Source organism: Deltaproteobacteria bacterium (genome assembly GCA_016931625.1).
Classification (GTDB): domain Bacteria; phylum Myxococcota; class XYA12-FULL-58-9; order XYA12-FULL-58-9; family JAFGEK01; genus JAFGEK01.
Window position 1 is genome coordinate 1 of the sequence record JAFGEK010000200.1, and the last position, 57,671, is coordinate 57,671.

Annotated in this window: 48 protein-coding genes and 1 tRNA gene (1 of these 49 running past the window's edge); 21 read left to right on the forward strand and 28 right to left on the reverse strand. The window is 39.9% G+C overall.

Annotation, left to right across the window (positions count from 1 at the left end):
* Window positions 1–248 precede the first annotated feature (248 nt).
* The 9 genes from menH to ubiE all read left to right on the forward strand — a co-directional run bounded on the left by menH (window position 249) and on the right by ubiE (window position 10,723).
* Window positions 249–1,058: a 2-succinyl-6-hydroxy-2,4-cyclohexadiene-1-carboxylate synthase gene (menH, locus tag JW841_16550; GenBank protein ID MBN1962544.1), complete on the forward strand. Its 810-nt coding sequence runs from the start codon at window positions 249–251 to the stop codon at window positions 1,056–1,058.
* A gap of 162 nt (window positions 1,059–1,220) precedes the next feature.
* Window positions 1,221–2,807: an isochorismate synthase gene (locus JW841_16555; protein ID MBN1962545.1), complete on the forward strand. Its 1,587-nt coding sequence runs from the start codon at window positions 1,221–1,223 to the stop codon at window positions 2,805–2,807.
* Window positions 2,808–2,815: 8 nt separating this feature from the next.
* The gene (menD, locus tag JW841_16560) at window positions 2,816–4,633 is read left to right on the forward strand and encodes a 2-succinyl-5-enolpyruvyl-6-hydroxy-3-cyclohexene-1-carboxylic-acid synthase (protein MBN1962546.1); all 1,818 of its coding nucleotides are present in this window, start codon (window positions 2,816–2,818) and stop codon (window positions 4,631–4,633) included.
* A gap of 6 nt (window positions 4,634–4,639) precedes the next feature.
* A complete protein-coding gene (gene menB / locus JW841_16565) occupies window positions 4,640–5,464 on the forward strand; it encodes a 1,4-dihydroxy-2-naphthoyl-CoA synthase (GenBank protein MBN1962547.1) in 825 nt (274 codons plus the stop codon).
* Window positions 5,461–6,357 carry a 1,4-dihydroxy-2-naphthoate polyprenyltransferase gene (locus JW841_16570; protein ID MBN1962548.1) on the forward strand — a complete coding sequence of 299 codons (897 nt, stop codon included), beginning with the start codon at window positions 5,461–5,463 and terminating at the stop codon, window positions 6,355–6,357. The genes menB and JW841_16570 overlap by 4 nt, the downstream gene beginning before the upstream one ends.
* Window positions 6,354–7,460, forward strand: coding sequence for an o-succinylbenzoate synthase (gene menC, locus JW841_16575; protein MBN1962549.1), 1,107 nt, complete (start codon window positions 6,354–6,356; stop codon window positions 7,458–7,460). Before JW841_16570 ends, menC begins: the two co-directional genes overlap by 4 nt.
* A 26-nt stretch (window positions 7,461–7,486) precedes the next feature.
* Window positions 7,487–8,884, forward strand: a complete 1,398-nt coding sequence (locus JW841_16580; protein MBN1962550.1) for an AMP-binding protein — start codon at window positions 7,487–7,489, stop codon at window positions 8,882–8,884.
* A gap of 2 nt (window positions 8,885–8,886) precedes the next feature.
* The gene (locus tag JW841_16585; GenBank protein MBN1962551.1) at window positions 8,887–9,981 is read left to right on the forward strand and encodes a polyprenyl synthetase family protein; all 1,095 of its coding nucleotides are present in this window, start codon (window positions 8,887–8,889) and stop codon (window positions 9,979–9,981) included.
* Window positions 9,982–9,997: 16 nt separating this feature from the next.
* Window positions 9,998–10,723 carry a bifunctional demethylmenaquinone methyltransferase/2-methoxy-6-polyprenyl-1,4-benzoquinol methylase UbiE gene (gene ubiE / locus JW841_16590; GenBank protein MBN1962552.1) on the forward strand — a complete coding sequence of 242 codons (726 nt, stop codon included), beginning with the start codon at window positions 9,998–10,000 and terminating at the stop codon, window positions 10,721–10,723.
* A 114-nt stretch (window positions 10,724–10,837) separates the two neighbouring features.
* Here the strand turns inward: ubiE and lepB are convergent, their stop codons facing one another.
* Genes lepB through JW841_16605 form a run of 3 tightly spaced genes read right to left on the reverse strand, consistent with a single transcriptional unit; the run spans window position 10,838 to window position 13,799 of the window.
* Entirely contained in the window at window positions 10,838–11,770 is a 933-nt protein-coding gene (gene lepB / locus JW841_16595) for a signal peptidase I (protein ID MBN1962553.1), read from the reverse strand.
* 12 nt (window positions 11,771–11,782) lie between these two features.
* Window positions 11,783–13,579: an elongation factor 4 gene (lepA, locus tag JW841_16600; protein MBN1962554.1), complete on the reverse strand. Its 1,797-nt coding sequence runs from the start codon at window positions 13,577–13,579 to the stop codon at window positions 11,783–11,785.
* Window positions 13,580–13,613: 34 nt separating this feature from the next.
* On the reverse strand, window positions 13,614–13,799 hold the full coding sequence (locus tag JW841_16605) for a ribbon-helix-helix domain-containing protein (GenBank protein MBN1962555.1): 186 nt from the start codon (window positions 13,797–13,799) through the stop codon (window positions 13,614–13,616).
* Window positions 13,800–13,997: 198 nt separating this feature from the next.
* On the opposite strand from JW841_16605, the gene JW841_16610 reads away from it, so the two are divergent.
* On the forward strand, window positions 13,998–14,372 hold the full coding sequence (locus JW841_16610; protein ID MBN1962556.1) for a hypothetical protein: 375 nt from the start codon (window positions 13,998–14,000) through the stop codon (window positions 14,370–14,372).
* A gap of 26 nt (window positions 14,373–14,398) precedes the next feature.
* Here JW841_16610 and JW841_16615 read toward each other — a convergent pair whose 3' ends face one another.
* From JW841_16615 to JW841_16625, 3 genes are all read right to left on the reverse strand, one after another.
* The gene (locus tag JW841_16615) at window positions 14,399–15,139 is read right to left on the reverse strand and encodes an SPOR domain-containing protein (protein MBN1962557.1); all 741 of its coding nucleotides are present in this window, start codon (window positions 15,137–15,139) and stop codon (window positions 14,399–14,401) included.
* 37 nt (window positions 15,140–15,176) lie between these two features.
* Window positions 15,177–16,886: an arginine--tRNA ligase gene (locus tag JW841_16620; protein ID MBN1962558.1), complete on the reverse strand. Its 1,710-nt coding sequence runs from the start codon at window positions 16,884–16,886 to the stop codon at window positions 15,177–15,179.
* 91 nt (window positions 16,887–16,977) lie between these two features.
* Window positions 16,978–17,052, reverse strand: a tRNA-Val gene (locus JW841_16625).
* Between the two features lie 147 nt (window positions 17,053–17,199).
* Here JW841_16625 and JW841_16630 point away from each other — a divergent pair.
* Window positions 17,200–17,718: a DUF721 domain-containing protein gene (locus JW841_16630; protein MBN1962559.1), complete on the forward strand. Its 519-nt coding sequence runs from the start codon at window positions 17,200–17,202 to the stop codon at window positions 17,716–17,718.
* Between the two features lie 50 nt (window positions 17,719–17,768).
* Here the strand turns inward: JW841_16630 and JW841_16635 are convergent, their stop codons facing one another.
* Window positions 17,769–20,405 (reverse strand): MMPL family transporter, encoded by a 2,637-nt coding sequence (locus JW841_16635; protein ID MBN1962560.1) that lies wholly within the window; start codon window positions 20,403–20,405, stop codon window positions 17,769–17,771.
* 148 nt (window positions 20,406–20,553) lie between these two features.
* Window positions 20,554–24,312, reverse strand: a complete 3,759-nt coding sequence (locus JW841_16640) for a diguanylate cyclase (protein ID MBN1962561.1) — start codon at window positions 24,310–24,312, stop codon at window positions 20,554–20,556.
* Window positions 24,313–24,585: 273 nt separating this feature from the next.
* Here JW841_16640 and JW841_16645 point away from each other — a divergent pair, with 273 nt between their 5' ends.
* From JW841_16645 to JW841_16675, 7 genes are all read left to right on the forward strand, one after another.
* Window positions 24,586–26,823, forward strand: coding sequence for a YncE family protein (locus JW841_16645; GenBank protein ID MBN1962562.1), 2,238 nt, complete (start codon window positions 24,586–24,588; stop codon window positions 26,821–26,823).
* A 359-nt stretch (window positions 26,824–27,182) separates the two neighbouring features.
* Entirely contained in the window at window positions 27,183–27,935 is a 753-nt protein-coding gene (locus tag JW841_16650; GenBank protein ID MBN1962563.1) for a phosphoribosylaminoimidazolesuccinocarboxamide synthase, read from the forward strand.
* Window positions 27,936–28,040: 105 nt separating this feature from the next.
* Window positions 28,041–29,423, forward strand: a complete 1,383-nt coding sequence (gene purF / locus JW841_16655; GenBank protein MBN1962564.1) for an amidophosphoribosyltransferase — start codon at window positions 28,041–28,043, stop codon at window positions 29,421–29,423.
* Entirely contained in the window at window positions 29,420–30,469 is a 1,050-nt protein-coding gene (locus JW841_16660) for a phosphoribosylformylglycinamidine cyclo-ligase (GenBank protein MBN1962565.1), read from the forward strand. Before purF ends, JW841_16660 begins: the two co-directional genes overlap by 4 nt.
* Window positions 30,470–30,472: 3 nt before the next feature.
* Window positions 30,473–31,075, forward strand: coding sequence for a phosphoribosylglycinamide formyltransferase (gene purN, locus JW841_16665; GenBank protein MBN1962566.1), 603 nt, complete (start codon window positions 30,473–30,475; stop codon window positions 31,073–31,075).
* Window positions 31,076–31,089: 14 nt separating this feature from the next.
* Window positions 31,090–32,688, forward strand: a complete 1,599-nt coding sequence (gene purH, locus JW841_16670; protein MBN1962567.1) for a bifunctional phosphoribosylaminoimidazolecarboxamide formyltransferase/IMP cyclohydrolase — start codon at window positions 31,090–31,092, stop codon at window positions 32,686–32,688.
* Between the two features lie 186 nt (window positions 32,689–32,874).
* The gene (locus JW841_16675) at window positions 32,875–33,657 is read left to right on the forward strand and encodes an alpha/beta hydrolase (protein MBN1962568.1); all 783 of its coding nucleotides are present in this window, start codon (window positions 32,875–32,877) and stop codon (window positions 33,655–33,657) included.
* Here the strand turns inward: JW841_16675 and JW841_16680 are convergent.
* Window positions 33,626–34,342 (reverse strand): hypothetical protein, encoded by a 717-nt coding sequence (locus JW841_16680; GenBank protein ID MBN1962569.1) that lies wholly within the window; start codon window positions 34,340–34,342, stop codon window positions 33,626–33,628. The two genes, JW841_16675 and JW841_16680, sit on opposite strands and share 32 nt — an antisense overlap.
* Before the next feature lie 173 nt (window positions 34,343–34,515).
* Between JW841_16680 and JW841_16685 the strand changes: the two genes are divergently transcribed.
* On the forward strand, window positions 34,516–37,338 hold the full coding sequence (locus JW841_16685; protein ID MBN1962570.1) for a valine--tRNA ligase: 2,823 nt from the start codon (window positions 34,516–34,518) through the stop codon (window positions 37,336–37,338).
* Window positions 37,339–37,357: 19 nt separating this feature from the next.
* Here JW841_16685 and JW841_16690 read toward each other — a convergent pair whose 3' ends face one another.
* From JW841_16690 to JW841_16705, 4 genes are all read right to left on the reverse strand, one after another.
* The gene (locus JW841_16690; protein MBN1962571.1) at window positions 37,358–37,966 is read right to left on the reverse strand and encodes a hypothetical protein; all 609 of its coding nucleotides are present in this window, start codon (window positions 37,964–37,966) and stop codon (window positions 37,358–37,360) included.
* Window positions 37,967–38,190: 224 nt separating this feature from the next.
* Window positions 38,191–38,673, reverse strand: coding sequence for a hypothetical protein (locus tag JW841_16695; GenBank protein ID MBN1962572.1), 483 nt, complete (start codon window positions 38,671–38,673; stop codon window positions 38,191–38,193).
* A 62-nt stretch (window positions 38,674–38,735) separates the two neighbouring features.
* A complete protein-coding gene (locus JW841_16700) occupies window positions 38,736–40,178 on the reverse strand; it encodes an AAA family ATPase (GenBank protein ID MBN1962573.1) in 1,443 nt (480 codons plus the stop codon).
* A gap of 11 nt (window positions 40,179–40,189) precedes the next feature.
* A complete protein-coding gene (locus JW841_16705) occupies window positions 40,190–40,603 on the reverse strand; it encodes a response regulator (protein ID MBN1962574.1) in 414 nt (137 codons plus the stop codon).
* A gap of 229 nt (window positions 40,604–40,832) precedes the next feature.
* On the opposite strand from JW841_16705, the gene JW841_16710 reads away from it, so the two are divergent.
* Entirely contained in the window at window positions 40,833–41,291 is a 459-nt protein-coding gene (locus tag JW841_16710) for a GNAT family N-acetyltransferase (GenBank protein ID MBN1962575.1), read from the forward strand.
* A gap of 206 nt (window positions 41,292–41,497) precedes the next feature.
* Here JW841_16710 and mutL read toward each other — a convergent pair whose 3' ends face one another.
* From mutL to JW841_16770, 12 genes are all read right to left on the reverse strand, one after another.
* Window positions 41,498–43,363 (reverse strand): DNA mismatch repair endonuclease MutL, encoded by a 1,866-nt coding sequence (gene mutL / locus JW841_16715; protein ID MBN1962576.1) that lies wholly within the window; start codon window positions 43,361–43,363, stop codon window positions 41,498–41,500.
* On the reverse strand, window positions 43,360–44,217 hold the full coding sequence (locus JW841_16720; GenBank protein MBN1962577.1) for a diguanylate cyclase: 858 nt from the start codon (window positions 44,215–44,217) through the stop codon (window positions 43,360–43,362). The genes mutL and JW841_16720 overlap by 4 nt, the downstream gene beginning before the upstream one ends.
* Window positions 44,218–44,281: 64 nt before the next feature.
* A complete protein-coding gene (locus tag JW841_16725) occupies window positions 44,282–45,643 on the reverse strand; it encodes a glucose-6-phosphate isomerase (GenBank protein MBN1962578.1) in 1,362 nt (453 codons plus the stop codon).
* Between the two features lie 92 nt (window positions 45,644–45,735).
* Window positions 45,736–46,902: a peptidoglycan DD-metalloendopeptidase family protein gene (locus JW841_16730; GenBank protein ID MBN1962579.1), complete on the reverse strand. Its 1,167-nt coding sequence runs from the start codon at window positions 46,900–46,902 to the stop codon at window positions 45,736–45,738.
* Between the two features lie 74 nt (window positions 46,903–46,976).
* Window positions 46,977–47,810, reverse strand: a complete 834-nt coding sequence (surE, locus tag JW841_16735; protein MBN1962580.1) for a 5'/3'-nucleotidase SurE — start codon at window positions 47,808–47,810, stop codon at window positions 46,977–46,979.
* Between the two features lie 73 nt (window positions 47,811–47,883).
* Entirely contained in the window at window positions 47,884–48,588 is a 705-nt protein-coding gene (gene trmD / locus JW841_16740) for a tRNA (guanosine(37)-N1)-methyltransferase TrmD (protein ID MBN1962581.1), read from the reverse strand.
* A gap of 19 nt (window positions 48,589–48,607) precedes the next feature.
* Window positions 48,608–49,141, reverse strand: a complete 534-nt coding sequence (rimM, locus tag JW841_16745; protein MBN1962582.1) for a 16S rRNA processing protein RimM — start codon at window positions 49,139–49,141, stop codon at window positions 48,608–48,610.
* Window positions 49,142–49,149: 8 nt separating this feature from the next.
* Window positions 49,150–49,380, reverse strand: a complete 231-nt coding sequence (locus tag JW841_16750) for a KH domain-containing protein (protein MBN1962583.1) — start codon at window positions 49,378–49,380, stop codon at window positions 49,150–49,152.
* Between the two features lie 12 nt (window positions 49,381–49,392).
* Window positions 49,393–49,635, reverse strand: coding sequence for a 30S ribosomal protein S16 (gene rpsP, locus JW841_16755; GenBank protein MBN1962584.1), 243 nt, complete (start codon window positions 49,633–49,635; stop codon window positions 49,393–49,395).
* A 70-nt stretch (window positions 49,636–49,705) separates the two neighbouring features.
* Window positions 49,706–51,973, reverse strand: coding sequence for a hypothetical protein (locus JW841_16760; GenBank protein ID MBN1962585.1), 2,268 nt, complete (start codon window positions 51,971–51,973; stop codon window positions 49,706–49,708).
* 7 nt (window positions 51,974–51,980) lie between these two features.
* The gene (locus JW841_16765; GenBank protein MBN1962586.1) at window positions 51,981–53,522 is read right to left on the reverse strand and encodes a hypothetical protein; all 1,542 of its coding nucleotides are present in this window, start codon (window positions 53,520–53,522) and stop codon (window positions 51,981–51,983) included.
* A 51-nt stretch (window positions 53,523–53,573) separates the two neighbouring features.
* Complete coding sequence (locus tag JW841_16770; protein MBN1962587.1) at window positions 53,574–54,695, reverse strand: glycosyltransferase; 1,122 nt, start codon at window positions 54,693–54,695, stop codon at window positions 53,574–53,576.
* A 65-nt stretch (window positions 54,696–54,760) separates the two neighbouring features.
* Here JW841_16770 and JW841_16775 point away from each other — a divergent pair, with 65 nt between their 5' ends.
* Entirely contained in the window at window positions 54,761–55,231 is a 471-nt protein-coding gene (locus tag JW841_16775; GenBank protein MBN1962588.1) for a PKD domain-containing protein, read from the forward strand.
* Here the strand turns inward: JW841_16775 and JW841_16780 are convergent, their stop codons facing one another.
* The 3 genes from JW841_16780 to JW841_16790 form a co-directional block, all read right to left on the reverse strand.
* Window positions 55,232–55,633: a (deoxy)nucleoside triphosphate pyrophosphohydrolase gene (locus JW841_16780; GenBank protein ID MBN1962589.1), complete on the reverse strand. Its 402-nt coding sequence runs from the start codon at window positions 55,631–55,633 to the stop codon at window positions 55,232–55,234.
* 206 nt (window positions 55,634–55,839) lie between these two features.
* Complete coding sequence (locus JW841_16785; protein MBN1962590.1) at window positions 55,840–57,108, reverse strand: PQQ-binding-like beta-propeller repeat protein; 1,269 nt, start codon at window positions 57,106–57,108, stop codon at window positions 55,840–55,842.
* Window positions 57,105–57,671, reverse strand: partial view of a tetratricopeptide repeat protein gene (locus JW841_16790; GenBank protein MBN1962591.1) — the 3' portion only. 234 nt of this gene lie beyond the right edge of the window; 567 of the gene's 801 nt are visible here — the last part of the coding sequence; the start codon falls outside the window, past its right edge; the stop codon is at window positions 57,105–57,107. The genes JW841_16785 and JW841_16790 overlap by 4 nt, the downstream gene beginning before the upstream one ends.

Genomic DNA, 57,671 nt, shown 5'->3' on the forward strand with positions numbered 1-57,671 from the left:
ATTCACGAAAGCCGCGTAAACGATGGCCGCGCGCGCAGCAAAATCATGCTGAGGCTTGCTTGTGGCAAGTCGCAAGCAGGATTTTTGCGAGCACGCGGTCGTAAGTAGCGGATTTCGCGAAGATCGACGGGAGACATTTAGGGACACCCCCTAATTTAAAGTTCATATTAACACGTATATCGTCAATATACATTTTTTTATTGCTAATAAAGACTACAAAAAATTCATAAAGGCCAAAATAAAACGTCATGCAACTTAATTATGACATCTCTATTGATCATAACTCATCGCAAATTCTGCTGTTTTTACATGGTTTTACTGGCAACCGTACTAGTTTTTCACATTTGCAAAAAACATCGCTTCAACAAAAACGTACATTTGTGAGTTTAGATTTACCTGGTCATAATAATGCACCACCGCCACCGTCAGCTATTAGCGGCTGGCAAGCAACTATTGAAGCCTTAGTTGTGGTTATCGATGAGATAATCAACAAATACAGTTTAAAACGCCGACAAGTAGATTTGCTTGGTTATTCTCAAGGCGGGCGATTGGCTTTGGGTTTAGCGCTTAAAAGACCAGAGTGCATTAATCATCTCATTTTAGAAAGCGCCTCTCCTGGTCTTAAAAGCGAAACAGAGCGTGCCAGACGCCGAGCTGAAGATGTAGAACTGGCGCAAATGCTCGAACGCGATGGCCTTGATAGCTTTATTACCTATTGGGAAAATTTACCCCTCTTTGGTGGACTTGCACAATTACCTGCAGAGCTAAAAAACACCCTCGCTTCTCGTCGGCGCTGCCATAGTGCTAAAGGCCTAGCTGCTGCATTGCGCGGATTAGGTCTAGGTATACAGCCAAGCTATTGGGGCGAATTAAAGAAAGTATCGATGCCGGTATTGTTAATCACTGGTGCCAGAGACCAAAAATTTACCAGCATTGCCAAAGCCATGGCGCATGAATTACCGCAAGCACGACATGAGATAATCGCTGGCTGTGGTCACACACCAAACCTAGAAAATACACAAAAGTACGTTGATTTGTTAACAAAGTTTCTCAGTTAATATACACTCAAGTTTTTATCGGTGACCAGCAAATTGCCGCTTAATACTGCGCTGCAGGTTGGCGTAGATCTTAAGTACACAGTTGTCATAAAGATAAAGCATTGTTAGGTTGCAGTAAAATCGCAACTTTGTACTTTTCTTTTATAAAACATATAGGTTTCAGTGGACTTTGCATCTTCTTTCACTTTGCCAGCAGATATGCCCTGCGAGGCTGAACTTTTACAATTGCTGACTAATGCTTTTAAACACCACTCTACCCTTCATCGTACTAAGCCTGCACAATGGCTGTGTTTTAGATTGCAAATTAAGCTCGATGACCCTTGGCTATTTTTACCATCAACTGCCATTACCAATGAATCTTTTGCCGCTATAAATGATGAACATGGTTGTTTACTTGCAATGGGCGAAACTACGAGCAAATCATTTAATGGTAAAAATTGCTGGGAATTAGCTGAAAAATATTATCAAACTATTTTGCAGAATATTGTCATAACCAAAACCAACAACCAAAATTCCATTAACTATAACGAAACACCTCTAATTTTAGCAGGTTTTGGGTATAATAATTATCACGATGCCCACGCGATTACTCATCTATGGCAACAATGGCCTGATGCCCGCATTGTTTTACCAAAAATATCCATCTGGCAGCCTATAGTTGATAAACAAGATATGCCAAATTGTTTTTGTGTCTTATCTATTTGTTTGTCGCTTGCGGATTTTATTGCACTACCAACACCGCCTACAGCAAAGCAACTTGCAAAGCTTGCAAATCAATTGCAGCACTTAATTAACTCTTTATTGCAACGATATGATCATCTGATTAACAAGCAACTAAAATATAAAAAAGACAAATTAGATAATAACCACTGCAATAGTGCTAAGCTAAAATTAGAACCGCTTGAAGATGAAAGAGACTTTCAAAAACGCGTTGCTAATGCACGTGCAGCATTGCAAAATAAAAATATTGACAAAATAGTATTAGCAAGAGCCGTCTCATTGCACACACCTTCAGAGGCTCGGTTTGATGTACCAGCAACTTTGCTTCGTTTACGTGCCGAATACTCCCATCTAACAACAATTTTTGCTTTTAGCTTAAATGGTGATGAAGTCTTTATTGGTGCCACCCCCGAACGACTATTTACATTGACAGGCAAACTTATTGAAACACATGCAATTGCTGGCACTATCAAGCGCGGTGAAGCAATCGATGAGGATAACAGTTTAGGAGAAAAACTGCTCACTAGTAATAAAAACCGCATAGAACATGAAACGGTAGTTACCCATTTACGCATGATACTGACGCCTTTATGCGAAACACTTTATATCGACAGTTCACCGCAACTATGTCTTCTTCCGCAAATGCAACACCTTGAAACAAAAGTTACTGGTAAATTACGTGACCTAATTAACCCAATAAAACTGGCGTCACAATTGCACCCCACACCTGCTGTATGTGGTTGGCCAATAGCTGAAGCAAATAGGTGGTTATGTGAAAATGAAACACTCGCTCGTGGTTGGTATGCGGGTTCTTTGGGCTACCTTTACCTCAATGGCAATGCTACCTTTACGGTAGCCATTCGTTCGGCGCTAGTAAAGAAAAACGTTGCATATATATTCGCCGGTGCTGGTATTGTTGCACAATCAGATGCTCAAGCAGAATGGCAAGAAACCGAACTAAAACTTGCTACTATGCGTGACTCTTTAATGATAGTTCATCAACAAAATGACAACCTCGCAACCAGCTAGAGCAAATCATGAATGATGTAATTATTGCTGCAAAAAATCGTGGCCATGCTCAGGCGCTCATCCAAAGTTTGGCTGCTTGCAAAGTCAATCAGGTAGTCATTTCTCCTGGCTCACGCAGTACACCTTTAGTATTAACGTGGGCTGATTGCCCTAGTGTTAATATTACTACAGTTCTTGATGAACGTACTGCGGGTTTTATGGCGTTAGGTATCGCTAAAGCTAGCGGTAACCCGGTGGCCTTGGTATGTACATCTGGCAGTGCCCCAGCTCATTATCTGCCAGCAATTATCGAAGCAAATTATTCTAATATCCCTCTGATTGTTCTCACGGCCGATCGACCAATTGAATTGCATCATTGTGGCACTCTACAAACCGTAGAACAATCATATAGTTACGGCCAACATGTAAGAGCATTTATAGATTTGGCTGCCCCAGCAGCAGAACAAAATCCACAGCTTTGGTTGCGCCAAGTTGCAGCACGTATGGTAGATACCGCTTGTAAAAATCCCAGAGGCCCGGTTCATATCAATATACCATTTCGCGAGCCATTGTGGTCAAACAAGCTGATAGACTCCAAGTTACCAGAATCAACACCAAAAACTCCTCCCCCTATAGAAAAACTATCAGTGCTTCGCTCTAAAAGCACTGTCGATGACAATATGGTAAAAACGCTGGTGCAACATTTTACCCATGCGCCAAGAGGGGTAATTGTTTGTGGGCCTATAGCTCCGGCTTATAAATTGGCAGATAGTATTTATTGCTTAGCTGCTAAATTGGGCTGGCCGATAATTGCAGAACCAACTTCGCAACTGCGTTTTAGCACAGCTAAAAACGGCCAAAATCTAGTCATTGCTGCAGCAGATCTGATTCTACGAGTACCCGAGTTTGTTGATAATGCCATTCCCGATTTAATTGTACGTTTTGGACAAACACCAACTAGCAAAGCTTTGCAAAATTGGTTGGCACAAGTTGGTTTAGACAAAATTATCCTAATTAACGAATCGGGTGTTTGGCACGACCCGAGTCATAATGCAGCTATGTTAGTTGTGGCAAACCCTAAAGAGTTATGCTCAGCAGTATTTAAATCTTTCGATTCCCCTTTGTGTGACCACGACGCAAAAAGCCTAAGCTGGTTGCAATATTGGCAACGCGCTGATGCTGCAGCACAACAAGAGTTAGAGGCCATATGTACTGCTGGCTTTTGGGAAGGTGGTGTTGCCCGCATTGTGGCAGCGAATCTACCCAACAACTCAGCTTTGCATATTGCCAGTAGCATGCCCATACGTGACCTTGATGACTTTGCTCCCTACGTGCAAAAAGATATTAAAGTTTATGCAAATCGTGGTACAAATGGCATAGATGGTTTAATTGCCACTGTTGCTGGCGAGGCTATAGCTGAACCTGAACGGTTACATTTTTTGCTACTCGGTGATCTGGCTTTCCTGCACGACCTTTCGTCTTTGCGCGTTACTACACAACTGCAAATTCCATTAGTAATAATTCTAATTAACAATAGTGGTGGTGGAATTTTTTCATTCTTGCCAATTGCTGAACATCCCTATTCTTTTGCAAAACATTTTCGTACCGACCAAAAAGCTAACCTTGAAGCACTGGTAAAAGCATCAGATGCTAACTGGCAGCATGCCACATCTTATGTTGAGCTAAACAATTATCTGCAACAGATAACAGAGCAAATCAAACAAAGACCGGGTGTATATGTAATTGGTCTTAACATTGATTTAGAACACAACGTTCAACAACATAAACAAGCTGCAGCAAATGTGCAGCGTGCTATTTTAGCTGTAATGACAACTGAAGGAGAGTAGCAAATAATGACTACAATAAATTGGATAGAGACTGGTAAATTTTCTGACATTGAATACCACAAAAGCACTGATGGTATTGCCAAAATAACCATAAATCGTCCCGAAGTGCGCAATGCTTTTCGACCTCAAACCATAAAGCAGCTTATCGAAGCTTTTAGTGACGCCAAAGAAGACGCCAATGTTGGCGTCATCATATTAACTGGCAAAGGTGACAAGGCATTTTGCTCAGGCGGTGACCAAAAAATTCGTGCCAAAGCTGGTTATGTTGGCGATGATGGCGTGCCCAGATTAAACGTTCTTGAACTACAGCGACTCATTCGCACCCTGCCTAAACCAGTTATTGCCATGGTGGCAGGTTTTGCTATTGGCGGCGGACACGTGCTTCATGTTGTCTGTGATTTAACTATAGCCGCAGAAAATGCCGTCTTTGGCCAAACTGGCCCTAAAGTTGGTAGTTTTGATGCAGGTTTTGGTGCATCATATTTAGCTCGTATTGTTGGCCAGAAAAAAGCACGAGAGATATGGTATTTATGTCAACAATATAATGCCCAAGAAGCTTTAGAAATGGGTTTAGTCAATAAAGTTGTGCCATTATCACAGCTTGAGGACGAAACGATAGCTTGGTGCAGAACCATTTTACAGCACTCCCCCATTGCTTTGCGTTTTCTTAAAGTTGGACTTAATGCTGATGTTGATGGTCAAACTGGTCTACAACAACTTGCAGGCGATGCCACTATGCTCTTTTACATGACTGATGAGGCTCAAGAAGGTAAACAAGCTTTTATTGAAAAGAGACCACCAAATTTTAAAAAATTTCCCCGCCTACCATGACCATAGTAAAACAAAAACCAATAGCCATAAAAGCTTTATGGTTGGCAGCTCGTCCTGCCACTTTACCGGCTGGATGCGTGCCAGTAATAGTTGGTTCGGGTGTAGCTTTGGGACAAGGGGGTTTTTCTCCGTTTATTGCGATAGCGACTTTATTTGGTGCCATATTTATTCAAATAGGTACCAATTATTTTAATGACTATGCTGATTTTAAAAAAGGTGCTGATACATCTGATCGCTTAGGGCCACTGCGCGCGACCCAACAAGGATGGCTTAGTGCAGCGACAGTACTAAAAGCTGCGTTGCTTAGTTTTGCCATCGCCGCATTATTTGGTATTTTCCTTATCTTAACTGGAGGTTGGCCAATCGCTATTGTAGGCATCGCTAGCATCATCGCTGGTATTGCCTATACTGGTGGGCCCTGGCCTTTAGCTTATGTGGGGCTTGGTGATGTATTCGTCTTTATTTTTTTTGGGCCAATAGCGGTGGTTACAACTTATTTTTTACAAGTTAACTCTATAAGTTTTCAGGCATGGCTTGCTGCAATTCCTGTTGGTTTATTAGCAACTGCCATTTTAGTGGTTAACAATTTACGCGATTGTAAAACTGATAAACAGGCAGGCAAAAAAACATTAGTCGTACGCTTCGGCTCTCGTGCTGCGCGGATTGAATATACGATTTTAATAGCTTTATCTTATTCGCTATTAATCATTGGCTGGTTTTATAGCTGGTTGCAAATTTGGTGTTTATTACCTTTATTTACTCTGCCTTTGGCATTAAAAAATATTAGAGCTATCTTTCGGTTAAACGGTCGTGCACTTAACCCTTATTTAGCACTCACCGCCAAATTAGAATTATTTTTTGGTATCACTTTGGCAATCGGAGCGCTTTTGTGAAATTAAAAGGCGCTTTTTTACATCGTTATTCATCACCATGTAGTAAACCTATTGTAACGTCATCAACTACTGTAAGAAAACGTGATGGGATTATATTAAAATTAATAGACAGTGATGGTCGTTGTGGTTTTGGTGAAGCTGCCCCTTGGCCTGGTTGGGGTTCGACGTTGTTGCAAGTTGAACAATGCTTAAATGAAACTATCGCCCCCAACTCATTTATCTGGGATGTACAATGGGACGCCTTATCAAAAAGCGCATTTATGCAATTGCTACAAAGTAAAATAAATTTTAGCGAAGCTGCTGCGGCACTTGAATTAGCTTTGCTTGATTTAATAGCTCAACACCGCTCAATTTCGCTTGCTAAATTGCTATCACCATTAGCGCGTCAAGAAGTTATCGTACATGCATTAATTAGTGATGTTAAAAGCGCCAAAGCTGCTGTAACATGCAAAGCCCAACATTTCAAAATTAAAATTGGTGCAGATCCATTTTTAAATGATGAGCAACGTTTATACCAAATACGCGAAGCAGTTGGCCCTAATGCTTTTATCAATATTGATGTAAATGGTGGCTGGGATTTAGCAACAGCTACAAAAGCGCTCACTCGATGGCAAAAACTCAATATCAATCTTATTGAACAACCATTAGCAGCTACTAGTGATAAAGATGAATTTTTAGAACTTCGTCGTCGCACTGGTGCCTGTATTGCTATTGATGAAGGACTACGTTGTAAAACTGACTTAGTTAACATAATCAAAAATCAAATAGCCGACGTTGTGGTAATTAAACCTATGATGGTTGGTGGACTGCTTGTGGCAAATCATATGGCCCGACAAGCAAATCAAGCTGGAATTAAAGTAATAATTACTTCAATGTTTGAAAGTGCAATTGGCCGCTCCGGTGCTTTGCATCTTGCTGCAGCATTAGCAAAAGAACCTTTAGCCTGCGGATTCACTGGATGCATCGCTAATGATGGCACTAAACCGGTAGCTAACAACCAACAAGTTTTACAACCACAATCTCATAGTCGTGGGTTAGCAATTGCCCTGCCATTAGCAAACGGACTTGGTATTACTGCCCACCAAAAAGATGAAATGCAATGATTACTATACCGCATCCAATTGCGAGCATGGCACGCTCACGGCCTCAACATACAGTAATTACTGCAAAAGATGGTTCACTATCAGCACAGCAGTTGCTTGATGCAGTTAATTCTTTTGCCTTTACGCTCGTAAATCATGATGTTCAAGTAGGTAGCGTTGTAGGACTAGTAGGGCCGGCAGATCTTAATTGGGTTGTAGCTTATCATGCTATTAGTTGGATAGGTGCTGTTGTCGCGCCACTACCCTATACAATACCCGCCACAACCAACGCTGAATTAGAACGAGCGTTAAATACGTTGCAGCCAGAATTTATAATAGCAACACAAAGTTGTGATTCGGTGCTATTAAAATCGCTTGCATCTCTTAATATCATTCCTACTCATGCACAAGGTAATAGCGACCGTATTGCTGAGCGTTTTTGGCCGCTGAATGAGCCACGACTATGCATTTTGACCTCAGGTACTACAACCGGTAAACCACAATCAATAACTCTATCAACCTCACAATTGCTATTTAGTGCTTTTGGCTCGGCAACCAGACTTGGCTTGCTACCAAATGATTCATGGCTTGCTTGTTTGCCACTCTGGCATGTTGGTGGCTCTGCGATTATCTGGCGAAGTGCTTTTTATGGCACCCATGTGCATCTACTGCCAAAATTTGATGCGACTACTATAAATAAACACATTGATTCAGGTAAAATAAATCTTATTTCTTTAGTGCCAATTATGCTCGAGCGTATCCTTGACGCTCGCAATGATACCGTCTTCCCATCGTCTTTACGTGCCATTTTAATTGGTGGCTCTGCAACTAATCAGTCCCTACGTTTACGTTGCCAAGCAATTAATGCTCCAATATCCATTAGCTGGGGGATGAGTGAAACAGCATCTCAGGTGGCAACCGCATTCCCTGGGGTTATTCCTGATACGGATAGTGTTGGACCTGTGCTGCCTTTTGCAAGCATACACCTCGATAAAGATGAAGTACTAACTGTTGCAGGGCCTTTAGCACCAAATGGTAATTTTATTACTCACGATATTGGAGCCATAGAATCAAATGGTAATATCCAAATAAAAGGTCGCATTGATGATGTTATTATTACTGGCGGAAAAAAAATAATTGCTAAAGAAGTAGAACAGGTTTTGTGTCAGCATGAAGCCGTTGCTAACGCCGCTGTCGTCGGTATTTATAATGCTAGCTGGGGCGAAACACCAGCGGCGTTTTTAGTTAGTAGCGACGATAAAAAGCGACCGAATGATAGTGAGTTAATGGAATTTTGTGCTAAAGCTTTGCCAAATTATGCTATACCGCGCCACTTTTTTTGGCGTCAAATAATAGAACAGACATCGCTTGGTAAAATAGCGCGTGGCGCCTTGCGCAGTGAAGCTGCTTTGTTAATAAAAGACGCCAATGATAGGAGTCAGTAAAAGTGAGTATTCAAAATAATGCGGCAAGTTCCGCAGGTGAAAATTCTATTTTTTCGCCGTTACAAACAGTAAATGAGCGCACGGGTAACTTAGACCTCGTTGAACGTTTAGTTCAAGTACAGCAATGGCTTGCAGATGATTTAAGTGAGCTTGAAAACTGCATTACGAATTTACAACAAAGCAATAAGAACGATAAGGATAAAAATAACATCGCTACTCAAGCAGCCCTGCATTTACTCGGTCGTCGTGGTAAGCGAATTCGACCAATATGCGTTTTGGTAAGTGCTCGCTTAGCAAATGATTACAACGAACAACATGCTCGTGATATTGCGGTGGCTAGTGAACTTGTTCATGCTGCAACTTTACTTCATGATGATGTTATTGATGAAGGTACCGAACGTCGTGGTGCCCTTACCGCTCGCATGGTTTATGGCAATTCTGTAAGTATTCTTGCTGGAGACCATTTATTGATTGAAGCGTTGCGTCTAGTTCGTCGTACAAATAAGCTATCTTTGCTTGATAATTTGTTTTCTACAATTAACGAAATGGTAGCTGCCGAAGCTATTCAACTTGAACGTCGTGGTCGCTTTGAGCCTAATCGAGACGCATATTTACAAGTGATTAATGGTAAAACCGCCGCCCTTTTTCGCTGGTCGCTTGCCGCTGGCGGTACTTTAGCTGCACTTGATGATCAAGCGGTCTATGCTTTAAGCCAAGCCGGCGTGGCTTTGGGTTTGGCTTTTCAACTAATTGACGATATCATTGATCTTGAAGGCAATCAGTCTAACACTGGCAAAACTGCATTAACTGATCTGCGCGAAGGTAAGCTTACCTGGCCCCTTATTTTGGCAGCCGAACGTGATAAAAATATTTTAAATGAATTACGAGAACTGATGAACTCTGATGAACTCAATGATGCAAGCAGGCTATTGCATATTGTTACACAAGCTCAGCAATTAGGTGCTTTAGAGGACACTCGTAATTTTGCTAAAGAACAAGCTTTAGCTGCGCGTCGTGCTCTTGAAAAAATACCAGCAAGTAAAGCACGTGATGCCATACAAGTTGTTATTGATGCTGCGGTTGAACGTGAACACTAACTAAGGGTGTTCCCTAATGACCAACGATAATAAATTAAATTCCCCGAGTGAACCGCTAGATGGCTCCGGGCAGATGTTTGATAAAATTGCAAAACGCTATGATTTACTCAATCGTATTTTAAGTATAGGTCAAGACCAGCATTGGCGTCGAGCGCAGATCGAAAAGCTGGCAATCTCAGGTGGCCCTGCCAATGTACTTGATTTAGCTACTGGTACAGCCGACGTCGCTCTGCAAATTGCTTATCGCTACCCTCAAGCAACAATCATCGGTGTTGATCCAAGTTTAGCTATGCTTGAGATTGGTCGCAAAAAAATTAAAAATGCCGGTCTTGAAAATCGTATTAACCTCATAGCTGGTGATGCCCAAGATTTACAATTTGCTGATGCTAGCTTTGATGCAGTATGTATGAGTTTCGGTATTCGTAATGTGCCTAATCGTCAAAAAGCTTTGGCTGAAATAGCTCGAGTTACTCGCAAAGATGGCAAAGTATTGATTCTTGAATTGGCAAAAACCCAACAAGGACGTCTTGCCAAACTCGCACAATTATATTTGCGCTATATAATTCCTGGCATTGGTGGTTTATTAGCTGGGGCACATGAGTATAAATATTTACGTGACTCAATTGCTACATTTCCAGGCGCAGATAAATTTGCCCAAATGATGCAAACCGCTGGTTTACATATTACAGCTATAGAGCATTTTTGTTTCGGAGTAGTACATCTGTTCATAGCAGAGAAATAAACTACTGCTTTTCATACTCATATATTTCTAAAATCTCTTTATCGGTTAACACATGATTATAAATGCGAGCTTCATCAAGTCCACCTTTAAAATCGGGATCATTTTGTAAAACAATTATTCAATCCAGGTGCCTAAACGCTCGGTATTTAATCCGTCTTTACTCCACGACCACCAAACAAATAATGAACGCCCGAGAATATTAGAAAGAGGTACTGACCCCCAAGAGCGACTATCATATGAACGATTACGATTATCACCCATCATAAACACATGACCCTCAGGTACTATTGCAGGGCCAAAATCTGCAGCAGTTATGGGCAAATTTACATCTTGTAATACAGTGTAGCTTTTACCACCTAAAATTTCGGTATAAGCATAAGCGGCAAATCTATGCCAAGGTCCATCAATACGTTCGCGGTCAAGCTCGTTTACTCTCCCTTTAAAAACGCGTGGAACTTCTTTGCCATTTATATATAAAATACTGTTACGAACCATTATCTCATCACCAGGCAGACCTACAACTCGCTTAATATAATCCTCATGAGGCTCGATTGGCACCATAAACACCACAACATCACCACGTTTTGGCATACCAAAATCAATAATTCGAATAGAGGTAAAAGGAATACGAATACCGTAAATGTATTTATTAACAAAAATTTGATCACCAATTGCCAATGTCGGAATCATTGAGCCACTTGGAATTTTGAATGCTTCAATAACAAATGCACGTAATAGTAATGCGGCAAGTACAGCGATAAAAATAGATTCAAAAGACTCTCGCCATGCTGGTTTTTTAAATGCGGATAAATGTTTTGTTAATAATCCCTCAAGTTTATCACCGGTTTTGCGCATTACTGCCATTTCACCGCGTTGTCTTGCATCGCCTAGCGCAGCAACCGCATCATCTATTTCTTTCCCTATATTTGCATTTAAATGTTTTCCCCCGCGGCGGATAAGTCGATTAGCCTCTTTTATTCGAGTTTTTGCTTCTTTACGCGCAGCACGGAGTTTAAAATCGAACCAACGAGACACTGAGTAATTCATAAGTACATACCTCTACTCCATTTTTAGAACAGCAAGAAAAGCTTCTTGCGGTATTTCTACTGATCCTATGGCTTTCATACGCTTTTTGCCTTCTTTTTGCTTCTCTAGCAACTTGCGCTTTCGGGTAATATCACCACCATAACACTTAGCCGTGACATTTTTTCGATAAGCTTTTACTGTTGTTCGAGCAATTACCCTGGTACCGATAGCCGCCTGTATTGCTACTTCATATTGTTGACGTGGTATCAGTTCTTTAAGCCTACTAGATAACTGTTGTCCACGCATAAATGCTCTATCGCGATGTGCAATGATTGAAAGCGCATCAACTATTTCGCCATTAACTAAAATATCTAATTTAATAAGATCTGCAGTTTGATAACCTGCTAATTCGTAATCCCATGAGGCATAACCCCGCGAAACACTTTTAAGTCGGTCGTAAAAATCGAAAACGACTTCAGATAATGGTAATTCATAGCGTAACATTACTCGGTCATGCCCAACGTAGTTTAAATCTTTTTGGCGACCACGACGCTCTTCACATAACTTCATAATTGCGCCAACGAATTCTTGCGGTATGTGAATTTGTGCAGAAATTAGTGGTTCTTCGATATGGTCAATAGATTGAACTGCCGGCAATTTCGCAGGATTATCTAAAGCCAACACTTCACCATCTTGCGTATAAACCTGATAAACTACGGTTGGGGCTGTGGTAATTAAATCAATATTATATTCACGCTCTAGCCGTTCTTGAACTATCTCCATATGCAAAAGCCCTAAGAATCCACAACGAAAACCAAATCCTAATGCTTGCGAAGTCTCGGGCTCAAAATGAAATGAAGCGTCATTTAGCTGCAATTTTTCTAAAGCTTCTTTAAGCTCACTGTAATCTTTTGGGTCTACTGGAAAAATACCAGAAAATACCATTGGCTTGGCTTCTTTAAATCCCGCTAATGGTTCACGGCATGGCTTATCTGGATCAGTAATAGTATCACCAATTTGGGTTTGGTGAATTTCTTTAATATTAGCAATTACAAAACCAACTTCACCAGGCCCCAATTCATCGAGTTTTTCAGCAAATGGCGTAAATGCACCGACCTCTTGTACTTCGAATATTCCCCCCATACGCATTAGTTTAATACGACCACCTTTTTTAATTACACCATCATGCACACGGCAAAGCATCACAATACCGCGATAAGAATCATACCAAGAATCAAACAATAAAGCCTTAAGTGGATTATCACGTTCACCTTGCGGTGGTGGAATATAACGCACTACCGCTTCAAGAGCTTCTGACACACCCTGACCAGTTTTACCTGATGTAGCTATAGCAATACTGCTATCAAGACCTAATATCTCTTCTATTTCTTCTTTGGCGCGCTGAACATCCGCGCTAGCTAAATCGATTTTATTAATTACTGGTATTATTTCAAGATTGCTATCAATAGCCAAATAGGCATTAGCAAGAGTCTGTGCTTCTACGCCTTGAGTTGCATCAACTATTAAAATAGCACCATCACAAGCCGACAATGAACGTGAAACTTCATAAGTGAAATCTACATGTCCGGGTGTATCAATAAGATTAAAAAGATATTCATTACCATCTTGTGATTTAAATTTTAAACGTACCGCTTGAGCTTTTATGGTGATACCGCGCTCGCGTTCGAGTTCCATTTTATCTAATAATTGGTCTTGGCGATTGCGGTCGTTTACTGCACCACACACGTCAAGGACACGGTCGGCAAAAGTACTTTTGCCATGGTCAATGTGCGCAATAATCGAGAAATTGCGAATTTTTGATAGAGTCATGAAGTGGCAAATTTTACACCGGTTATTACCGGTTTTAACGATCTACAAGTGTTAGTTGACCAGGAAGCTTTTCAGCGTTTGCTTTAAGAACCAAATCAATACCCTGGCGAATGTATTCTGCAACAGGCACACGTGTACGCTCGTGCAGCTGTTTAAGCTTTTCTGCTTGACCTCTAGTGATATACACCGTGGTTGATATTTTTTTCTCGTTTTCTGACAAAATTAGCACCTCGCCGACAAGCCTACCCTACATAGAATGCATGGTAAGGCATGTCAATGCTCACATACGTTCTTGACAATAACTACAAACTGCCTAGCATGAATGTAAGTATCAAATCACAATACGTTTTTAAATTGTAAGAGTCGTAAACGCAAAAAAAGTCTTTTGTTTTTAACTAATTAAACGAAGAAAGATTCAATGATTAGTGAGATAACTAAAAATATCACCAAAATACTTGATAGATTAGTTGCTCTGGGTGAGATCAAAGCAGCAATGCTTCATGATCGCAGTGGTATCTGTGTCGCCTCTTGTGGAGATATCGATAGTATTGCGGTCGTATCTGATACCCATTTTGGTAAAAAGCTTGATTTGGGCCACATTTGTCGTGACGAATGTGGTTCTACTGTACTATCTCAAAACGAAAACGATGCTGTACGTTTAGAAGCAATTGCCGCGCACTATATTTTAACATTAGTGTTAAGTAATCCATTGATTGACAAGGTCTTGCGGTTGCGAATTGATACCGCGAAGCGTGATTTGGGACGTGTGTTATTAAACCCTAAAAATTTATAGCTTTAATTGTAATCAGGGGGGTGTTCCTAATCTGCTTTAAGGATCCAAGCAGGTATATCCGCGCGAGCTAACAACGCTTTAGCATCTTTGGCTTTTTCAACGTCTTTAAACCTACCCATACGGACACGATACCAAGTGCCTTTACCATTGATCTTTGAAGAAATAACAAACGGACGATAGCCTTTACGCTCAAGTGAAGCAGCATAGGCCTTTGCCTCTTCAATGGTCTGAAAAGAACTTACTTGGACCGTAAATTCCCCTGGTTGTGCTGGACCGCGTCCAAGTGCCGCAATCAAATCAGTATCTTTTACTTTATGCGAAGAACTCATCGTAGGTGGTGAATTGACAATTTCTGTTGGCGCTGGTGTTGCTGCCTTTGGTTCAGTATTTGATAATTTTTTTCCTTTTTCAATTTGCTCAACTGCTGATGCAGTAGTCTCGTCAACATTTTGTGAGACTATAGGTGACGCCGTTTCAGTTTTTAACTTCGCTTGCATTTCTTTACGATTGCTGCGTGCTTCTTCTGAAGGTGCGGTTAACTTATTATAAAAAGTTAATTTTTGCAGCCGTTCACCATCAGCATCTATTTCAGCGATGCTATCACGTGTGGCATTACGCGCTTCAATATACGCAGCGCGTTTACCTACCATCATCCCCAACGCAAATACTGCGCCAAGCGCTATAACGGCTCCCAGCGTCAGCCAAATAAGCTGCATACGCTCAAGCCTTACTTCTACTCGTTCTCGAATACGTCTGCTATCACGCATGGCTGTTGCACTCCTTAAAAAAGTCAAATTACCAATTTTAAAACTCTTCAATAGCCATTTGCTCTGGCGCTTGTACCCCAAGAATATCTTCTAATAAGGCCTTAAGCGTTACTTGTAAGCCACGGCATAACAATAATCTTGCTTTAGTTTTATCCGGGTCATCAGAAATAACCCGCTCAGTATTTTTATATTTAGTATAATAACTATGAAACTGTGCTATCAGTTCTTGCACATAATGAACAATACGATGCGGCTCACGCAAAAGCGCCGCATCACGTATTACTTCTGGTGCCAAGGCCATCATTTTAATAAGATTTAATTCAGCCTGTAGAACTAATGCATCGAAGGTGCCCTCGCTGTATATTGGTTGCGCAATACCCATACTACTTGCACGACGAGCAATAGAGCACATCCGGGCATGCCCCATCTGCGCATAATATACTGGATTATCTAGAGATTTCTTAGCCGCCAGTTCAAGATCAAAATCTAATTGGGCATCAGAGCGGCGCATAATAAAGAAATAGCGAGTAGCGTCACAACCAGCCTCACTAATAACCTCACGCAACCATACTGCCGTACCTAAGCGTTTGCCCATACGCACAGCTTCACCACCACGAGATAGTGAAACCATTTGCACTAGCAATACATCTAAGGCGTTAGCGTCCCAGCCAGTAGCCACCATTGCTGCTTTAACTCGCGCAATATAGCCGCCATGATCAGCACCCCAGATATCAATAAGTTGTTTAAAACCACGTTGCATTTTATCGTCATGGTATAAGATATCAGAGGCAAAATAAGTTGGCCGACCATCTTCACGAACTACTACGCGGTCTTTGTCATCGCCAAGGTCAGTAGTACGAAACCATTTTTTGCCGTCTTCTTCATAAATATGACCCGATTTTTTCAGTCGTGAAACGATATCAGTTAAACCAAGGCGGTCAGTTAACTCGCGCTCAGAAACAAAACGGTCAAAACGTACCCCAAAGCTTTCAAGATCTGCTTTGATGCGAACGAGCATACTTTCAATACCCGCGTCGCGAAAAATCGGCAACCAATCATCTTCAATGACGTTAAGAAATTTATCGCCATGCTTTTCTTTTATCTCATTGGCGATATCACCAATATATTCACCTGGATAGAAATCTTCTGGTGCAACAAATTCTCGCCCAAATAGTTCGCCATATCGCAAATAGATTGAGCGCGCCATAATATCGCATTGATTACCGAGGTCATTAACATAATATTCTCGCTCAACTTTATATCCAGAAGCTGCAAGCATATTGCAAATTACATCACCGGTTACCGCGCCACGACCATGTGCAATATGTAATGGGCCAGTTGGATTAGCACTGACAAATTCAACCAGCACCCGCTCGCCTCTACCTGCATTGGTTTTAATAAAATCTGGGCCTGCCGCAAGAATACCTGCTAAAGACTCGCGCCATGCATCGTCAGAAACAAACAAATTTAAAAAACCAGCGTCCGCTACCTCTGTTTTAGTTAATAATCCGTTGGCATCACCAAGTTTTTCTTGCAATTTAGTCGCAATAACACGTGGCGGTTGTTTGAACTTTTTAGCAAGTGCAAGAGCGATATTAGCAGCATAATCACCGTGTTCTGCTTGTTTAGGAGGTTGTAGGGAAACCTCCGATGGCACATCTTCAAGCCCATGTTCACCATGCAATTGAGCAACAGCGACATGCAATTTTTCTTCTAGTTTTTGTTTTATCGTTGTAAAACTGGGCATTTTTTGGCCTTCTAATATGAGATCCTACAGATGTATCGGCTTACGTCAAATTACCGGCGTTAGCATCAATTGTATTTGAGGTACATTAAAATGGTGGGCGCAACTGGGTTCGAACCAGTGACTTCCACCGTGTGAAGATGGCACTCTGCCGCTGAGTTATGCGCCCTATTGTATTGACGCTTTCTACCGATTTCACCGTGATGGTCAAGCAAAAAAGTGCATTTTAACTATGTACAACTCGAAATAGCTTTGATTTGTCGATGTAATATAATACTCATATCATTTAGATTTTTTACTTTTAGGAGTCACCTGATTGCCTCGACAAACCTCAAAAGACCTGAGTTTCGTTAGCGCTGGTGATGCCCTACTAGCAGCACTTGGTAAAACTGGTTTATCTGACCAAGCACGGCGACTAATGATTAGCCAAATCTGGACTAAAGCTGTTGGCAAACAAACCGCTCGGCACACTGAACCAGACGGATTTTCGCGGGGTGTCTTGCGAGTTAAAGCTAGCTCAGCAGCGTGGCAAAATGAATTAACCTTTTTAAAAGCTGAAATAATAAATCGCCTAAATGATGTTTTAGGTAAAAAAATAGTTCGTGAAATTCGTGTGGTAGCAGGTTCAGTGCGACGCTTAAGTGAAGTTCGCAAACCACCTTGGCTAAATCAACTATCTACTGCAAAAGAACAAGAAATAGCCGACGCAAATAGTTTGCCTATAAAAGATGATGAAGTTCGAGCGAGTTTTGAACACTTGATGTGTCTACATTTAAAAGCGTCTCGTTATCTCAATACTTCAGAACACGGTAAAAAACGACACAGCAAGTTTTAAACACTTGATGTGTCTATATTTAAAAGAAAGTGGTTAAACATATAGGTTCTTCACCCTACCCGTTCTTTCTCTAGCTTGGCAGATTGCTCTTCATCAGCAAATTGCCCACTAACCGCTTCGTTAGATTGTGCCATTTCTGCAGTCTTGATTTTAATACGGTGGTCATGAAGCAGCTGCAAAACAGCGGCAAGTACGGTAAACGAAACTATAAGTGTCGTGGTAAGACCCAAACAGGCAACAAATCCCATTGAATTCAAGCCTTGATGACTCGCCAGAGCAAGTGAGCCAAAACCAGATATTGCTGCCAAAGTCGATGAAGCCACGGCGGCGCCCACGGAACGCAACGCTACAATTGGCGAAGTACCCTCGAGAAAACGATGTAGCAAGTAAAGACCATGACTGACGCCAAAACCCAATAAAATTGGTAAAATGATGATATTCATAAAGTTGAGGCGATGGTCACTAAGCGCCATAATTCCAAGAGTCATAATCAGACCTACCCCTAAAGGTATAACTGAAGCTAACGCCAACTTGATCGAGCGAAAGTCCAAAAAATGCATTCCTAAAATCCAGATGGTCGTCAGAATTAAAGCTAATTTCCCATCCCAAATAACCATACGAGCTAGTTTGGCATATAAAATCGATAACCCCGCTGAACGAAATTCACGACCACTATTGGTGCGAATCACCCCGGTTTGGTCAGCAAAGACTAAAAGTTGTTTACCATCCATTAAATCGACACGCGGATAAATATAAGTTAGATAACCTTTATTTTCAGGTTTGGCTGTTGGCTGCTCGCGAAAACGCCGTATAAAGTCATCAGGTAAACCATTAACATTAAAAGGTCGCGCCGCCATAATTTTATTAAATAACGGCAACTTAGATTGTAATTTCTCAGGTACTAAAGAGGTATCGATTTCTTTAAGTTCTTCTTGCCATTCTTCAAGTATCTTGGCGTTATTTTTAGCATTTATTGGATCAGGCACAAATGAGTACATTGAAACTATTTGGTCTATAGTTGAATATTTGTCAGGGTGACCTTTTATTTCATCCCAAACTTCTTTGGCTTCTTCTTTCGTGCGTGTGTAAATAGCGGTGGGATCTGATGATATTTGAAAGCGATCGTTGATTTCGTCTTGTAGTCTTACTGAAGGTTCATCTTCTGGAATAAGCGCACGGGTATTGTAATTAAACCGCACACCACTTGTTAACCGCTCACTTAAAGTAGCTTTTTTCCCCATAATGACTGGTACATCACGCCAAGGAATGGCGAAAACACACAAGATTAGCACAACTGCGGCTGCAATACTTAAAACCAATTTAGGATGAGGAATACGAATTTCACCACTCTGTTTTGCTGATAACGGCTCCATACGACCAACTAACTTTTCGGGTAACTTGGGCCAACTCCGTCCTAACAAAGCTAGCACTGCGGGGGTAAATGAAAATAAAGTCAGACCAATAATAATGGTGCCAAAACCAGCAAGAAACCCAAATTGTGAAAAGCCACGAAATTGCGACAAAATTAAAATGAAAAATGAACCACCAGTAACTACTGCTGCTACCGTGGCTGGGCGGCCTGCATAAAAAAGTGCATCACGTATAGCCTGATCATATGGCTTGTTTAACCCCAGTTCGATACGCGTACGGTAAGTAAAATGAATTCCAAAATCGACGCCAAAGCCCATAAGTATGCCGCCTAGCATACTAGTAACCATGTTTAACTGACCGATTGTTATATAGGTGAATCCCATAGTTAAAATGGTACCCAATGCTGTGCCAAAGATGACAATGATACTCGGTGCCAAACGCCTAAAGAAAAGCAAGGTTATTAGAATTATTCCCAAAAAGGCAAAACCGGTAACCGGCTCAAGCGAACGAGCAATGGCATACGAATCGTCAACATTGGTCTTATATTGGCCGGTGTAACCATAGGCAATGGTGCCGTTTGAACCAATTAATTTATAGTCTTCAACTAACTTGATGCCATGCGGATTAGTTTTTGAATAATCGATAAATAATTTATCGAGGCGTTCAACTAAGTCTTTGGTGCGGCCTAGGTCATTAGCATCCCACATTGGTTTGATTAGCAAGATAATCATCTTGCGATCACCAGATATATAATAATCGTCAACAATACTTTTTTTGCCGACGTGATTATATTTTTCGATAAGGTCTTTAAGGTCGAGTTTGACTGGTTCTTTTTTAACTAATTCAAAGAAAAACGGACTGGCGCGCCGAATTTGGTCACGCACAAAATTCATAATACGTTTTTTGGCCTCTAATAGGTCTGCGGTTTTTACAAATAACACCATGTTTTCTTGAAAGAAATCGACCGGCACTTTGTAAGTAAGCGAACGAACATGTTCGTGGTCAGTCTCAATAAGCGCAGCTAAATCATCGGCGGCGGTTTTTAGTTGTTTTTCGTTATCTGAACGTAAGGCTAAAATCAGGTGCCCAGTTCCCCCCACCATATCGATAATTCGCTTAACTGCTTTGACTTCAAGCATTTCTTGCGAAATTAAGTCGAGTTGATTGGTATTTAGAGTTAAACGCGTGGCACTATAAAAAGAAGCTGTTCCTAAAACTAACAGCAGTAATAATACCTTACCTGGGTGTGTTACAATTAATCGAGCATATGCTTTGGCAATAGCATCAAATATTCGGCGTCGTTTTGTAGTTTTCATCTAATTAATGCCACTAACGCATAAACGTAGGTAAATGCCAGAGGTAAGCGATTTTTTATCCATACTGCTTGTTAATGCTTAATTACCAAATTAATATAAATTAATAGCAACTATTTTTTAATAATTAAGGAGCATTTCTGATATATCTCTAACCTTTAAAACCAACTACACGATTACGTCCTATGTTTAATTTTAAACTCTCGCAATTGGAGCATTTACCATTTTGAAAATCATGCCATTTGGTCGAGGAGTAACCACAACTTTTACAAGTTGTTTGCTTGGCTTGATAAAGAGCTTTATCAGCCATGTCGATTAATAATATGGCAATTTTTTCTTTAAGGGAATCAATGTATTCCCAATCAGCCTTGGTAACATCAACAACCTCAAATATCTCGTTCAACTTAGTTATTTTTAAATTATTGCTAATATATGATTCATTATCCGTAAGCGATGCTACACCAAAGCTTGCTGTTATAGAGAATGTTTTGTCGCCTTTATTAAAAGTTTGTTTTGCTATTAATTCGCATAATTTTTCAGCAGCAATCTGCGCCGCTTGCATATCAGCCTCTGGTAGCACTATAAGGAATTCTTCACCTCCAAAACGCCCAGCTCGATCATAACTACGCAACACTTTTGCAATTAATTTTCCGATAGAAGCAAGTACTATATCACCGGTCTGATGCCCATAAGTGTCATTGCAATCTTTAAAATTGTCAATATCAAGAAAAATAACAGATATCTTTCTATAAATCCGCAGACATAATTTATCGAGTAAATAAGAAAAAATTGTTTGTTTGTTTGCTAAACCCGTCAGACTGTCGCTTGTTGCTTGTTTTAATATTTTTTTAAACTCCATATGTTTTTTCATGGCCGCATTAACATTAACAATGAACTCCCTTTCATTTAGCGGCTTTTTTAAAAAACCTATTGCTCCTTTAAGACGACGGTCAAGAATGATTTCTCGACTTGATACTGCGGTCATAAAAATAAAAGGCAGGTCAATAAAATCAGGATTGGTACATAATAAATCGTGTATTTGGTCGCCCCGCATTTTGGGCATATTGTAGTCACTTAAAACCAAATCAGGATGAGTATTATAAATAGCTTCTATGCCAGCTTTACCATTATTGGCCAGCACATAATTGTTATAGTCGGCATTACGTAAGTATTCTTGTACTATCTCGAGTATATAGCAATTATCATCAATTACTACGATTACTCCTTTTTTCGGATCAAATTCATTATCTCTATTTAATTGTCCGAAATGATATATCGGTTCATTATCATTAAGTCTTTCTAATAGACTTGTTTCAATAATGTCATGTGCCTGTTTATATTTTAGGTCAGATTGTTCAATTTCTGGTTCATATTGGCTTGTATTATCTATTACTAAACCACTCGGTGGTATTTTATTAAGTTCAATAATAAAGTTAGCACCCTTGCCTAACCCCTCTGACTCTGCTCGTATAGTGCCACCCAGAAATCCCACCAGCTGGCGCGTAAAAACAAGACCGATACCAGTACCCTTATATAATCCACCTTGTGCTGAATCTAATTGCTCAAAACGATTAAATATTGTTTCAAGTTTATCCTTAGGAATACCAATACCATTATCAGCAATTTTTATTGCGAATCTGCTAACATCTTCAGAAAAAGAGATGGTTATTAGACCTTTATTGGGGTCTACATATTTAATGGCATTTGAAAGAACGTTATGTAAAACTTCATCAAGTTTAACGGGGTCAGTATAAAAGTTTGAACTTCCCTCATAGGGGAAGTCAATTTTAATTTCAATCGCTGAAGAAGATACGGCAGAACGAAAAAAATCTGCGGTTTTTATTAAATATTTTTTAATATCAATTTTTTGGATTTTTAATTTGACGCCTTGAGCGTCCATTTTAGCTAATTCTAATAGCCTATCGATTATCTCTTTAAGTTTTAATGATGCGCTTACTATGGCTGAATATCGTTTTTTCACCATCGGTATTGAATATTCAGTCTCATTTTTAAGGCCTAATTCGGCGTTATTCAAAATAACCGTAAGTGGTGAACGAAAATCATGGGTGATATTTGCGAAAAAGTCATTTTTTAGGCTATCAAGCTGCGATAGCTTTTCATTTGATTGTTCAAGAGCCACAGTTTTCTCTTGAATTTCTTGCATATTTTTAATTATTTTTGTCTGCGCTGAGCTTAAATCGTTATTAATACGTCTAAGTGTGCTTAGCATTTTTGCTCCATAAATGGAGCTACATAATTGAGACGATAGTAAGTGAAATACACTTTCGTCTTCACTCTGTGGTTCAATTTCAAAAATTATGTAACCAACTAGTTCAAAATTGATATGCATGATAAACGACAGCAAAGTATGATTTGTTGTCTCATCAGCAAGCATTTTTGAAATTAAAGCTTTGCTTGATAGCTTATACCTTGCATCATTTTGAGATACACCTTGTTGATTTAAATAGATAAAGGTAGGTTTGCTTTCACCTTTTTCAAAGTTTTTTTGGTTATGAAGCACAATAAGACAATTAGTAACGCCGATCTTCCATAACCCGTTTTCAAATATATTTAAAATCTTTTGTAGATCTAAAGATGTAACAATGCCATGTCCGATTTCTTGCCTTATATACGAGTTTCCTTTTTCAATAGTTTGACTTAGCCCTAATGCACCCTCAATATTTTCTTGAATAACAATTTGACTTTGTAGCCAAATATTACAGGTATTATTTATTTGTTTGGTTTGTTCTCCAAGATAAGGGGAAATAATCGCCCTAAATGTTAAAACCTCATCTTGAATCGTATAAATATTTAAAATGTCTGAGATATTAGCATGAATTTTTTTCTCAATATACCTAATAAAACTTTGTCCATCAAAACTTTGCAGCTGCGTCTCGAATGATTCTAAGAGTTCATCACTATTAAGTATATTTATTGATTTATTTAACTCATCAAGTAGTAATTGCCTGTTTGATATAAAATCTAAAGACTTAGTTTTCTGTGGTTGAGCGTTATGTATATATGCGCGTCCCACCTTCTCAGGCACACATCCGCAAGAACGTCTAATGTTGAGACTACCACCAAAGCTATTTGACATTGGTACATCTTCACCACGTAAAAGACGTGCAATAAGTTTTACCCCTTCGTAGCCTTGCTCGAAAAACGGATAATAAACAGAAGTAAGCGATGGGGTTGCATATCTGCCGCGCTCTCCATCTTCCCAACTGGTCAATGCAATGTCTTCGGGGATATTGAAACCTCTCCGCTTGAGTTCCTCTAATAGAAAAAACGCCTCATATGTAAACATTGACATTATTACGTCGGGAATAATTTTCCTTTCATCTAATAGTATTTCGGCAATTCTTATGGCGCGTTTTTTAAATAACCAGTCGTTACATTCTGTAAGAATATTGGCGTGAACTATCAATGAGTCGTCATATATCCCTCGTTGTTGCATAAACTTTACATATTCTTGATAACGGTCGTCTGGATTATGCGGTTCTATAAAAACGATACGACGAAATTGATGCTCATTATATAAATGTTCGAGTAGTTGATTAAAACAACCCTCACTCATACGAATAGATGGAACACCATTTATAACTCTACCTATACTAGCTATTGGGATAAAGAATCTCTCACGTATCATAGTGAGAAACTCTTTTTCACGATTCTGAATATCTCCACTCCAACCAAGAAACATCAATCCATCAGGATTAAACTCTTGCATTAGAGAAACAACGATTTCAAGCTGATCATTTAAACGGTTGGGATAAAGACTATTTTCAATAGAAAAACGCACCAAATTTAAATCAAGCTCATTCGCCGCGCTCCTTGCACCAGAGAGCATACGTGTCTGATAATAATCAAACGCGTTTTCAGAAATGAAAGCGACTGTCTTTCGTTTCATGTTTTTAATAGTTATAAGCTTTCTCCCCACTTTTACTATTGTCCACGAATAGCCCCATGTTTTCAAACTTCGTAAGCAATAAGTTTACTAATTCATAATTATAGAAAAAAAATAACGACTAACCTTGATATTAGAAAGGACTAAAATGTATAAGAGAATATTATGTATCTACTACCATCGCCTACATTTGCATATAGACTCTATTTGTGTTACAATTTATTACAATTAATCCTCTTAAAATAATTTTAACTATTTGACGTGGAGGATTGCCACATGTTTCGTATATCTTGCATTGCTATGGCAGCGATGTTTTTTATCGGATGCCCGTTTGAAGAACAAAACCAAAAAGCAAACGTCATATTATGCAATACCGAATTTGATTGCCCTTCTAAAGCATATAAGTGTGATGATGGTTATTGCAGACTTGGCGGCAATGAATGTGAACAAGATGATAATTGCCAAAGCCCAGTTACTTCATGTCAACTATTAGCGGGCGCATATTGCAAGGCAGGATATTGTGTATACGAGTTACAAACCGCTGGTAGTGCCTGCCAACCAGATAACAAATGTTACACCAGCGGTACTTGCAACGAGCAAGGCGCTTGTGATCCAGATACTAAAAAACTCTGTGATATTACACCAGAGCCAGAATGCACCAATGACAATACCTTAATTGTTAGTAACCCTATCGGTGAATGTATTGATGGTGAATGTGTTTATGCAACTTCAGAAAAAACCTGTGCATCTTGTCCTGGCTGTTTAAGTGGCTGCCTGCTTGATACTAACGATGATGGTACTGTTGAAGAAGTTGCCTCTGGCATCAGCAAACCCGACAATAAATGCCTTATCTGTTCACCTGAGACTAGTAGGTCACGTTGGACCACCCGCCCTTGCTTTGACGAAAATAAATGTACTGATGATACTTGTGATCCAGATATTGGCTGCAAATATACACCAAACGATACTCATTGTAATGATGGTGTCGATTGTACAATCGATAGTTGCGATATTGTAAATGGATGTATGCATAACCCAGATCCAACGCGCTGTTCTGATGACATTTATTGTACCAATGATATTTGTGATATAAAACAAGGGTGTCAATATTTTGCTGACAACAATCGCTGCAATGATAACGAAATTTGTACTATCGATGTCTGCATCGCCGATAGCGGCTGCGAAATAAATTTTGATGGCGACTTATGTCATCATTTGGCCTTTAACGTAACCTTACCGAAAATTTTAGATCTTAATGCTCAATGGCCTACGTTTGAGGTGTATATAGAAGATGCACAAAACAACTTAGTTTTAAATGCTAATCATCAAGTTAGCATTAAATTAATTAAGGGTACGGGCAAACTTGATGGTACAACTGAAGTAAATGCAATTGCTGGCGTAGCTACTTTTAAAGAACTTAAATACGAAACCAAAAAAGAAATAGAAGAGATCGAAATAGAAGCAAGCGCAGCGCCATTTGCCAGTATTACCGCTAAGGTCAGATTTAAAAACAAGTATAATTCAAATATCTTTATTGCCGATTTAAAAAATGAAGCCATCCAGGTTTTCAGCGACAATGATTTTCAAAATCCAGTTCCCATGAATCTACCAACTGGCACACAATTAACTATACCTTACGGTTTTGCCTATGTCCCTTCTATTCCGGCCCCAAAAGCGGCTACTGATGTTTACCTGATTATTAATAAAAACGCGCAGATCTATTTATACTTTGATGGTAAAGTGCAAACAATTATTACCCCACCATATGCAAAAAATCTGCATAGTATTGCAGTACATCCTTCAAATAAACTTGCTTACGTAGAAGCCGAAGGTGTTGGTGTAGTATTAGAAATTAAAGATAAAGACTTAGAGATTACTGAAGTAGAAAATATACATATTGGCTATTACTTTACCCCAGATGGAACTAGGGCTTACAACGTCGTTGAAGGTATTAACCCCAGTCCTGCTACAGTATGGGTTACTAATACAGTTAGACATTTGAACATCGCAATAATTGATTTGCCCAAAGATACTATACCAAAAGGTTGTGCTATTACTGCAGACAGTACACGCATGTACATAACCGACTGGCAAAACAGTAAAATTCTGGTTTTAAATATTGATTCTAATAGCAAAGGGTTCCATACAGATATTCAAACAATAGAACTTAAAAGTAAAAACCCTAGCAGTATTGCCCTAACCCCATTTAATGATTTTGCTTATATCGCTTATGATTCAGGTGGGGTAGATGTTCTTGATACTAATCCGCAAAACAACAGCTATCACCAAATTATAAAAACAATTACCGATGCGGGCAGTTCTGGTGGAGAGCATAGTATTATGTCATCTGATTATGGCAATAAAATGTACGTAACCACTAACAAACCAACAGGCAAAACAAATTTATGGGTTATAGATAGTGACCCAAATTCAAAAGCGTTTAATGAAGTTAAAACTTACGAAATTAAAAATTATGCGCCATTTTTATGCGGGGTTACACCAATTAAAAAGTAGGCAAATTTGTAATACACATGATTAATCAATTAAAATAATCGTAACTACTCACCGCGCACCCGACGTCGGTGCCAGGAAATGCTATAAAAGAAACAAATGATGGTTTCGTAAGAAGTATCCAGAATTCAGGAGTTAGAATTCAGAACTCCTGTTTCTTAAGAGTTGCATTAGCTGTTCGTTAGGAGCTGTAACAACCATCTACAAATCAACTCTGTTATTCCTTTTATAACTGCTTCTACTGGCTTAAATAATTAGCCTATTTTCCCTATTAGAGATTTGCTTTAAACCACCTCTTGACATGAGCGACCTGATAAAGGCATTGGAGGCTCGGCCACATTCTATCATGGAGCCAACTTTCAATGTCCAACACCAATTCATTAACCACCGGTGTCTATGAAGGCAAAGCAAAACGTATTGTGCCACGTTCAGCTAACGAAGTAGCAATAATCTATAAAGATGATGCTACGGCCTTTAATGGTCAAAAGCATTCACAATTTGCAGGCAAAGGTGTTCTTAACAGTCAAATCACTGAACGTTTATTCTTATTTCTTGAAGCCAGCGGCATTCGTACTCATCATCTTGGGCGTCTTGATGAAAATACACTTCTCGCAAAGCCGGCTAAAATATTGCCTATAGAAGTTGTGGTACGTTTTTTGGTTGCAGGTTCACTGCAAAAACGCACGGATTTGCCTGAGAATAGTGTTTGTGAGCCGCCAATAGTTGAGTTTTATTATAAGCGCGATGACCTTGGTGATCCGATAATCAATGAAGATCATATCCGCCTCTTAAACGCCGCTACTGCAGAAGAAGTACAGCTGCTTCGTCGCGAGGCTTTAGCTATTGGTTTAAAATTAAAACAATTATTCGCGCTAGCTGAAATTGATTTAGTTGATATGAAGTTAGAATTTGGTCGCACCAACGATGGCGTGGTGCTTTGTGATGAAATATCTCCTGATACCTGTCGTTTTCGTGACCATAGTACAGGAAATATTTTAGATAAAGACCGTTTTCGCCATGATTTAGGTGATTTACTTGGTGGTTATCGAGAAGTGTTAGCACGGCTTGATAGCGCTCTTTTAAAATCGACTCCGGTAATAGGCGCAAAATCTTAGCAAAATATTGAAATGGCGTCACCCAAGTAGGTTGCCATTTTGTGGGTAAGAATTTTTAGTTCGCCGACGTGAGTACCCATAAATACCATCAGGAGTGGCTTTATCGTGTGTTTTAATTATATCAAAGAGACCAAAGAGTTTTGTGGGGTTGTGGCCGTATGGCGCAATAACGGTCAACCAGCGGCACCATTAGCTCACCGTGGTTTGTTTGCCTTGCAACATCGTGGCGAAGAAGCGGCTGGTATCGCAACCTGTAGCCTCGATGGTGAATTGTTACACCTTAAGGGTCGTGGTTTAGTTGCTGAAAGTTTGCCAACCTATCGGGTTAAAGACCTTATCGGTGACCGCGCTGTTGGTCATGTACGTTACTCAACCGTTAATGCAGATCGTGCTGAAAACATACAGCCCTTTATCGCATCAACACCTTATGGGCGTATTGCGATAGCCCACAATGGTAATCTTAAAAATTCTAATGAATTAACCAACGAACTCGAAGCAGAAGGCGCCTTGTTATCCACCACTATGGATACCGAGCTAATTGTGCACCTACTCGCACGCTCGCATGCCGTTAATTTCGCCGACGCCTTACGTGCTGTCGCCAAACGCGCTTTGGGTGCATACTCACTTACCCTGCTTTGTGACGGGCGCGTCTATGGCTTGCGAGATGCTTTAGGTATTCGTCCATTAGTTTTAGGCTCATTGAAAGATGGCTGGGTAATAGCATCTGAAACTTGTGCTCTTGATGCAATGGATGCCAAGTTTGAAAGAGAAGTTCGTCCCGGTGAGTTAATAGAAATTGGTCCTGAAGGGGTTAAATCTATTGATTTGCTACCAAAAGCAAAACGCTTAGCTCCTTGCGTTTTTGAGTTAGTATATTTCTCGCGTCCTAATTCTACGATTTTTGGTCAAAGTGTATATGCGGCACGCAATCGTATGGGAGTTGAATTAGCTCGCCAAGATGCTAGCGAATCCATGCGCCCAGATGTTGTTATCCCTATTCCTGATTCAGGCAATCCTGCTGCCATTGGCTATGCGCATGAAAGCGGCATACCACTTGAATATGGCATTATACGAAGTCACTATGTCGGCCGCACCTTTATCTTGCCTGATCAAGATACCCGCTCACACCGGTTGCGTCTTAAACTTTCGATAATTCGTGAGATTGTTACTCAAAAACGAGTACTGTTAATTGATGATTCAGTAGTGCGTGGCAATACCTCGCGCATGATTGTTGCAATGGTGCGAGAAGCAGGTGCACGCGAAGTTTGGATGCGTGTTGCCTCCCCTCCAATCGCCTGGCCTTGTTATTTAGGCATAGACACCCCAACCCGCGAAGAGCTGATAATTAACCGTGAAGGTTCAGTTGATGGGGTAGCGCAATTTCTTAAGTGTGACAATCTTCGTTATCTATCAATTGAAGCATTAGCACGCGCAGTTAATTCTAACGAACATTGTTATGCCTGTATGAATGGAGATTATCCAGTATGACGCTATCATATAAAGATGCTGGCGTTGATATAAATGCTGCTGATGATTTTGTTGAGCGCATTGCTCGGCTGGCTAAAACAACTCATAACCAAGCGGTTTTCTCTCATCATAGTAAATATGCCGGCCTTATTAGACTTGATGTAAATGGTATGCAAGAACCACTCTTAGCAGCCACTTGTGATGGTGTCGGCACAAAATTATTGATTGCTAAAATGGCCAATAGCTTTGAAGGCCTTGGTCAAGATTTAGTAGCAATGAGTGTTAATGATTTATTGCCACTTGGGGCACGACCACTATTATTTTTAGATTACATGGCGGTTGGCAAACTTGATGCTTCAACCATGGAAGCTATCGTAGCCTCAATCGCTAACGCTTGTCGTGAGTGCGGCTGCGTTTTACTCGGCGGTGAGACTGCAGAAATGCCAGGCCTTTATGCCCCAGGCGACTTTGATTTAGCTGGTTTTGCCGTTGGTACTGTTGATAAAGCTTGCTTGCCCAAGCCAGAACTGATGCAAGCTGGTGATGTAATATTGGCCTTACCTTCAAGTGGGATCCACTCAAACGGGATCTCACTTGCACGCGCAGCTTTATTTGAACGTGGCCAGTTGGGTATTGATACTAAGCCAGTATCTTTAGGCGGAAAAACTTTAGCCCAAGAATTGCTGACACCAACAGCACTTTATGTTCAACCTGTTCTACGTTTGTTTAACAAATATAATTTTCATGCCGCTGCTCACATTACCGGTGGCGGCTTGCTTTTACGCGGCAAAAAATTAGCGCGTCAGGGTTTACGCTTAAATATCGATCCGCAAACTTATCAAATTCATCCAATTTTCAAACTTATTGGCGATACTGGTAATGTCTCACCAGCTGAACTCGCTTCTACTTTTAATATGGGTTTAGGTTTTGTTGCGATATTTGCTGCAAAAACCGCAAAGCAAGTATTAGCTGAGTTTAGTAATGACGGTTGGCTTGAAGTCGGACGAGTTAATAGCGGCAAAGCAGGTATCGATTTGGGCTTTGCTAGCGCTGATCTTGAGGAGTAATTTATGTCGTTAAAATCGCCCAACCTTCGCTTTGCTATCTTTGCATCAGGTCGCGGTTCAAATGCCTTAGCGTTAATGGATGCTTTTAAAAGTGGCTTTATTCCGGCTGAGCTTGCTTTGATTGTCGCAAATATTGCAGATGCGCCAATCATTCAAAAAGCTCAAGAACGTGGATATAAGGTCGCAGTAATTACGCATAAAGGATTAGCGCGCGAACAACATGAGCAATTAGTGCTGGCTAAATTAACCGAAGCAAACATCGATTATATTTTGCTTGCGGGTTATATGCGTATTTTAAGCCCACATTTTCTTGAACAGTTCAAGGGTACGGTAATCAATATTCATCCATCACTGTTGCCTGATTTCCCCGGTCTTCATGGTGCCGAGCGCCAATGGCAAGCTGGTCGTAAAGTGGCCGGCGCCACAGTTCACCAAGTTGGTAGTGGTGTCGATACCGGACCCATTTTATTGCAAGGCTCTATCGAAGTACGTGGTGATGAAGGCGCAGATGGTTTAGCACAGCGTATTTTGCATGAAGTTGAGCATGTAATTTACCCGCGCGCCGTGCGTTTATTTATCGATCGTTTGATTGAACAAAAAAACTAAAAGAGAGCGAAGTCATGATACAAACACAAGCCCAATCTATTCATCAAAGCCCAATTCGTCGTGCATTATTGTCTGTTTTTAATAAAACCGGATTAGTTGAACTAGCACGTGCTTTAGCAGCACATAACGTTGAATTATTGGCATCTGGAGGCAGTGCGAAAGCATTAGCAGACGCAGGTATTAAAGTGATTCAAGTTGATGCTTTCACGCAAAGTCCAGAAGTTTTGGGGGGCCGCGTAAAAACGCTGCATCCACGTATTCATGCTGGTATTTTAGCGCATCGAGGTGACCCTTCGCACTTAGCTGATTTAGAAAAAAATAGTTACCCCTTAATCGATTTGGTCGTCTGTAACTTATATCCATTTGCTGATGTGTTAAAAAAAGGGGCACCACGTAATGAACTAATAGAAAATATTGATATCGGCGGCCCAACTTTAGTTAGAGCCGCCGCCAAAAATGCCGATGGCGGAATGACTGTCCTGGTTGATCCTAATGATTATAATGAATTTATTAAAGAGTTAAAACAAACCGGTAAAATTTCACTTGGTCTTAGGCAAAAAGCGCAGGCAAAAGCATTTCGCCAAGTTGCTGAATATGACCTTCTGATAGCAAAATGGACAGAAGATGAACTATCACGTCTTGAGTTAGCTGCAAGCTTAAAGACAACTAATTTGCCTGAAATTCTTCCAAGTTTCTGCCAAGTGCGTACACTGCGATATGGCGAAAATCCCCATCAAGCCGCAGCCTTATATGTAACCAATCAAGACCAAGGCGGAATTGCCAAGGGCAGCCTACTTGCTGGTAAAGAGCTATCTTATACTAATTTATTAGACCTTGATGCTGCCTATCGTGATGTTTGGGGCTTAAAAAAACCAGCTTGTTCTATCATTAAACATACCAATCCTTGCGGTTTAGCAATGGCTGATACACAAACTGAAGCCTTCACTCGCGCTCTTTCTGGTGACCCAGTTTCTGCTTTTGGCTCAGTCTTAGGTTTTAATGAGCCACTCACTGGTGAAACCGCGGCAGCTATTCGCGCCACCAAATTGTTTGTTGAATGTATCGCTGCTCCTGATTTTACTACTGAAGCATTAGCAGAGTTTAAAGAACGCGAAAATTTACGTTTGTTTAAAGTACCTGCTGGTAGTCCATTACCAACTTTATCAGCACACCGTATTGGCGGTGGAATGCTTGTGCAGCAAACTGATCCTGGTTTTAATTCTACTGATGACTGGCGCTGTGCTACCAAAAAACAACCAGAAGCTGGATGGATTGAAGAGTTAGCATTTGCTATGCGTGTTGTTTGGGTACTTAAATCTAACGCCATTGCACTAACTAAAAATGCCACTCTATTAGGTTCAGGTACAGGTCAAACAAGCCGCGTTGATGCTACTGAACACGCTCTTAAAAAAGCTGGCGAAAAAACTAATGGTGCTTTTTTAGCTTCAGACGCCTTCTTTCCGTTTGATGATAGTGTGCGCATGGCGGCCAAAGCTGGCATCATTGCTATTGTACAACCTGGTGGTTCAAAACGTGATGAAGAAGTAATACGAGCTTGTGACGAACTTGGTTTGTGTATGATGTTTACTGGCAAACGGCATTTTAGGCATTAGACACTCTTTTTTAAATAAGCTCACTTTTAAATTCCCAGTTCTTTATTCTCTGTTCTTTAAATCTTCATTTTTTTGAACTGGGTATTTAAAGAACCGAGAATAGGGAACGAAAAATGCGAGGCGATGATATAGATGATTGTCTGCTACTTTTTGCCATAGATGTTTTAAAAAAAATGGCTAGTTATTATGCCAAATACCATTAATCGCTGGCTCTTATTACGTGGCTTGATTCGTGAAGCATTCCATTGGGGTGACTTACCTAACGAGCTACAAAAACAATATGGCGCCGAACAGGTGTTATGCCTTGATCTTCCAGGGGTTGGTGCCTGCAATAATATTTCATCACCTTTTTCAGTAGATAATATCGTAGCCAACTTGCGCCAACGTTTTTTAAAATCTGATGGCAGTAAAAAAAAACACTGGGGAGTTATTGGTCAATCTTTAGGTGGAATGATAGCTATTGCATGGTGTCATAATTATCCCAATGATTTTAATGCAGCAGTCACCATAAATACCAGTGCCTCCAATTTAGCTCCGATTTTTCAGCGTTTTTCATTTAAAACTCTTCCATCTGTATGTAGAGCACTTATTTCTCATGACCCTTATTTTCGCGAAAAAATCATTCTTGATATAGCTTCAAATCAACCAGCTTTACGAAAAAAATTATTACCCATTTGGGCAGCACATGCTACAGCTTCACCAACAAAGCGACAAACTTTTTTTGCCCAACTTTGGGCTGCAGCATTTTATAAAATTCCATTACGGCTTGTAACACCTCTATTGGTACTAACTTCTCAAGCAGATCGTTTAGTTGATGTACGTTGCTCACGCAGGCTAGCAGCTCATTTTAATGCTTCAATACTAGAACATAATTTTGCTGGGCATGATTTATCCGTAGATGACCCTCAATGGATAATAGAGCAAATCATGCTTTATTTTAGCGCCACTCAACTTGCAGCCACTCATTAATGCCAGTCGGACCACGAGCTATAGCTTTTCGCAAAGCTACAAGGGCCCCTCTTGCGCTATCTGGTAAGGTACTGACTGGTTCAGGTAAATCAAGGCTACCGCACCATAATTTCCATACAGTTTCTAACATTATCTGCTGCGGCTCAGAAAAGTCTTGTTTTTTGCCAGCCAAGTAGGCTCTAGCTAACTCACTTGGCCCTGAATCAGTCCATGCACTGCTTACATCTACTTCAGCTAGCAAAGTTTTACATACTGCAACTAACTGTGCTACATCATTAAAAGCCCAGTTAAATCGCATTGCTAGACGCTCATCACGATTGCGCAAACTAATTAAAAATGAATATACTGACTGCAAGCAATTTTTTGCCACAGCATCAAAATCAATATAATCAATTAAAGCTAACCCTAAGTTTTCAAATGATTTTTTTTGCTCTATTTTAGTAACAACCGCATATCCTTCTAATTCAAATTCTTTGCCATTTATTTCAATAGCTTTTAACTCGATTTCTGTACCGACTTGCCATTCTATTGGTGCTTCAATCAACATATGGCTGAGGCTAAGTTCATTGCAATGTACACGAAAATTTTGCTGTTCATAAGCTACAATAATCCAGCCATCGAGGCTTATATGTAAAAGTTTATTGCGATCGGCTGCACCTTGTACAAACTTATTGCTCTCACGCATAAAAAAATCCTCTAACCCACCTGAATAAGTTGAATACCTAAGCAGCTAGTAGCATAACCGTATAGCACTTTATAAATACGACTCTAGAAAAAAATTGCGAATCAAATAACACGATACGGTATTTTGGCGCTTGACGTTAAGGGCTAGCGGCGCTAGCTGACGCCTCCATGACATTGAATACTACAGAGTTATCCCCTACTTATGATCCAACTGAGGCTGAAGACTATTGGTACCCTATTTGGGAAAAAGCTGGATACTTCAAGCCAAATCTTGAGTCTAATGGCGAGCCGTATACTATTGTAATACCCCCACCAAATGTCACTGGCTCTCTGCATATGGGGCATGCCTTAAGTTATACCTTAGAAGATATGTTGACGCGATGGCGACGTATGCAGGGGCGACAAACTCTGTGGCTCCCTGGCACCGACCATGCAGGTATTGCCACGCAAATGGTGGTTGAGCGCGATTTAAAAGAAAAAAAAGGCAAAAGCCGCCACGATATTGGTAGGCATAAATTCATCGATTTAGTGTGGGACTGGAAACAAGCTTACGGCAATCGTATTACTAAGCAACTGCGAGTGCTTGGATGCTCACTTGATTGGAGCCGTGAGCATTTCACTATGGACGAACAGCTTTCGCGTGCGGTGCGTGAAGTGTTTGTGCGTTTGTATGAAGAAGGACTCCTATATCGAGCTGAACGACTAGTTAATTGGTGCCCGCGTTGTCATACTGCTTTATCAGATCTTGAAGTAGAGCATGATGATGAATATCAAGGTGAATTGTGGTCATTCGCCTACCCTCTATTTGAAGATGAAGGTGAAATAGTTGTTGCTACTACTAGGCCTGAAACGATGCTCGGCGACACCGCAGTCGCTGTACACCCTGATGATGAACGTTATAAGTCATTAATTGGCAAACATCTTCGCCATCCATTGCTTGGATATAAAATTCCTATAATTGCCGATGCTGAACTTGTTGATCCTGAATTTGGCACTGGTGCGGTTAAAGTTACTCCGGCTCACGATTTTAACGACTTTGCCACTGGCAAACGTCACAATCTCGATCTGTTTAATATTTTTGATGCTAATGCGCATATCCTAGCAGAGCCCGATGCTTCCGCTAACATTAAGCACCAAATTAATTATCAAGCTTGGGCTAAATTTGCTAATAAAGACCGTTTTGCAGTACGAACCCAAGTTAAAGAAGCTCTGCAAAAACTTGGGTTAGAGAGAGGCACCAAAGCCCATGTGATGCCATTGGGGCATTGTCAACGTTGCGAAACTATTGTTGAACCAACCCTATCAGTACAATGGTGGGTGCGTACCGAACCATTAGCGAAGCCTGCAATAGAAGCGGTGCAAAGTGGTGCCACCCGTATTATTCCAGAAAACTGGGCAAAAACTTACTATCATTGGATGGAAAATATCCAAGACTGGTGTGTTTCACGCCAGCTTTGGTGGGGACATCGTATTCCTGCGTGGTATTGCCTTGATTGCGATAACACTCGCTTTGACAGCGATGAACCACGTTTCGGGGCAAAAGCAAATCCAATTGTAGCTCGTGAACAGCCAAATACTTGTCCACGTTGTGGCAGTGCTCGCTTAGTACAAGACCCTGATGTGCTTGATACTTGGTTTTCCAGTGCGTTATGGCCATTTTCAACCCTAGGTTGGCCTAATAACACTAAAGACCTTGAAACCTTCTATCCAAATTCAGTGATGGAAACAGGTTTTGACATCCTGTTTTTCTGGGTAGCACGCATGATGATGATGGGTTGCAAATTTATGGGGCGCCCACCATTTCCAATGATTTATTTACACGCCATGGTTCGCGATAAAAATGGCGACAAAATGTCAAAAACCCGCGGTAATGTTATTGACCCCTTACATTTAATTAATGGCTGCAATGGTGAAGAGGTTTCTAAACAATTTAAAAAAGAATATCCTGATGGATTTCCGGCATTTGGCGCCGATGCATTACGTTTTACTTTAGCTGCTTTAAGCCAAAGCGGTCGCGATATCAAGTTGTCTATTGAACGCATTGATGGCTACCGCGCCTTTGCCAATAAAATTTGGAATGCCGCACGCTTTGCTCTAATGCGCATTGATAAAACACCAAAAGAACTGAGCGAAATCAAAGACGAATTAATGCCTGCTGACCGCTTTATTTTATCTCGTCTTACCTCAACCGCTAAAACTGTAGATGAAGCTTTGGAAAATTATCGTTTCAGCGATGCTGCAGCCGCTATTTATAGCTTTTTCTGGAGTGAATTCTGCGATTGGTACATAGAATTAATAAAAGCGCGATTGATTGGCGATAATCAAGCTGAGAAAGACACCGCTCAAGCAACTTTAGTCTTTATACTAGATAATTCGTTACGATTGCTACATCCAATAATGCCGTTTATTACCGAATCTATTTGGCAGAAGTTACCGCTAGCTAAGCGTACTACTGAATCAATAATGATAGCACCCTATCCTAATTATAATGACCTCTCGGCATATGCAAACCAAGCCATCGAAGTTGAGTATCAGCTAGTTAAAAATGCCATTGTAGGGGTACGTACTATTCGTTCAGAAAGCAATATTTCCCCAGCAAAACAACTTGATGCCATTTTTGCGGTCGCAACTACAGATAATAAGGTCGCTTTAGAACATCACCAAAAAGAAATTACGACTTTAGCAAAAATATCTCAGCTAAGTATCGTTATTGGTGAGCCTGAGCGCCCTGATCAAGCGGCGGTTAAAGTATATGAAGATTTACAAGTTATTGTACCGCTTAAAGGCGTTGTTGATTTTGCTGATGAAGCCAAACGCTTACAACGCTCAATAGATAAAACAACCGCAGAACGTGACCGTATTGCCAAAAAACTTGATAATGAAGGTTTTTTAAAGAATGCCCCGGCTGAAGTAGTTAAAAAAGACCGCGCTCGTGTAAGTGAACTCGATGAAATGATTGCAAAACTAGAAGAGAGTTTGCGACGGATTAAGCCGTGATAAGTCAAGGTTAGTTTGGTTATTTAAAAGCACCGGGCAATTTTTTTAAAGGTGCGACAGCCTCTTGACTAAAATGATTGCGAGTTTGCAAATTCATCCTGATATCTTCACCCATCATAAAATTATTTGATGACTCTATAGATACTACATAAAGACGAGTTACCCAACTATATAAAAATGCTGCATTATATTTGGTTTTAATAGTAACATCTGAAGACGCAATGTGATCACCTGAGTAAACATTAAAAATCAGAGGACAACCATTAGGAAAAGCTTTCTCTATTAAATAATTACAGGCATCGGCAATTTTCTTTCGGGTCTCTGATGATGAGATTTTATTAATTTCTGATGATAATTTTGCCTCTATGGTTTTATCCGATAAAGCCAAATACCTACTTTTAAAATTCCATTTAAATAATTTTGGCGAAAAATATTTATTTGCTAGCTCTTGGGCACCGGCTTTTATTAAACTCACTCTGAAAGCTTCTAATAATTCGCGAACTTCATTTACTTTTTGTTTTCTGCCATTAATTATTTCTTTACCATTGCCAATTTTTGGCCCATCTACGCTATTTGCATTAGTTACTTTTTCTATTGTCTTTTGTAATAGGTATAAGAAACTCGACATAACTTATCTCCATATTTATAAAATACTATTTGTTTACATAAAGAATGCTGCCTGCTGCTTTATTATAAATATCGGGGGAAAAAATTAAAAGTTGCGTCAAATTTGAAAATAGGGCGTACGACCAATTTGATATAAAAAATAGGTTCTGGAGCATCACCGGCTGCTATGCTTTGTTTTAATTTTTTAGTTAAAAAGCAATAAAGCAATTAATGATAATAAAATTATTATTCAGGCATTTTAAAATTACAAATTATGGTATTTAGCTCATACTCTAATGCTTGTGCATCTAAACCTATTTTCGCCGCTATCCATTCTGCTGCTTCGGCTGATTCCCTAAATATTCTCATTGGGGTATTAGCATCGTTTTTAATAATAGCAATCAATGCAAAAAATGAACTAATTATAGCTCCTATCATACCAGAAGCTAAAATTATATGTGCAACTGCAATAATTTTTCCCTGATATTTTAATATGAGTTTTTGTATTTTTGCTTTCGTTTCAGCAGTTATTGCATGTTGGCCTCGTCCCATAGTTATATTAATATTACCAATACCTTTGGGGTAATCCCTTGTTACCTCATTAAGAAATTGATCAACTTTATCAATATGTTCAACTGTCGGTGTACGCTCCCAAACCGATACAACACAATTTTCGATTTGAAAAACAGCTACGTCATCTAATCGCATTAAAGTTTTGGTCGAATACATTATTGCTTATTTAACATATTAAACGAATATTTAAAAAAACAAAAAAGGTGTAATTTAAAGATTTATCTTCGTTTTATATCTGCCAATATCTCATCAATTTCATTAAGATCAATTGTTCCAGTCGAAGTACGCACAGCATTTGTTAATATTGATTTGGCGGCATTAGAATTATTTCTTGAAGTGATTTTTTCATTAATTATTTCGCCTGAAAGACTTGGTGCTGGCACTATTAATTTGGGCTTTATGTGAGATAAGTCCACAAATTCATTTTCATTTATAAAAACAATATTATCGCCACGATATCCTGTGTTTGCTGCTGTTGCTGGTGGCATTAATGACGTATGGTTTTCTAATTGTACGGTCATAGGCTCTGCTATTGTTTGTCCGGGTTCCTCCTCTAGTGTTTCTGTTTCATTACTAGAGATTGAAGATATCTCATTGTCATCTTCTGCCGCAGTTTCCTCATGATGGTGTAAAAAAGCTAATGGGTCATCTATATCAAGAGTTGTCCCTTTTTCTTTAGCCACTCGAGCAGCTATAGCATCTGGGTCAACAGATAATGTTGCAGGAGCTAAATTTTCGGTGCGTGACACATAGATTACAGCTTCTTCATTAGTTGTTGCTGGTGGCGTCGGATTATCAATTGCACCAGTAATGCCAAGCACGGATTGCGATGAAGAATCATCAGCATTTAAAGTTAACTGCAGGTTTTCTGCTGAGCTATCTACAATTTCAACTGAAGCTACAGCAAGTTTTTGAAAAAAAAGCTCCAGTAAGACGTTATCACAAAGCGTATTGATTAAACGTGGTATACCTTTTGTGTGTTTATGAATAGCTGTTACCGCATCTTTGGGTAAAAGTTCATCTTTAGCACCGGCTAGTTTTAAACGATGCTGAACATATGCAACTGTTTCTTCTACACTGAGTGGACGCAGATGGTATCGCAGAGCAACGCGTTGCGCCAAAGGTGGATCAAGTCGCAAATTACGTTCAACTTCAGGCAAACCAAAAAATACAAATGAAATGAGTTTTTGCTCAGTTACCTCAAGATTAAGTAGCCCGCGAAACTCTTCCATCAGTTCGCGAGTAGCCAACATTTGCGCCTCATCAATAATAACTATGGCGTGTTTTCCGTTATTATGAATTTCAACTAAACGTAAATATAATTGTGAAAGAATAGTCAGTTTATCATCTGGAGGTTCAATTACCCCAAGCTGCTTAGCAATATGTTTCAACAACCAAGTAGCCGTAACCCCTGCATGTACAATAACTAACATTGCTGCTTCAAATTGGCTACTTGGCAGAGCATCAAGTAATCGACGAGCTAAAGTGGTTTTACCGTGACCGATATCTCCAATAAGAATAGCCAAACCTTTCATGGTTTGGGTAGCAAACATCAGTCTTTTAAGTGCATCGGTATGCTGTTTACTTGCGTAATAAAAACGAGATACGGGGGCATGTGAAAAAGGTTCAGCAGTAAGCCCAAAATATTCGAGATAATCCATTTTGACCGTAATTATAAATATCCCGAGCGTTTTTTTGCTAATAACGCGTCGATTTTTGTAAATAATGTTGCTAGTTGGAAAGGTTTGGTTTCATATTCATCAGCACCTAACTCTAAACCGGCAATACGATCAGATTGACTATCTCTAGCAGTGGCAAAGATCACTACAGCCTTTTTAGTTATGCCATCTTTCTGGAGTTGCACAAAAACATCACGACCATCTAAGCCAGGCAGTGCAATATCTAAAAGAATTACATCTGGCATTTCACGCTTACCTAGCTCGATGGCACTAAAGCCATCTTTTGCATGAAAGGTAATAAAACCTCGATGCTTTGCATATGTTACCAGCGCTTCAGAGATATCAGCATCATCTTCAACTACAAGAAACTTTAGAGGCTCTGTAGTATCCACCTTGGAGATAGTCATTTGGCTAGTCCCCTGCTTGCATGGTTAGGTATATATAGCAAGCTTAAACTTCATTGTTTAGTGTAGGTCGGGGAGGTGGTTGGAGTCCACTTATTTTACTCTTTCTTATCATATCAGGGAGTGCCCCTAAGTACTTGTGATTCATAAAGTAAAACTGTTGCTGTTTTGCTTCAATTCAGAGAAACTGCGGTAGAATTAAACATATTTAAAAAGTCGAGTTTATCTAACGATGCAACATAGTTTTCGTATTGCAACAATAGATGACCATTGTGATATCGTTACCATGCTAAACGAATTAGTAATTGAGCTTAAGGTAACCGAACAATTCCCTCACCTTGCAAAACGTATCAATGAAGATATAAAACTAGCTCTGCAATCAGCGAATGTTTGCATCTTTTTACTGATTATAGATAATAAACCTGTAGGTTTAGCCCGAGTTGATATTCTTTCAAATGACCCAATTTTTCGCCTACGTGAAGATTCTCGCTGTGGCTATGTTGATCAAATGTATGTACGACCAAATTTTCGTAATTGTGGCTATGGACATCTCTTACTTAAAAAATGCGAAGCCTGGATTAACGAAAAAGGAATTAGTCATATTTTACTTCATGCTGCACCACTGGCTTTAAAATTCTATGAAAGAGAAGGTTATTCAAATAACCGAGAGTTATTAAAAAAAATCAAATAGTGAATACATATTTATATTAGACACTCTTTTCGAATAAGCTCACCTAAAATTCCTAATTCTTAAGTTTTCTGTTCTTTAAATCTTCATTTTTATGTTTTGAACTGGGTATTTAAAAAACTAGGAATAAGGAACTTAAGAATGAAAGGCCATTATATAGCTGATAGACTGCTACTTTTATCTTTTCTTATTTGTGATCATATCTATTTTTAATAGTTGCCTTTTTGCATGAGATTTTCGATGTTATTACGTGAAAATACTTGATAAATAGTACGTCTGGGTGGGTATAAATTATTGCTAAGATCTATGCTGTCTAAAGAAGTAAGCAAAGATTTGACTTCATCAGAATTTAATTTTCGGGCATCTGCAGCAAGCGCGACATGGTTAGCACAGCAGCTAAAAATACGAATAGCAGCATCCTGAGTCTGCAAAGATATTTTATTTTCAATGATGGAACAAACTTCACGAATTAAATCTATTGCTAAACATTGTACATCAGCAGTAGCAATTGCTGTTGGAACAGTTTTAACGGCAAAATGTGAAGGTCCGACTGGTTCAATTTCGAATCCAAAAGTTTGCAATTGTGACCAATTTTTTTCGAGAATAATGGATTGTTGCTGTGAAATCTCTACCGGTTCTGGAAATAAAAGCGGCTGTTGTTCAATGCTTTTTCTTTCGAAGTTTGCTTGCAAACGCCTATAAGCAATATATTCATATGCAGCATGTTGATCTATTAAGACAATCTCATCGTTTCCAGCACATATTAAATAGGTACCAAGCGCTAGACCTAAAACTTCTAATTGGGTAAAATAACCATCCGTGTTACTGCTGATAGGTGCAGTTAATGATTCGTTATTTGCTACAATGCCAGCAGGTTCTAAGGTATTGTTTTTAACTGGGTGCACATTAGTATTCTGACTACTCGTATAAAAAAACGATTTTGGCTTAATTTCATTAGTTTCACGAGCTTGTAAATATGGTGCTTGCATGTATGATTTGTATATTTGATAGGCATCATTATTTTGGTTTGAGTCATTAGTTGTATTTTGTAACCATGGCTTTTCTTTTAGCGTAATAGCAATAGTGCGCAATACCGCCTTATAGATTAAAGCAGCATCACTAAAACGCACCTCGAGCTTTTGTGGATGCACATTTACATCGACAATCGCTGGTGGAATATCAATGTACATTATAAGAAATGGATAATGCCCATACTGTAAATTTCCTCGATAGCTTTCAAGGACCGCTCTCTGCAGCATACGGTCACGCACATAGCGACCATTAATAAAAAACCATAATCCTTTTGTATCAGCACGATGTACATCTGGATGCGCCATTACTCCACTAATGTTAATACCACCAAATACATTAGAAAACTCATATAGAGTATCAACCTTTGGCCCTAAAGCAATCCGTGCACGCGTTGAGATTTCATTTGTTGCTGGAAGGTCAATTAAACGGCGGTCACCAACATTAACTATTAAACTGGCAGTGCGTGAACCTAAAACCGCACGTAAGGCAGCTTCACAAACGTGGGCTTGTTCTGTTGCAGCAGAACGCATAAATTTTTTTCGCGCTGGAGTATTAAAAAATAAATCAGCAATATCTACTGTGGTCCCAATCGGAACCCCAACCTCTTTTATGCAAGCTGGTGCTCCTCCATTAATATTAATACATGTCCCAACAGCATCTTCTCTGCGACGTGAACAAAGAGTAAAATGCGATACTGCGGCTATAGATGACAAAGCCTCACCACGAAATCCAAGCGTGGTAATTTTATTAAGATCCTCTACTACTCTTAATTTGCTTGTTGCATGACGAATTGGCGCTTTTACCGCATTTTCAGCAGACATACCATAACCATCATCGCTAACAATAATTCTACTTAATCCGCCATTTTCTAAATGAACTTCAATTGTTTCTGCTTGCGCATCAAGAGCATTTTCAACTAACTCTTTAACCACTGAAGCTGGCCGCTCAATCACCTCACCCGCAGCGATGCAGTTTATTACCTCATTGTCAAGTTGACGAATAATTACAGAATCAGTCTCGGTAAAATCTGATGTTTTTTTCACGCACAGACTTTATTTCGGCCACTGGCCTTAGCAGAATAAAGTTTAGCATCGGCATCGGCAATAAACTGACTGACATTAATATCTTGTTCACCACGACTAAAAGTACGCAATCCAAGACTTATCGTTACAGGAATAATCTGGTCATTATAATCAAAACGATGTTGCTCAATACCCTGACGCAGTTTTTCACTAACCGATATAGCTGCTTGTAGATCGACTTCCGGCAAAATCAATGCAAATTCTTCACCGCCATAGCGAGCAAAAATATCATCTCGACGTATATTCTGGTGAACCACCCCTGCTAACTCGCGCAGCACAAAATCACCACCTAGATGACCAAAATTATCATTAATTTTTTTAAATAGGTCTAAATCAAACATTGCTAGCGAGAGCACGCGATCATAGCGAACTGCTCGATTCAGCTCGCGAGACAATGCTTCTAGAAAAAATCTTTTATTATATGCCCCTGTTAATCCATCAATAGTGGTTAAACTATAGATTTCTTCATGATATTTATTTTCAATGTTCGAACCAGATAAGTATTTAAAAATCGTCTGACCAATTCTTACCAAGTCACCGTCACGAAGCTCAACTTCATTGGTGCGCTTATCATTTACAAAAGTTCCGTTAGTAGAACCCAAGTCAAATAATCGTGAACTACCGAATTCTGTTATTATTTTTGCATGTTGCCGTGATACACTATCTTGATCGATTTGAATGTTAGCTGTATCAGAACGTCCCAATATCTGCTCTAGGGTATCAAGAGAATGACGTTTGCCGAGTTCTTTGCCATACATTACAACTAAACAAGGTACCCCTACTGCAACTTCTTTAGTATCACCAGCAGACCGCATAACTACGGTTACCACTGTTTCAGTATCTTTGGGCTTTTCCACCGACAACGCCTCCGGCTATATATTATGTTAGCCGATCGGCTAGCGATTCGCGCGCGATCACTGATGCAATGTCTTCAGAATATCCAGCACGCCCAATTAATCCCATAGTCATGCGTTTACCAGCTTCAACTCCTGGTTGATCAAATGGATTGACACCTATAAGCAGTCCTGCACAAGCACTGGCAGCTTCAAGCAAAAGCAAAAAACCACCAAAAGACTGCTCATCTACCATCGGAATAGAAATATCTAAAACAGGTACCCCTGCATCTAGTAATGCAGCACGTGTACCTCGACGCTCTGCAGAAAATAATTCCCCAAGATCGCGCCCACATAAATAGTTTAGCTCGTCACGTTCAGCGAGTTCATCCGGGATTACTAATTCATGTCTGAATTTCTCAACAGCCACCATACAGATTGCCTTATCGGTTGGACCCTCGATAAACAACTGTAGCTGAGCATGTTGATCAATAGCACCTAAAGCTGGGATAGGCGTCTGACCAGAATGTACTTCTTTGCCATAACGATCAAAACGTTTTCCTAATGATTCTGCCCATAATTGGACGAACCAAGCAGTAGCCACGCGTAGTGAATCAGCATACGGCATCATAACTAATGAATTTCGCCCGAGCTCTTTTTGGGCCAACATTGCGCCAGCGGCAAATAGACAGGCTGGATTTTCTTCTACATTAATTGAACCAACACGTTCAGCCATATCAGCAGCACCAGCTAATACTTCAATAATATCTATACCAAGAAATGCTGCAGGTAGTAGCCCAACAGGAGTAAGAACGCTATAGCGTCCACCGACTTCAGGAGGAATATCAAAAGCACGTATTCCTTCACTGCGAGCTAAATCACGCAATGTACCTTTATTGGGGTCAGTAACATAGGTCATACGTGATCGTGCTTCTCCTTGCCCAAGACTTGCTCTAAACCACCGTCGCACAACTAATAGCTGAGCTAATGTTTCAACTGTATCACCACTTTTTGTAATTACAGCAGCAGCGGTACGCTCAGGTTCAAGTGATTCGAGCATCATGACTACAGAATCAGGATCGATATTATCCAAAAAATGTACTCGCACTTCGCGTTCGCTTGTGTGACCGAGTGCGGCACAAAGTGCCTGCCCTCCTAAACTAGAACCACCAATGCCTAATACCAAAAGATCATCTGCAATGGCGCGAAGACGTCTAACTTCTTCAAGAACACCCTGGACTAAATCACGACGCAATGGTGCGTCATAGAATCCAATATCTCGGCTACGGCGTGCATTAAGCTCGCGTTGGGCTGCTATTAAGTCTGGAATAAGTGCAGAAAAACGCTGACGATCAAGACCGCGTTCAAGCATAGGAGAAAAAATGCCATCGATTTCGACGGTAATCATAATATAAGTGCACCCGTGCACAGAATAAAAATAACTACTGTAAACCTAACCTGTAGCTAGGTTGTAGTCCAGTACCATAATAAAATTCAATGTTAGGGAGGTAAAAATCTCATAGGATCTACAGCGGTAGTTCCTTTACGCACTTCAAAATGTAATTTATCCTTACCAGTACGAGTGCCTTTGCCAACGTGAGCAATAATCTGACCTGCAGTCACATGGTCGCCTCTTCGCACTGAATTTGTACGATTATGTGCATAAATGGTCACTAATCCTTTATTATGACGTATTATTACTAAATTTCCATATCCACCATGTCTGGCAGAAAATATTACTCTGCCATCTGCTGCGGCACGTACGGCTGTACCTGCAGGAGCAGCTATATCAATTCCATCATGCTTAACCCCATGTCTTTTACCAAAACGGGCTATAATTGACCCATCAACTGGCCATAAAAGAGCATATTTTTGTGCAGTTTTTTTTATAGCCTTTACTGTAACTTCATCTTTGTTTGTTTGCAAAAAACTCTTTTTATCAGCAATGGTAGAGGATTTTTTTGATATTAATTCTGATGGTTTTTTTTCTAAATTTTTATTGCTAGTTGATAAAAAAACTGAATCCGTTTTGTTGCTTTCATTTTTCGGTGTTTCAATAGAAGCATTTTTAGAATCATCTATTGAGTTTGGTACAAATAGCACCATGCCTACGTGTAAATTTTTGGGGTCATTAATATCATTACGTTTAGCTAAATCAGAAACACTTACTCCATAGCGATTAGCCAATCGCCATAACGTTTCTCCTGCTTGCAAAATAATCTTACGCTCTTTTGGACTTTTAGTTGATTCGATGGTTTTTTTAATAATTTCAACTTTTGTGTTATCACTATCTCCTTTTGAATTAGTTATATCTGTATTATTTGTATTATCTTCAGGTATAAGTAACTCCATACCAACATAAACCTTGGTAGGATCTTCGATCTTATTATGTTTCACTAATTGCTCAACACTTACTTGGCAACTTTGTGCAACTCGCCATAACGTTTCTCCGGCGCGTAAAATTACCTTACGTGTTTTTTGATCTTTACTATTTGATGTTGAGGTAATTGTATTGCAGCGTTCTTTTAGAGCTTCAATATTACGCGCAGGTAAATTTTCTTTATTAGCAGCACAATTAACCGCGCTTAACAAACAAATTAGCCACGTGACTACAATATTAGTAGAAAATCGAACATCTAACCTTTTTGTAATGGTAGTCAGCGTCATATGTAGGTAATTGTCGCTAATTTATAAAATTCAGCAAATTTTTCGCCAAGATTAGGGACACCCCCTAAGTTTTATTAGCGTGATAGTGGCGTTGGATGAAGTGGTGGGATTTCTTGTAAATCGTCATCTATAGTTTTCATTCCCGGAAGATTAAGTTCTCGTAAATATGCAAATGATCGGTAATCGGTGATGTCATAGTGGATTGGCGTTACAGATATATAGCCTGCTGCAACCGCATTTGTATCACTATCTGATATATTATCAAGGGGGTTACGTTCACCACCTATCCAGTAATATGGCTTACCGCGTGGATCATGACGTTTGATAATTGAACTTGACCAATCTGTATAACCAAGACGGCATAACTTAATCCCGCCAATTTTTCCGCGTGGTTTAAAAGGAATATTAGCATTAAGGGTTACCCCTTTAGGCATTGGATCTTCAATTATATGCTTTACTAAATCGCAGGCAACAGAAGCGGCGTCAGCAAAATTAGCTTCTTTTGCTGCCTGGGTTCCTGCTGGTTCTGGGATACACAGTGATACAGCCAAAGCGCTAAAACCATATATGGCCCCCTCCATCGCGGCTGCTACGGTACCAGAATATAATACGTCATGTCCTAAATTTGCACCGTAGTTAATACCACTAACTACAATATCGGGTTTATTGGGCAACACATGATGCAAACCAAAATACACACAATCTGCCGGAGTACCATCAAGGCAAAATTGCCGCTCTCCAAGCTGCTTTAAACGCAGTGGTTGTTTTAAAGTGAGAGCATGACTGTTAGCACTACGTTCACTATCAGGAGCCACAATCCATACTTCACCAATTTGAGCCAAGGCTTGCGATAATACCTGAATCCCAGGCGCAAAAACACCATCATCGTTTGATACTAAAATGCGCACAGACTTCATGATTTTTTGAGATAGCATGTTTTTAATTTTACCGGCTAGGTATTAATTATAATAATCAGAAGATTTAGGTTTTTTTTAATGTTGTTTGTGCCTGGATAAGGTCTGGACGTAATTTATGAGTAATTTTGGTAGCTTGCTCATCTCGCCAATTGACAATTGCTGCATGATTGCCTGAACGTAGTACTTCTGGAACACTCATACCGTCATACTCATTAGGTCTAGTATATTGTGGATATTCAAGTATCCCACTTGAAAACGATTCTTCATGTAGTGACGCGGGATTACCTAAAACCCCGGGCAATAACCTCACTACCGCATCAATTACACACCAGGCAGCAGGATCACCTGCTGAAAGCACAAAGTCACCCACTGATAATTCGTCATCGACATATTTTCGTACTCGCTCGTCTATACCTTCATATCGGCCACAGATAAGCACTACCCCAGGACCCTGGGCGATGCGATGTGCAATTTTTTGGTCGAAACGCTTACCTCGAGGGTCTAGTAAATAAATAGGACCACCATTGCGCTGCCGTGCAACAGTTATGGCTTTATGCAAAGGTTCTACAGCAAGCACCATACCTGCACCACCACCAAAAGGAGTATCATCAACCTGACGATGTATGCCTTTACCAAAATCTCGTAAGTCATTTAAGGTAAGTTCCGCTGTACCCTCATTAAAAGCTCGCCCAATCAGACCGGATTTTGATCCAAGAACATGCTGCCAAACAGATGGCACGAGGGTAATAATTTCAACAGCAAAAACCATTTTAAGCTAAACCTATGTTTTATAAATCCCATAATCCATTTGGTATTCGTAACCTTACCGAATGCTCAACGCGATTAAAATTAATAATCGTATCATCTGCCAGTGGTAGCAGTTTTTCTTGATCGTTAATGTCATGGATTACAAGTATCTCTTGATTACGGTTTTCCATAAAATTTACAATCACGCCAATATAAACACCCGTTTCATCAACAACATTTACATCTATAAGTTCAAATAAATATAATTCACCGTCAGCCAGTTGCGGCAAGGTTGCGGTATCAACCTCAATTATGGCACGTGATAATTTTTGTGCGTCTTCTCGCTGAGTTATTTGGTCAAACGATATCAATATCGCATTATTGGCTAATCGAACCGATTTTAAGGATAAAATTTTTGGTGGCCCAGATTGCGAAACAACCCGAACCTGCTGGGTAGCTTCAGGTAAATAGGTATTACTACGCAATGGTTTAGCTCGTACTTCACCATGTACCCCATGTGCTTTAGTAATTGTCGCAAACGGAATCCAAAAAGGGCCCGTTGACGAACACTTCATGGGCATCATTAGTCTACGATATCGAGAGTATACGTCTGCCCTTCAGGACCAGCGGCAGTAAGCAATGTACGAATGGCATGGGCAGTACGGCCTTTTTTACCGATGATTTTGCCACGATCGTCTGGAGCAACATGAAGCTCAACGATGATGCTATCACTCGACCGGTTCACCTCGAATACTTCAACCTCATCAGGTTTGCTAACCACAGCCTTAGCGATATACGATACGAGTTCTTTCATGAGCAAAAAATATTAAGCGGTAACACCAGCACGAGCCAGTAAAGATTTTACAATATTTGACTGACGAGCACCGACTTTTAGCCATTTTTTGGCTTTTTCTTCGTCAACAGCAAGCTGTGTCGCACCAATAGGATCATAAATACCTACTGATTCAATGAAGCTACCATCGCGTTTATTCCGCGAGTCTGTAGCAACAATATGATAAAATGGACGATGTCGCGTACCATGACGAGCAAGACGTAGAACTACTGCCATTTCTTTTTAGCTCCTTGATTAATAAAACAATGAGAGCGAGCGGGGCGCTATATCATTTTTATGAAATTTGTCAACGTATTACCCGCGAATAGCTTTCATTATTCAGAACATCAATATTATAAGGTTCAAAAAGCAGCATAGAATTGCTTGCTGCATAAATCACAAAAACTATTTGTTTGCCATTTGCTAATGTTGCAAGCGTCATATCAGTAGGAAATTCGCCAGCAGTCGGAACAGTTGTTTCAGATAAATCATATCCAGCTAACATAGTTACCCAGGTATCAGTTAAATTTATCGCAAACGGGTTATCACGCGAATATAAAGAACGTTTTTCTGTATTTAGCGCTAATCCAGCTTGATCATAAAAATCACATGAATTTGTATCAGCCTCAATATTTGGAGCACTAATTGAAAATAAAATGTTTTCATTAATGCCAACATTTCCGCCTCTACCGATCACGTCTCCATACTGTGCTCGGCCTACCCTTTTATCGCCATGATAGATTACATATCGATGGCTTACACGAGTACGATAAGCAATAGAACCGTCTGTAAGAAAACATTTTGGAGACAGCCCGATCCCATCTTTAGCTTCTAAAATTAACTTAGTTACAGTTTGTGATTTATCGATTGCTAATATACGCCATTCAAGTTCACATGCTTGCGGATCTGAACCTACAACCGCCTGACAAGCCGAATCTTGCCTTGGTCGCGTGATAAATTGCAAAATATCACCTGCAACAACATCGGCTTCGCTAAAATCATAAGCTACATCAACAAATGTAAAATTTGCTTCTGAGCTATTTTGGGGGGTGTGAATATCAACTCGACCGCCAGTAGAACGATTGATAATTACCCCCTCCCAGTCAAAAACCCATGTCCCAGAAGCCGTTAGACCTGGCATAACCACAACACCTGAACCATTACCGCCATCCGCACAAACAAAACGTTCCCGTTCAGGTGTTATTGGGCATGGCCCCAAAAAAGAACTAATCTCTGGTGCGGCAATCTCTGGATGTTTTTCTTTTGTAGCCATTTCAATGCTTGGAGCTTCACAAGCCGTGGCTGAAAGTAATGTCGGTTTTAAGGGGGCATCAGGTGTTGAACGCAAGCCTACATATTCTAGTGGCCCGCCAAAAAGAGAAACTAATAATGACTGACTATAGGAGTATTTTTGTTCATTACAGGTAATAGAAAGACTACTTGCTGATGCCGCTTCGCTATCAGCACTACCCGTAATTGTAACTTTAGCACCTAAAGCTAATAAGCTCGTTGGCATAGCCCCGAGATATACTGCTTGGTATTCATGGCCAGAAACAGTTTGCAATCCACTATTATCATCAAGGCTGCATATCGCAGTATCACTTGGATGTTGATTTATACATTTTAATTCACTGGCATTACATGCCTCAATACACTCAGGAGCTTTCACGTAAGTAGAATTACTATCAACTATTGAAGCGGCAGCAGAAGTAATATCGTCAAATATCACCAAATCATACAACATAGGTCTTGTAACAATAAGAGCTGTACCATCCTTAGACACAACTAGCGTTCCTGGTTGTGCATTAATATTTAGACGCTCAATGACTATACCACTTGCTAAATCAATACGTAAAACCGTGTTGTCTGATGCGTCTATAGCAAAAAGCCAATTGCCATTTGGATGAACTGCTAATTTTATCGGATTGCCACCAACGGCATAATTACGAATTGGTTCTATGGTTGGACCAGATTCTTCTTCTCTAACTTCAAAGCTTACAACGCTTCCGATATTTGAAAGTGCCACAAAAAAACGCCCAAGGCATGGAGCGGCACAATATTGATGTTGAGCAATAGTCGTATTTGCTTCAAGATTATCAGAATCAGGTGTTTGTGTAATCGCCGCAACTAAATCTGCAGGAGCCGAGTCAGCCGGCCCTGCTTTAATAATCACCGCGGCGTTATCATTGATTGCTGGTATTAATGCTTGCGCATCAATAAGCCTTAATGTTTCACCACTGCCATTAAGAACCACCACGTAGCGACCATCTGGTGTTGCAGCTAAGGCGCGCGGTGAAGGGCCAGCGGCAATATGCAAAGGGAAATGAATTGCATCGGCACGAATAAAATCAAACCCCCTTAATGTATTACCCAGCAAGCCAACTTGCAGATTATCTTCACTGCTATTAGCGATAAACAAACGATTATGATCTGGACCAGCAAGTGCCATTGCAGTTGGTGTACTTAAAAATGTTGGCAAAAAATTATTATCAGCCGAACATGCATTAATAAAAGATGCGATCAACAACAAAGACAAACAATGGGCAACAACATTATTGCGATTCATATAGGCCATGATGTTTTTATTTGGTGCTTACTTCACCAAACTCCGTGGTTCGTACCCTGTTAATGACACTGGCAAAAGCAACATTATCTCTGGGTATGCGAATGGTTGTAACGCCGTGGTCATATAAAGTGCCAACTAATAATAATATTTCATTATTGGTAGAAATATTAGCCAATGCTAGTGGACGCAGACCAATATAATTTTCGGCTGTTTGAGAACCATGAATTTGCGCAACTGAAATTAATGCTCCTCTAATAGTAGCAATTATGTCAATTTGATTAGCGGTGAAAGAAGTTAATGCAATATATTCAATTTCTTCATTAGTAGAGCCTAAAGGATTATTTCCAGTGAAATTAATTAAATTTGTTGGGGTACCCATCAGTGGAAGAACCTGTGTTATCGTGTAATTAGGTTCTAGTACATATGAATAACTGTAATCATCGATAATTGCACGACTAGTTAGGCTGGTATCTAATGCTATTAAATTATCTTGACTGTTGGTGGCAACATAAGCGTGGCTGCCATCTGGGGAAAAAATAATGCCCCCGGCGTCATATCCGCCAATCTCCGCAGCTAAATCATGAATAGTGCGGCGCACCGTACCATCAGGAGCGATGGTTACCGCAAATATCGAAGCATATTCAGAATAAGTACTATAAAATCGGCTAGATGCTGCTATATAAGTATCACAACCTGGCTCTGACAAATTGCATCCAGCAACAGGCGGACGAATAGCAAGCGATCCTACTCCTGCTTCACCTAAAATGATTGCGTGCTCAGGGATCAAAAAGGCATCAGTTTCATTAGCCTGATTATTAATATTAAAAATTAATAACCTATTAAGTGATTCACTTAAATGACTGACAAAACTAACTGCTAGTTTACTTTGACCACTATTGTGGTCAACATAAGTGGCCAAAGCATATGGATCGATAAAATTATCTTTATTCATTTCTTCATTAAATTTTGCAATATTTGTTTCATCATCAAGTGCATAGAGATGCTGACGATCACAATCGGTATGACGTTCGTTAGAATCTAGTCCTTCGACTGCATCAGGATTGCCACAAGAAATATTTAGCTCATCATTAACTTTAGTAATTTCTATTATACTAATAAGGTATGAACCACGATGACCAATAAATGCCAATATCCGCCCGTTGTCTGATAATGATTGCGTAGTATCTAACGCGATAGGACCACCAATAGCCGGTATATTAAGCTGCTTGATCACAGCATCGGCTGGCTTTTGCGCATTTAGCAATGATGCAACACTAACCAATGAAAGCCACCCAGAGCCAAATCGCCGGTCAAAATTGGCGTTTGAAACTAACGCCATATCCTGACCTATGCCGGTAATTGAACTAGGTAATGGCGCGATAGCTGTCGGAAAATAAAAAGCACCTTTGGGTGGTAAAACTACCCCAAGTTCAGTATCAGCACATCCGCCAATCATAAATAGAGCCGCGTAAAACGCTAAACTCTGGCTGCGAAACATGAAACCAAATACCATGGTGGCAGCCTTGTAATAGTTCTGAGGCTGAACGACAAGCATCATAGCAAAAGTTTCTTAATTAAAAATTAATTAATCAATATGATTTTTAACTAGTTATTTTAAATGCAAACCTTGATCGCTTAATAAGCTAATAAAATTGCTTTTAAAACTATCACGGTCAAAATTTCTAGCATGTTTTTGAAGAATTTCAGATACATAAGAGCCAGAAGCTCGCAAGGTAAAAAACTTATCTACTGCATTAGAAAGGCTTTCTAATGTTTGTTCATTGAAAAGCACGCCAGTTGCCAAAGGCCCATCGGCAATCACTGTTTCACTACTACCACCGCTACCATAAGCAATTACCGGGCAACCTGCTGCCATGGCTTCAACCGGAATAATACCAAAATCTTCTTCACCAGGAAAAAGCAATGCTTCAGCACTAGCATATACATTACGTAATTCTGCTAAGCTTAACGATTTAACAAAACGAATATTTGAAGTTGCTATTTGTTTTAATTTATTTAGTTCCGGTCCATCTCCAATAACCGTAAGGTTAAATCCACGTTTACTGCACAATGAAACAGCTAAATCAATACGTTTATATGGAACCAATGCTCCAACGACAATAAATCCACTACGTGACTCAGCTGGTTGATTTGTAGAAAAATAATCAATATCTACAGGAGGATATATAACTTTTACAGAAAGATTCCACACTCTTTTAATGCGATTTTTTACAAATTCTGAATTCGCAATAATTATTTGGCCTTGATGAGATGTGCGAATATCCCAACGCCTTAAAAACTTAGCCAATATATGCGCCATCGGATTGGTAATTGCAGTGAACGGCAGCGCTGCTAAGTAATGAGGCATTTGGTCCCAAATATAACGCATTGGCGAATGTACATAGGCAATATGCACTTGATCTTTATTTGTGTGAACAGCTTTAGCGACACAGTGGCTAGTTGAAATAACCAAATCAAATTTACTAAGATTAAAACTCGCAATTGCTGCTGGGAAAAGCGGTAGATATTGGCGAAAACGTCGTGGCGCTAAAGGCAGTTTTTGGATCCAACTTGTATGTATCTTATGTGCAGCAAGTTCTGGGTGTATCAGTTTTTTTCTGCAAACTAACGTAAATATAGGTGCTTGTGGGAATAATCGCGCTATTTCAAGTAGTACTTGCTCTCCCCCTCTATGGGCAACAAGCCAATCGTGAACCAACGCAACTTTCATAAAAACTCATTAAACAATATGCAGTATCTTGGCCAGAAAGAAACCGCATGCTAGTTTTTCTAAATATGTTTTACAAAACATCATCACCTTGCTGGGCTTATTTTATAATTGCTGGTTTATTGCAAAGTTGTATTACTGCCGAGGACCCAAATACACCAAACCAACCGCACTTACCAATTGCCTGTTTACGTGTGCCAGTTATTGCTGCAGTAGATAAACCGATTGTTATTGATGCAAGTAGCTCTAAATACACTACTAGTTCAGGTATTACTTATATTTTTGAATTTGGAGATGGAACATCACCTTTACGTTCTAATGAGCCGTTAGTTCGACATATTTTTACACATGAAGGTCTATATACTATTATTGTTAGAGTCGTAGATTTCAGTGGTGCGCAAGTCGTAGCTCTTCAAGATATATCAGTTTTAAATGATTTGCCTGATCCACCAGATTACTGCAAACAAGATAATGATTGCCTCATTGGTGATGAATGTGAAGATGGTATTTGCTATAGCGTTGGTGGCGCTGTTGAGTGATTATTTTACTTTAGAAAAAAGCAATGCGTGCATAGATTTTTGATCTGCAGGAGTAAACTCATAAGCACTAAATTCGTTAGAACCGACCCAACGAAACTCACGAATATTAATAACTTGTGGTTCAGCATTACCAATATGACAACGATAAAGATGCAATTCAACAATGAAACCATCATACTCGCGTTCAGTAGAAGATAAGTGTTCTTCTACGCTTGCCTCTAAACCTAGTCGTTCTTTTAATTCACGTTTAAGGGCTACGTAATCACTTTCGCCTGGTTCAACTTTGCCACCTGGAAATTCCCATAATAATGGCAAAACAGCCTTTTGTTGGCGTTGGGTAATTAGATATCGACCGTTTCTGATTATCGCTGCGCTCACAACACGGATACGCTGTTTGACCACGACACAGCTCCTACAGGCAAAACGCGACACTCAATACATATTAAAAGAAGTTTTGTCATACCAAATACATCAAGCTAACTAAATTGACAAAAACTCTTATTTATAATCGGCAAGATATTAACTCAATAATTGGTGTTGATGCAAAACCTTTTAAATATAAAGTATGCTGCGATTAAACTTTTCAAGTCGCACGCACAACAATAGCACTACTTGAATATTAGTTTAGTCTTTCGTCTTAAGAATGTGTAGAGGTAACCATTTTCTGAAATTAAAGCTAGGGTATCGTTTTCCCAGATTACGTCATTAGCCATACGAGCGCCAAAAGCGGCAGCTTGTAAAGGACGACCGGTTTGAGCATTTAGCACCACTAGCCCATTGTCACCACCAGCAAATGCCAATAAATTTTCACGAGTAACCATTCGAGTAACAAGGCCTGAATCTAATTTTGTGCGATATACCAACTCACCATCTTTAAGTTTAAAAGCCCAAACAAAACCATTGCCATTACCAGCAATTATATTTTTACCACTAATGATAATACTTCTAATGGCAGGTATATCTCGTTGCCAGATGGTCTGACCATCACTTGGATTTAATGCAAATAATCCATCTTCATATGAAGCTACAAAAAGTTTTCCATCAGCTATGATTGGATCTGCATCAGCATCTAAAAAACCTTCGCCCCGCAAAGATAACGAACGCATCCAATGCTGATTACCATCTTTTAGGGCATAAGATGCTACATAACCATCAGAGAAACCTGCATAAATAGTATCGTCAACAACCAGTGGGCATGCATGCCCAACAATACTAATAGTGTTTTGCGGTGGACGACCAGTTGCCCATAAAATATCGCCTTTAAAAATATCAAGAGCAACAATACGATTGGTAGCAGTAGCTAATATCAGTTTTGTACCTGCAACTACTCCCGAAGCCCTAACATCACCACCAACGTCAGTTTTCCAAATCAAAGTTCCATTTGCCGCATTTACCGCTAAAACGTTGCCATCGCGGCTACCTAACACTGCAAGCTGACGATCGGTAAATGAAGCTAAATTTATCGTTGAGTCGGATGGATTTTTAATCTGAATCGTAGCTACAGCTGATGACCTCAATGAAACCAAAGGCACATCAACCAAGGTAACCGTAGATTCAAAGGGTATCCCGTATTTATAAACCCAAGAGATTTCACCGGTATCAAGATTTCTTGCTTCAATATTGCCATCGCCAGTACCCAAAATAACTAAGCCGTAGCGATGAGAAACTGCTGGTCGACCAAAACTAACAATAGATTTGCGAGCAAAACCGGTACGGACAACAGGTACCCGCCATTGCAATGAAAATATCGCCTTTTTCGATGGACGAATTTTAATAGCTGAACCATCAAGTTGTTCAGTTAGTTGAGCATCGTTTACAGCTATTGGTGGCCGTAACAATGCAGCTGCAAAAGTTAGTGCTGTAAAAAGTTGGCTCACGGTTCGGTCTTAGTTTCTTCGACAGTTTTTTTACCTTCTTCAAGTGAAGCATCTGCAGTTTCAGGATGACCTATTTTGGCGTAAAGTTCTTGAACTTTGGTCGAAAATGAAGAGTTGGGATACTCTTTTTCTATGCGAGCTAAAAGATTGCGCGCTTCTTTTATTTCATTTTTTTCAGCATGCAACCGCGCTAGTTGAAATAGTGCATGGTCTGCATAAAAATGCTTACTAGTACCCGTCAAATGCTGCCAAATTTTTAAAGCACCATCAATATCGCCTTTTTGCTCAAGTAAATATGCGCTGCGTTCGATAGCTAAAAAATATAAATTATCATTAGGTGTTAAGCTATTAACGAGTGTTTGTAGAATATTTAATGCTTTGTCTTGCTCACCAAGCTCAATATCGAGATCAGCTATGTAAAAACGTGCCATTTGTGCCACACCACTTGTGCCAAAGTTATCAACAACTTTTATAAAGGCGCTACGAGCACTTTGAGCACGATCTTCTTTTGATGCAAAAGTTGGAGGAGTGGCTGTAGGATCGGCTTTCTCTGCATTTTCAGC

Bases quoted from the DNA above. Each gene is read 5' to 3' on its own strand.
- lepB (MBN1962553.1), bottom strand. From the start codon at position 11,770: ATGAATTACTCAGTGTCTCGTTGGTTCGATTTTAAACTCCGTGCTGCG.
- JW841_16635 (MBN1962560.1), bottom strand. From the start codon at position 20,405: ATGAAAACTACAAAACGACGCCGAATATTTGATGCTATTGCCAAAGCA.
- JW841_16615 (MBN1962557.1), bottom strand. From the start codon at position 15,139: ATGCGTGATAGCAGACGTATTCGAGAACGAGTAGAAGTAAGGCTTGAG.
- JW841_16610 (MBN1962556.1), top strand. From the start codon at position 13,998: ATGATTAGTGAGATAACTAAAAATATCACCAAAATACTTGATAGATTA.
- JW841_16570 (MBN1962548.1), top strand. From the start codon at position 5,461: ATGACCATAGTAAAACAAAAACCAATAGCCATAAAAGCTTTATGGTTG.
- JW841_16690 (MBN1962571.1), bottom strand. From the start codon at position 37,966: ATGTCGAGTTTCTTATACCTATTACAAAAGACAATAGAAAAAGTAACT.
- JW841_16730 (MBN1962579.1), bottom strand. From the start codon at position 46,902: ATGACGCTGACTACCATTACAAAAAGGTTAGATGTTCGATTTTCTACT.
- JW841_16700 (MBN1962573.1), bottom strand. From the start codon at position 40,178: ATGGATTATCTCGAATATTTTGGGCTTACTGCTGAACCTTTTTCACAT.
- purN (MBN1962566.1), top strand. From the start codon at position 30,473: ATGTCGTTAAAATCGCCCAACCTTCGCTTTGCTATCTTTGCATCAGGT.
- JW841_16705 (MBN1962574.1), bottom strand. From the start codon at position 40,603: ATGACTATCTCCAAGGTGGATACTACAGAGCCTCTAAAGTTTCTTGTA.
- purH (MBN1962567.1), top strand. From the start codon at position 31,090: ATGATACAAACACAAGCCCAATCTATTCATCAAAGCCCAATTCGTCGT.
- JW841_16750 (MBN1962583.1), bottom strand. From the start codon at position 49,380: ATGAAAGAACTCGTATCGTATATCGCTAAGGCTGTGGTTAGCAAACCT.
- lepA (MBN1962554.1), bottom strand. From the start codon at position 13,579: ATGACTCTATCAAAAATTCGCAATTTCTCGATTATTGCGCACATTGAC.
- JW841_16640 (MBN1962561.1), bottom strand. From the start codon at position 24,312: ATGAAACGAAAGACAGTCGCTTTCATTTCTGAAAACGCGTTTGATTAT.
- ubiE (MBN1962552.1), top strand. From the start codon at position 9,998: ATGACCAACGATAATAAATTAAATTCCCCGAGTGAACCGCTAGATGGC.
- trmD (MBN1962581.1), bottom strand. From the start codon at position 48,588: ATGGTTTTTGCTGTTGAAATTATTACCCTCGTGCCATCTGTTTGGCAG.
- JW841_16620 (MBN1962558.1), bottom strand. From the start codon at position 16,886: ATGCCCAGTTTTACAACGATAAAACAAAAACTAGAAGAAAAATTGCAT.
- JW841_16760 (MBN1962585.1), bottom strand. From the start codon at position 51,973: ATGGCCTATATGAATCGCAATAATGTTGTTGCCCATTGTTTGTCTTTG.
- JW841_16695 (MBN1962572.1), bottom strand. From the start codon at position 38,673: ATGTATTCGACCAAAACTTTAATGCGATTAGATGACGTAGCTGTTTTT.
- rimM (MBN1962582.1), bottom strand. From the start codon at position 49,141: ATGAAGTGTTCGTCAACGGGCCCTTTTTGGATTCCGTTTGCGACAATT.
- JW841_16775 (MBN1962588.1), top strand. From the start codon at position 54,761: ATGTTTTACAAAACATCATCACCTTGCTGGGCTTATTTTATAATTGCT.
- JW841_16770 (MBN1962587.1), bottom strand. From the start codon at position 54,695: ATGAAAGTTGCGTTGGTTCACGATTGGCTTGTTGCCCATAGAGGGGGA.
- JW841_16645 (MBN1962562.1), top strand. From the start codon at position 24,586: ATGTTTCGTATATCTTGCATTGCTATGGCAGCGATGTTTTTTATCGGA.
- JW841_16710 (MBN1962575.1), top strand. From the start codon at position 40,833: ATGCAACATAGTTTTCGTATTGCAACAATAGATGACCATTGTGATATC.
- menB (MBN1962547.1), top strand. From the start codon at position 4,640: ATGACTACAATAAATTGGATAGAGACTGGTAAATTTTCTGACATTGAA.
- JW841_16580 (MBN1962550.1), top strand. From the start codon at position 7,487: ATGGCACGCTCACGGCCTCAACATACAGTAATTACTGCAAAAGATGGT.
- menH (MBN1962544.1), top strand. From the start codon at position 249: ATGCAACTTAATTATGACATCTCTATTGATCATAACTCATCGCAAATT.
- JW841_16660 (MBN1962565.1), top strand. From the start codon at position 29,420: ATGACGCTATCATATAAAGATGCTGGCGTTGATATAAATGCTGCTGAT.
- JW841_16765 (MBN1962586.1), bottom strand. From the start codon at position 53,522: ATGATGCTTGTCGTTCAGCCTCAGAACTATTACAAGGCTGCCACCATG.
- rpsP (MBN1962584.1), bottom strand. From the start codon at position 49,635: ATGGCAGTAGTTCTACGTCTTGCTCGTCATGGTACGCGACATCGTCCA.
- JW841_16720 (MBN1962577.1), bottom strand. From the start codon at position 44,217: ATGCGGTCTGCTGGTGATACTAAAGAAGTTGCAGTAGGGGTACCTTGT.
- menD (MBN1962546.1), top strand. From the start codon at position 2,816: ATGAATGATGTAATTATTGCTGCAAAAAATCGTGGCCATGCTCAGGCG.
- JW841_16650 (MBN1962563.1), top strand. From the start codon at position 27,183: ATGTCCAACACCAATTCATTAACCACCGGTGTCTATGAAGGCAAAGCA.
- JW841_16680 (MBN1962569.1), bottom strand. From the start codon at position 34,342: ATGCGTGAGAGCAATAAGTTTGTACAAGGTGCAGCCGATCGCAATAAA.
- JW841_16725 (MBN1962578.1), bottom strand. From the start codon at position 45,643: ATGATTACCGTCGAAATCGATGGCATTTTTTCTCCTATGCTTGAACGC.
- JW841_16675 (MBN1962568.1), top strand. From the start codon at position 32,875: ATGCCAAATACCATTAATCGCTGGCTCTTATTACGTGGCTTGATTCGT.